Source organism: Pedobacter frigoris (genome assembly GCF_032678645.1).
Classification (GTDB): Bacteria; Bacteroidota; Bacteroidia; order Sphingobacteriales; family Sphingobacteriaceae; genus Pedobacter; species Pedobacter frigoris_A.
The window spans coordinates 980,416-1,038,086 of record NZ_JAVTSP010000001.1 but is presented as its reverse complement, the minus strand read 5'-3'; the positions used below and the strand labels follow the sequence as shown (position 1 = coordinate 1,038,086).

The 57,671-nt window shown below is 39.5% G+C and carries 52 protein-coding genes and 1 tRNA gene (2 of these 53 only partly in view); 28 read left to right on the top strand and 25 right to left on the bottom strand.

Translation table 11 applies throughout. The features are described from left to right. The 6 genes from R2Q78_RS04590 to R2Q78_RS04565 form a co-directional block, all read left to right on the top strand. A protein-coding gene (locus tag R2Q78_RS04590) for a family 16 glycoside hydrolase (protein WP_316789302.1) crosses the window boundary here: on the top strand, window positions 1-2,015 show its 3' portion. It extends 1,399 nt beyond the left edge of the window; the window shows 2,015 of its 3,414 coding nt (coding positions 1,400-3,414); the start codon falls outside the window, past its left edge; its stop codon occupies window positions 2,013-2,015. Between the two features lie 13 nt (window positions 2,016-2,028). After that, window positions 2,029-3,486, top strand: a complete 1,458-nt coding sequence (locus R2Q78_RS04585; RefSeq protein ID WP_316789300.1) for a Gfo/Idh/MocA family oxidoreductase — start codon at window positions 2,029-2,031, stop codon at window positions 3,484-3,486. A 9-nt stretch (window positions 3,487-3,495) separates the two neighbouring features. Continuing rightward, complete coding sequence (locus R2Q78_RS04580) at window positions 3,496-4,584, top strand: Gfo/Idh/MocA family oxidoreductase (protein WP_316789298.1); 1,089 nt, start codon at window positions 3,496-3,498, stop codon at window positions 4,582-4,584. A 30-nt stretch (window positions 4,585-4,614) separates the two neighbouring features. Continuing rightward, window positions 4,615-5,430 carry an endonuclease/exonuclease/phosphatase family protein gene (locus R2Q78_RS04575; RefSeq protein WP_316789297.1) on the top strand — a complete coding sequence of 272 codons (816 nt, stop codon included), beginning with the start codon at window positions 4,615-4,617 and terminating at the stop codon, window positions 5,428-5,430. Between the two features lie 198 nt (window positions 5,431-5,628). Continuing rightward, the gene (locus tag R2Q78_RS04570; protein ID WP_316789296.1) at window positions 5,629-5,805 is read left to right on the top strand and encodes a histone H1; all 177 of its coding nucleotides are present in this window, start codon (window positions 5,629-5,631) and stop codon (window positions 5,803-5,805) included. Between the two features lie 169 nt (window positions 5,806-5,974). Continuing rightward, complete coding sequence (locus R2Q78_RS04565) at window positions 5,975-6,577, top strand: hypothetical protein (protein WP_316789294.1); 603 nt, start codon at window positions 5,975-5,977, stop codon at window positions 6,575-6,577. Window positions 6,578-6,686: 109 nt separating this feature from the next. Here R2Q78_RS04565 and R2Q78_RS04560 read toward each other — a convergent pair. Beyond that, window positions 6,687-6,760 (bottom strand) — tRNA-Arg (locus R2Q78_RS04560). Between the two features lie 137 nt (window positions 6,761-6,897). Here R2Q78_RS04560 and R2Q78_RS04555 point away from each other — a divergent pair. Further along, window positions 6,898-7,368: a YciI family protein gene (locus R2Q78_RS04555; protein WP_316789291.1), complete on the top strand. Its 471-nt coding sequence runs from the start codon at window positions 6,898-6,900 to the stop codon at window positions 7,366-7,368. Here the strand turns inward: R2Q78_RS04555 and R2Q78_RS04550 are convergent. Next, entirely contained in the window at window positions 7,365-8,735 is a 1,371-nt protein-coding gene (locus R2Q78_RS04550; RefSeq protein ID WP_316789289.1) for an exonuclease domain-containing protein, read from the bottom strand. The genes R2Q78_RS04555 and R2Q78_RS04550 overlap by 4 nt on opposite strands. 147 nt (window positions 8,736-8,882) lie before the next feature. On the opposite strand from R2Q78_RS04550, the gene R2Q78_RS04545 reads away from it, so the two are divergent. Next, window positions 8,883-9,248 carry a PleD family two-component system response regulator gene (locus tag R2Q78_RS04545; RefSeq protein ID WP_316789287.1) on the top strand — a complete coding sequence of 122 codons (366 nt, stop codon included), beginning with the start codon at window positions 8,883-8,885 and terminating at the stop codon, window positions 9,246-9,248. A gap of 73 nt (window positions 9,249-9,321) precedes the next feature. On the opposite strand, the gene R2Q78_RS04540 is transcribed toward R2Q78_RS04545, so the two are convergent. After that, entirely contained in the window at window positions 9,322-9,723 is a 402-nt protein-coding gene (locus tag R2Q78_RS04540; RefSeq protein ID WP_316789285.1) for an OsmC family protein, read from the bottom strand. A gap of 174 nt (window positions 9,724-9,897) precedes the next feature. Here R2Q78_RS04540 and R2Q78_RS04535 point away from each other — a divergent pair, with 174 nt between their 5' ends. Further along, a complete protein-coding gene (locus R2Q78_RS04535) occupies window positions 9,898-10,134 on the top strand; it encodes a hypothetical protein (protein WP_316789284.1) in 237 nt (78 codons plus the stop codon). Between the two features lie 2 nt (window positions 10,135-10,136). Here the strand turns inward: R2Q78_RS04535 and R2Q78_RS04530 are convergent, their stop codons facing one another. From R2Q78_RS04530 to trpS, 10 genes are all read right to left on the bottom strand, one after another. Then, window positions 10,137-11,408, bottom strand: a complete 1,272-nt coding sequence (locus R2Q78_RS04530) for a nucleoside recognition domain-containing protein (protein ID WP_316789283.1) — start codon at window positions 11,406-11,408, stop codon at window positions 10,137-10,139. Window positions 11,409-11,551: 143 nt separating this feature from the next. Beyond that, on the bottom strand, window positions 11,552-14,392 hold the full coding sequence (locus tag R2Q78_RS04525) for an alpha/beta hydrolase family protein (protein ID WP_316789281.1): 2,841 nt from the start codon (window positions 14,390-14,392) through the stop codon (window positions 11,552-11,554). Window positions 14,393-14,562: 170 nt separating this feature from the next. Further along, window positions 14,563-16,365, bottom strand: coding sequence for a membrane protein insertase YidC (gene yidC / locus R2Q78_RS04520; RefSeq protein WP_316789279.1), 1,803 nt, complete (start codon window positions 16,363-16,365; stop codon window positions 14,563-14,565). A gap of 20 nt (window positions 16,366-16,385) precedes the next feature. After that, window positions 16,386-18,002: a CTP synthase gene (locus R2Q78_RS04515; protein ID WP_316789277.1), complete on the bottom strand. Its 1,617-nt coding sequence runs from the start codon at window positions 18,000-18,002 to the stop codon at window positions 16,386-16,388. Between the two features lie 155 nt (window positions 18,003-18,157). After that, a complete protein-coding gene (locus R2Q78_RS04510) occupies window positions 18,158-18,913 on the bottom strand; it encodes a GLPGLI family protein (RefSeq protein ID WP_316789275.1) in 756 nt (251 codons plus the stop codon). Window position 18,914: 1 nt separating this feature from the next. Further along, entirely contained in the window at window positions 18,915-21,683 is a 2,769-nt protein-coding gene (locus R2Q78_RS04505) for an outer membrane beta-barrel protein (protein WP_316789273.1), read from the bottom strand. A gap of 294 nt (window positions 21,684-21,977) precedes the next feature. Then, the gene (locus tag R2Q78_RS04500) at window positions 21,978-22,538 is read right to left on the bottom strand and encodes a hypothetical protein (RefSeq protein ID WP_316789271.1); all 561 of its coding nucleotides are present in this window, start codon (window positions 22,536-22,538) and stop codon (window positions 21,978-21,980) included. 1 nt (window position 22,539) lies between these two features. Next, window positions 22,540-23,268 (bottom strand): 3-deoxy-manno-octulosonate cytidylyltransferase, encoded by a 729-nt coding sequence (kdsB, locus tag R2Q78_RS04495; RefSeq protein WP_316789270.1) that lies wholly within the window; start codon window positions 23,266-23,268, stop codon window positions 22,540-22,542. A gap of 1 nt (window position 23,269) precedes the next feature. Next, window positions 23,270-23,884: a deoxynucleoside kinase gene (locus R2Q78_RS04490; RefSeq protein WP_316789268.1), complete on the bottom strand. Its 615-nt coding sequence runs from the start codon at window positions 23,882-23,884 to the stop codon at window positions 23,270-23,272. A gap of 4 nt (window positions 23,885-23,888) precedes the next feature. After that, window positions 23,889-24,887: a tryptophan--tRNA ligase gene (gene trpS, locus R2Q78_RS04485; protein WP_316789266.1), complete on the bottom strand. Its 999-nt coding sequence runs from the start codon at window positions 24,885-24,887 to the stop codon at window positions 23,889-23,891. A 143-nt stretch (window positions 24,888-25,030) separates the two neighbouring features. Between trpS and R2Q78_RS04480 the strand changes: the two genes are divergently transcribed. The 6 genes from R2Q78_RS04480 (at window position 25,031) to R2Q78_RS04455 (ending at window position 28,076) form a co-directional block, all read left to right on the top strand. Next, window positions 25,031-25,762, top strand: a complete 732-nt coding sequence (locus R2Q78_RS04480) for a lysophospholipid acyltransferase family protein (protein WP_316789264.1) — start codon at window positions 25,031-25,033, stop codon at window positions 25,760-25,762. After that, window positions 25,759-26,049, top strand: a complete 291-nt coding sequence (gene gatC, locus R2Q78_RS04475; RefSeq protein ID WP_316789263.1) for an Asp-tRNA(Asn)/Glu-tRNA(Gln) amidotransferase subunit GatC — start codon at window positions 25,759-25,761, stop codon at window positions 26,047-26,049. Before R2Q78_RS04480 ends, gatC begins: the two co-directional genes overlap by 4 nt. 78 nt (window positions 26,050-26,127) lie before the next feature. Next, complete coding sequence (locus R2Q78_RS04470; protein ID WP_316789996.1) at window positions 26,128-26,889, top strand: ABC transporter ATP-binding protein; 762 nt, start codon at window positions 26,128-26,130, stop codon at window positions 26,887-26,889. A gap of 9 nt (window positions 26,890-26,898) precedes the next feature. Beyond that, window positions 26,899-27,447, top strand: coding sequence for a cob(I)yrinic acid a,c-diamide adenosyltransferase (locus R2Q78_RS04465; RefSeq protein ID WP_316789260.1), 549 nt, complete (start codon window positions 26,899-26,901; stop codon window positions 27,445-27,447). Between the two features lie 110 nt (window positions 27,448-27,557). After that, on the top strand, window positions 27,558-27,779 hold the full coding sequence (locus R2Q78_RS04460; protein ID WP_008240955.1) for a DUF2795 domain-containing protein: 222 nt from the start codon (window positions 27,558-27,560) through the stop codon (window positions 27,777-27,779). A gap of 135 nt (window positions 27,780-27,914) precedes the next feature. After that, the gene (locus R2Q78_RS04455) at window positions 27,915-28,076 is read left to right on the top strand and encodes a lmo0937 family membrane protein (RefSeq protein ID WP_316789259.1); all 162 of its coding nucleotides are present in this window, start codon (window positions 27,915-27,917) and stop codon (window positions 28,074-28,076) included. 47 nt (window positions 28,077-28,123) lie between these two features. Here R2Q78_RS04455 and R2Q78_RS04450 read toward each other — a convergent pair whose 3' ends face one another. Both R2Q78_RS04450 and queA read right to left on the bottom strand, forming a co-directional pair. Further along, window positions 28,124-28,807 carry a 2-C-methyl-D-erythritol 4-phosphate cytidylyltransferase gene (locus tag R2Q78_RS04450; RefSeq protein ID WP_316789258.1) on the bottom strand — a complete coding sequence of 228 codons (684 nt, stop codon included), beginning with the start codon at window positions 28,805-28,807 and terminating at the stop codon, window positions 28,124-28,126. Between the two features lie 82 nt (window positions 28,808-28,889). Next, window positions 28,890-29,939: a tRNA preQ1(34) S-adenosylmethionine ribosyltransferase-isomerase QueA gene (queA, locus tag R2Q78_RS04445; RefSeq protein WP_316789256.1), complete on the bottom strand. Its 1,050-nt coding sequence runs from the start codon at window positions 29,937-29,939 to the stop codon at window positions 28,890-28,892. 324 nt (window positions 29,940-30,263) lie between these two features. Between queA and R2Q78_RS04440 the strand changes: the two genes are divergently transcribed. Both R2Q78_RS04440 and R2Q78_RS04435 read left to right on the top strand, forming a co-directional pair. Further along, complete coding sequence (locus tag R2Q78_RS04440; RefSeq protein ID WP_316789254.1) at window positions 30,264-31,505, top strand: ABC transporter permease; 1,242 nt, start codon at window positions 30,264-30,266, stop codon at window positions 31,503-31,505. 246 nt (window positions 31,506-31,751) lie between these two features. Continuing rightward, window positions 31,752-31,973, top strand: a complete 222-nt coding sequence (locus tag R2Q78_RS04435; protein ID WP_169304394.1) for a helix-turn-helix domain-containing protein — start codon at window positions 31,752-31,754, stop codon at window positions 31,971-31,973. Window positions 31,974-32,044: 71 nt separating this feature from the next. Here R2Q78_RS04435 and R2Q78_RS04430 read toward each other — a convergent pair whose 3' ends face one another. From R2Q78_RS04430 to R2Q78_RS04415, 4 genes are read right to left on the bottom strand one after another with little or no spacing between them, the layout of a single operon-like run. After that, the gene (locus R2Q78_RS04430; protein ID WP_316789249.1) at window positions 32,045-32,761 is read right to left on the bottom strand and encodes a DUF4198 domain-containing protein; all 717 of its coding nucleotides are present in this window, start codon (window positions 32,759-32,761) and stop codon (window positions 32,045-32,047) included. 30 nt (window positions 32,762-32,791) lie between these two features. Beyond that, complete coding sequence (locus R2Q78_RS04425; RefSeq protein ID WP_316789246.1) at window positions 32,792-34,117, bottom strand: PepSY-associated TM helix domain-containing protein; 1,326 nt, start codon at window positions 34,115-34,117, stop codon at window positions 32,792-32,794. A 55-nt stretch (window positions 34,118-34,172) separates the two neighbouring features. Beyond that, window positions 34,173-35,423 (bottom strand): DUF4374 domain-containing protein, encoded by a 1,251-nt coding sequence (locus tag R2Q78_RS04420; protein ID WP_316789244.1) that lies wholly within the window; start codon window positions 35,421-35,423, stop codon window positions 34,173-34,175. Window positions 35,424-35,457: 34 nt separating this feature from the next. Further along, entirely contained in the window at window positions 35,458-37,839 is a 2,382-nt protein-coding gene (locus tag R2Q78_RS04415; RefSeq protein ID WP_316789242.1) for a TonB-dependent receptor, read from the bottom strand. Between the two features lie 250 nt (window positions 37,840-38,089). On the opposite strand from R2Q78_RS04415, the gene R2Q78_RS04410 reads away from it, so the two are divergent. Beyond that, entirely contained in the window at window positions 38,090-38,515 is a 426-nt protein-coding gene (locus R2Q78_RS04410) for a VOC family protein (RefSeq protein WP_316789240.1), read from the top strand. A 57-nt stretch (window positions 38,516-38,572) separates the two neighbouring features. Here R2Q78_RS04410 and R2Q78_RS04405 read toward each other — a convergent pair whose 3' ends face one another. Then, window positions 38,573-39,766, bottom strand: a complete 1,194-nt coding sequence (locus tag R2Q78_RS04405) for a pyridoxal phosphate-dependent aminotransferase (RefSeq protein WP_316789238.1) — start codon at window positions 39,764-39,766, stop codon at window positions 38,573-38,575. A 190-nt stretch (window positions 39,767-39,956) separates the two neighbouring features. On the opposite strand from R2Q78_RS04405, the gene R2Q78_RS04400 reads away from it, so the two are divergent. The 4 genes from R2Q78_RS04400 to R2Q78_RS04385 all read left to right on the top strand — a co-directional run bounded on the left by R2Q78_RS04400 (window position 39,957) and on the right by R2Q78_RS04385 (window position 43,418). After that, the gene (locus R2Q78_RS04400; protein WP_410478478.1) at window positions 39,957-40,880 is read left to right on the top strand and encodes a cation diffusion facilitator family transporter; all 924 of its coding nucleotides are present in this window, start codon (window positions 39,957-39,959) and stop codon (window positions 40,878-40,880) included. Next, window positions 40,877-41,317 (top strand): NUDIX domain-containing protein, encoded by a 441-nt coding sequence (locus R2Q78_RS04395; RefSeq protein ID WP_316789234.1) that lies wholly within the window; start codon window positions 40,877-40,879, stop codon window positions 41,315-41,317. Before R2Q78_RS04400 ends, R2Q78_RS04395 begins: the two co-directional genes overlap by 4 nt. Next, window positions 41,314-42,582, top strand: a complete 1,269-nt coding sequence (bioA, locus tag R2Q78_RS04390; protein WP_316789232.1) for an adenosylmethionine--8-amino-7-oxononanoate transaminase — start codon at window positions 41,314-41,316, stop codon at window positions 42,580-42,582. Before R2Q78_RS04395 ends, bioA begins: the two co-directional genes overlap by 4 nt. A 212-nt stretch (window positions 42,583-42,794) precedes the next feature. Next, window positions 42,795-43,418, top strand: coding sequence for a hypothetical protein (locus R2Q78_RS04385; RefSeq protein WP_316789230.1), 624 nt, complete (start codon window positions 42,795-42,797; stop codon window positions 43,416-43,418). Here R2Q78_RS04385 and pdeM read toward each other — a convergent pair. From pdeM to R2Q78_RS04365, 4 genes are all read right to left on the bottom strand, one after another. Then, complete coding sequence (pdeM, locus tag R2Q78_RS04380) at window positions 43,390-44,025, bottom strand: ligase-associated DNA damage response endonuclease PdeM (protein ID WP_316789228.1); 636 nt, start codon at window positions 44,023-44,025, stop codon at window positions 43,390-43,392. The genes R2Q78_RS04385 and pdeM overlap by 29 nt on opposite strands. After that, a complete protein-coding gene (locus R2Q78_RS04375) occupies window positions 44,022-46,535 on the bottom strand; it encodes a ligase-associated DNA damage response DEXH box helicase (protein ID WP_316789226.1) in 2,514 nt (837 codons plus the stop codon). Before R2Q78_RS04375 ends, pdeM begins: the two co-directional genes overlap by 4 nt. Window positions 46,536-46,756: 221 nt before the next feature. After that, on the bottom strand, window positions 46,757-48,349 hold the full coding sequence (locus R2Q78_RS04370; RefSeq protein ID WP_316789224.1) for an ATP-dependent DNA ligase: 1,593 nt from the start codon (window positions 48,347-48,349) through the stop codon (window positions 46,757-46,759). Further along, the gene (locus tag R2Q78_RS04365) at window positions 48,346-49,410 is read right to left on the bottom strand and encodes a ligase-associated DNA damage response exonuclease (RefSeq protein ID WP_316789222.1); all 1,065 of its coding nucleotides are present in this window, start codon (window positions 49,408-49,410) and stop codon (window positions 48,346-48,348) included. Before R2Q78_RS04365 ends, R2Q78_RS04370 begins: the two co-directional genes overlap by 4 nt. A 229-nt stretch (window positions 49,411-49,639) precedes the next feature. Here R2Q78_RS04365 and R2Q78_RS04360 point away from each other — a divergent pair, with 229 nt between their 5' ends. The 4 genes from R2Q78_RS04360 (at window position 49,640) to R2Q78_RS04345 (ending at window position 54,552) form a co-directional block, all read left to right on the top strand. Continuing rightward, on the top strand, window positions 49,640-50,173 hold the full coding sequence (locus R2Q78_RS04360; protein ID WP_316789221.1) for an OmpA family protein: 534 nt from the start codon (window positions 49,640-49,642) through the stop codon (window positions 50,171-50,173). Window positions 50,174-50,256: 83 nt separating this feature from the next. Further along, entirely contained in the window at window positions 50,257-52,587 is a 2,331-nt protein-coding gene (locus R2Q78_RS04355; protein WP_316789219.1) for a TonB-dependent receptor, read from the top strand. Then, the gene (locus R2Q78_RS04350) at window positions 52,587-53,378 is read left to right on the top strand and encodes a DUF4249 domain-containing protein (RefSeq protein ID WP_316789217.1); all 792 of its coding nucleotides are present in this window, start codon (window positions 52,587-52,589) and stop codon (window positions 53,376-53,378) included. The genes R2Q78_RS04355 and R2Q78_RS04350 overlap by 1 nt, the downstream gene beginning before the upstream one ends. Before the next feature lie 103 nt (window positions 53,379-53,481). Then, window positions 53,482-54,552, top strand: coding sequence for a HAMP domain-containing sensor histidine kinase (locus R2Q78_RS04345; protein WP_316789215.1), 1,071 nt, complete (start codon window positions 53,482-53,484; stop codon window positions 54,550-54,552). Here R2Q78_RS04345 and R2Q78_RS04340 read toward each other — a convergent pair. Further along, entirely contained in the window at window positions 54,549-55,415 is an 867-nt protein-coding gene (locus tag R2Q78_RS04340) for an aldose 1-epimerase family protein (RefSeq protein WP_316789212.1), read from the bottom strand. The genes R2Q78_RS04345 and R2Q78_RS04340 overlap by 4 nt on opposite strands. A 145-nt stretch (window positions 55,416-55,560) precedes the next feature. Here R2Q78_RS04340 and R2Q78_RS04335 point away from each other — a divergent pair, with 145 nt between their 5' ends. Continuing rightward, window positions 55,561-57,510 (top strand): PAS domain-containing protein, encoded by a 1,950-nt coding sequence (locus R2Q78_RS04335; protein ID WP_316789210.1) that lies wholly within the window; start codon window positions 55,561-55,563, stop codon window positions 57,508-57,510. Between the two features lie 151 nt (window positions 57,511-57,661). Then, window positions 57,662-57,671, top strand: the start of a protein-coding gene (locus R2Q78_RS04330; protein ID WP_316789208.1) for an ATP-binding protein. It continues 1,757 nt past the right edge of the window; only the first 10 of its 1,767 coding nucleotides appear in the window; the start codon lies at window positions 57,662-57,664; its stop codon lies beyond the right edge, outside the window.

The following is a 57,671-nucleotide window of genomic DNA, read 5'->3' as shown; positions in this document are numbered from 1 at the left end:
AAAATGCGGAAGTAAGAGCTGCTGCGTTTACAGCGCTTAGCAAAACTGCAGGCAGCGATAACCTGACCCAGCTTTATACCTTGCTGAACGAAACTAAAGATCCTGCTGAACTGACTAAAGTGCAGGATGCGGTGATTGCTGCGCTAAACAGTGGTCAAAAAACAGATCAGCAGGTAGATGCTGTCCTGACTCAAATGGCTGCTGCTCCTGAAGATAAAAAAATATTGTTTTACAAAATATTAGGTAGTTTGGGTGGCGCAAAATCGCTTGCTGCTGTTTCTGCTGCTTTCAATTCTCAGAATGAAGCTTCAAAGAAAGCTGCCCTGGATGCTTTGTCTGCCTGGGCAGATGCGGGTTCAGCTGAGGAACTGATTAAAATAGCAAGACAAACAACTGACGCAGCTTACCTGGAACAGGCGCTGCAAGGTTATCTTCGTTTGATCAGTGCTTCTTCTGCTACTGCCGAACAAAAATTATTGTTGCTTCGCAATGCGATGGATGTAGCTAAAACTACCACGCAGAAACAACAAATTCTAAAATTGACAGAACAGGCCAAGAGCTTTAATGCTATTGTTTTTGCAGGTAAATACCTTGATGAATCAGGTTTGCAGCAAGCGGCTGCCAATGCAGTGATGAACATCGCTATGGCTGGAAAATACAATGGTACGCTTGTTAGGGATTTGCTAAATAAAACCATTGCAGTAATAACAGGACCGGATAGTGGCTACCAGAAAGAAGGAATGAAAAAATACATTTCTGAGATGGGTGCTGAGGAAGGTTTCGTGAAGGTGTTTAATGGTACTGACCTTACGGGCTGGAAAGGTCTTGTGGGCGATCCAATCAAACGCTCGAAAATGGATGCTGCTACACTGGCCGCTGCTCAGGCTAAAGCAGACGCTCAGGCAAAGGATAGCTGGAAGGTTGTAAATGGAGAACTTCAGTTTCAAAGCCATGGTGACAACCTTGCTACCGTAAAGAAATATGGCGATTTTGAAATGTTGGTAGACTGGAAGATCATCGATGACAAAAAAGGAGAGGGAGATGCGGGTATTTATTTGCGCGGAACACCTCAGGTACAAATCTGGGATCTTGCACGTACCAATGTAGGTGCGCAGGTAGGTTCTGGTGGTTTGTATAACAACAGGGTAAATCCAAGTAAGCCTTTGCTTGTTGCAGATAATAAACTGGATGAGTGGAATACTTTCAGAATTTTAATGAAAGGTGACCGCGTTACTGTTTACCTGAATGGAAAACTGGTAACTGACAATGTAATCCTTGAAAATTACTGGGATAAAAACCTGCCAATCTTTGCAGAAGAGCAAATTGAGTTGCAGGCACATGGATCACCTGTAGCTTACAGAGATATTTTCATCAGGGAGATTCCTCGTCCAAAGCCTTTTGAATTGAGCGCTCAGGAGAAAAAAGACGGATATAAAGTTCTTTTTGATGGGACCAACATGCACAGCTGGACTGGGAATACAACAGACTACGTGATTGAAGATGGAAATATTGCGATCAGACCTAAGCCAGGAAAAGGTTCAGGAGGCAATCTTTTTACTAAAGATGAGTTTAGTGATTTCATCTTCCGCTTTGAATTTCAGTTGACCCCAGGTGCCAATAACGGCCTTGGAATCAGGGCGCCTTTTGAGGGAGACGCAGCTTATGAGGGAATGGAATTACAAATCCTGGATAACGATGCGCCGATTTATAAAGACCTGCATGTGTATCAGTATCATGGCTCTATCTATGGTACGGTTCCTGCGAAAAGAGGATTTTTGAAACCTGTCGGTGAATGGAATTATGAAGAAGTAATTGTAAAAGGACCTAAAATAAAAGTTATCCTGAACGGGACTGTTATTCTGGATGCTGATATTACTGAGGCAAGAAAGAAGGGCGCTGTAGATGGCAAACCACATCCAGGATTGCTTAGAGAAAGCGGCCATATTGGCTTCTTAGGACATGGTTCGCCAGTGCAGTTCAAAAATATCAGGATTAAAGATTTAAGTAAGAAATAGATAGCGATAGGTTATGACTGAAGAAGTAAAGGATTCAGCTAAAAGTAATTCGAGAAGGAATTTTATAAAGACCACTGCGCTTGCTGCAGCAGGATTTATGATCGTGCCTCGTCATGTTTTGGGAGGTAAGGGATTTTTAGCACCTAGTGACAGGCTACAAGTTGCGGGCATTGGTGTAGGAGGTAAAGGTGAAAGTGATCTGACTGGTGTGTTTAGCGGAGGTAAATCAGACATTGCATTCTTATGCGATGTGGACGACAGGAGGGCAGCAAACTCTGTAAAGCGGTTCCCAAAAGCGAAATATTACAGGGATTACCGTGAGATGCTGGACAAGGATGCTAAAAATATTGATGCAGTAGTAATTTCCACTCCTGATCACAACCATGCCATGCAGGCTATGGCTGCTATGCAGTTGGGCAAACACGTATATGTGCAAAAGCCACTGACGCACGATATCTACGAGGCAAGGGCATTGACTGAAGCAGCAAAGAAATATAAGGTAGTAACCCAGATGGGTAACCAGGGAGCTTCAGGAGAAGGAGTAAGGAAGCTGCAGGATTGGCTGGATGCCGGACTGATTGGAAAGGTGCATACTGTGTATTGCTGGACCGACAGACCTGTATGGCCTCAGGGTATACAGTGGCCTGCAACAGGAGGAAATATCCCGCCCGAACTGGATTGGGACCTTTGGCTGGGCAGCGCGCCTTACAGACCTTATGTAGATAAACTGGTTCCTTTCAACTGGAGAGGATGGTGGGATTATGGAACAGGGGCAATCGGAGATATGGGATGCCACCTGGTAGAACCTCCTTTCAGAATTCTTGGACTGGATACACCGGTTAGCGTGGAATGCAGTGTGGGAAGTGTGTATGTGGATGAATTTAAAAGAGGGTATTTCCCGGAAAGTTGTCCGCCTTCCAGCCATGTGATCATGACTTTTGAAAAAACCAATAAAACCAAAGGCAATCTTCAAATGCACTGGATGGATGGGGGTATTAAACCTGAACGTCCTGAGGAATTACTTCCAAATGAACCGTTTGGTGATAATGGAACCTTATTTATTGGTACGAAAGGAAAGATGCTCTGCGATACCTATGGTGCTAACCCAAGGTTGCTTCCGCTGACTAAAAATGCTTCGGACCGTACTAAGCCTAAAGCGCCCAGGGTACCTGGAGATGTCGAGGGGCATTATACACAATGGGCCGAGGCAGCTATCGCAGGTTACGGTAAAATAGAGCTGAGTTCGCCGTTTGAAATAGCTGGCCCCCTTACAGAAACATTATTGATCGCTAATCTTGCTATTCGCGGAATAGATGTGCAGCGGCCAAATGCAGATGGAAAGGGAGTGAGCTATCCGGGACGAGATATGAAATTACTTTGGGATAAGCAAAACCTGCGTGTAACCAATTTTGATGAAGTAAACCAATTTGTGAAACGGGAATACCGCCAGGGTTGGAGCCTCGGTGTTTAATCTGAAAATATGTCTTTAGAAAATAAAAACCTGAAGGTCCTAGTAGTGGGCTGTGGCAATATGGGAGCATCCCATGCCACGGCTTATCATACATTGGAAGGTTTCGATATTTGCGGGCTTGTTTCCACAGGTAATAGTAAGGTAGTTTTAAATGAAAAGCTGGGCGGAGGATATCCTCTGTTCAGTGATTATGATGAAGCCCTGTCGGCAACTAAGCCAGATGCGGTGTGCATCTCAACTTATCCGGATACACATGAGGATTTCGCAGTGAAAGCCTTTGAAAACGGATGTCATGTATTTATTGAAAAACCGCTGGCTGATACTGTTGAAGGTGCTCAGCGCGTAGCAGATGCGGCTGTTAAGGCCGGGAAAAAGCTATTGGTGGGTTATATCCTGCGCTATCATCCCTCATGGGAAAAGTTTATCGAACTTTCACATGAAATGGGTAAACCTTTGGTGATGCGCATGAACCTGAACCAGCAAAGCCATGGTCCCAAATGGACAGTACACCGTAACCTGATGAAAAGTTTGAGCCCTATTGTAGACTGTGCTGTGCATTATATTGATGTGATGTGTCAGATGACCCGTTCTAAACCCGTACAGGTAAATGCGATAGGGGCCAGATTAACGGATGATATTCCGGAATGGAACTATAATTACGGGCAATTGCAGATCCGATTTGAAGATGGATCGGTGGGCTGGTATGAAGCAGGCTGGGGGCCTATGGTTAGTGATAATGCATTTTTTATAAAGGATGTATTCGGACCTAAAGGCGCTGTTTCCATTGTCGCTAAAAAAGCGGCAGCGGAAGGCAATTCGGATAATATAGATGCACATACCAAAACAGAATCTATAAAAGTTCATCATGCCGGTCTGGATCAGCATGATGAATTTATCAGGCCTGATGACTGGATAGATCTGACAGATGAGCCTGATCACCAGGAATTATGCAATCGTGAACAGCGATTTTTCTTAAAAGCGATTATGGAAGACATAGATCTGAGCAATCCTACGGAAGATGCTGTTAATAGCCTGAAGATCGCTTTTGCATGTGATGAATCAGTGAAAACAGGTGCAGTAGTTGTGCTGCTGGATTAATATCTTTATCAATTAAAAATAAAACACACGATGAAAAAACAATTATCCATTATTCTGATCTTATGCACTTCAGTTCTGTTTTCCTGCTTTGCACAGAAAAAATCAGCAGGTAAGAAAGCCGATGTATTGAAAGTGATGTCGTATAACGTGCACCATTGTAATCCACCTGCCAAAGCCGGCGTGATAGATATTGATGCAATTGCTGCGGTAATAAACTCAGTTAAGCCCGACATAGTTGGCTTGCAGGAAATAGATGTAAAGACAGGTCGATCCGGGAAAGATATCAATCAGGCCCAGGAACTGGCAAAGAAGACAGGAATGCACTTCTTTTTTGGTAAGGCTATAGATCATGATGGAGGAGAGTATGGTGTTGCATTGCTTTCAAAATATCCGGTTAGTGAAACCCAGGTTTATCACCTTACTTCGCTGCCTGAAATTAAAGGAGAACCCAGGGTACTGATCACTGCAAAATTGTTGCTTCCATCAGGAAGGGCGATCCGTTTTGGTAATACTCACCTTGATGCAGAAAGAGACCCGGCAAACAGAATGGCGCAGATTAAGGAGATTAATGCCATCGCACAAAAGGAAGTACTGCCTTTCGTGATTACAGGTGATTTTAATGCTTATCCTGAAAGTGAAGTAATTAAAGAAATGGATCTTGCTTTTACCAGGACTTGTCAGACTTGCCAGCCTACAATACCGGCTGATAAACCATCAAGAAGCATAGATTTCATTGGCTATGCAACAAAGCATCCTTTGGTAGTAAAAGGGCATGAGGTAATAGTGGCGCCTGAACCATCGGATCATTTGCCTGTAGCGGCAGTATTGGAGCTAAAAGCGAAGTAATAAACATTGACGGTTTAGATTTATTTAATAGCGGCATTTTTCATCAAATATCTGAAAATCTGTGGTGTTTGTTAACATTGACGTCTGGATGTGGAAAAAATGCCGTTAGATTGTTTCATATTCATTTGGAGCAAATCCAATATTTACTAACTTTAGACCGTTATATCTAATAAATTTTAAATCTTAACGAAGAAAAACATGGAAAAATTCTCAAAATTGAAAGAACTAATCGCAGGCGTTGAAGCTGATGCAGACAAATTTTATAATTCAGGTAATGGTGCAGCTGGTACAAGAGTACGTAAAGCAATGCAAGATTTGAAAGGTCTGGCTCAGGAGATCCGTTCTGAGGTTACAGAGAAAAAAAATGCTAAATAGTATTATTTGAGTTATATAGAAAGGCCGGCAAATTATTGCCGGCCTTTCTTGTTTTATGGCCATTCATTTTATGCATTTAGGAACCGGCTTGCTAAGTTGTTTGGAATAGCTTAAATTGTATAAGATACTGGAATAGTATTTGAAAAAGAGCTATTAAAAAATTAAGACCATGAAAAAATTACTTTCACTCATTGCCATCTTTAGTCTTTGCTTAAACTTAAGTATGGCTCAAACAGTAGAAACTGCTGCAGCAAAAAAGCCAGCGACAACTAAGGCTAAAAAAGAAACAGCCAAAGCTAAGGCAGATGCAAAAAAAGAAACTTCAGCAGCTGCAAAAAAGGCTGATGATGCTAAAAAAGAGGTAGCTGCCAAGGCTAAAAAGGATGCGGCAAAAGCGAAGACTACTGCAAAAGAAGTAACTACTTCGACAGTAAAATTGAAAAAAGACGGTACACCTGATAAAAGATATACGTCTGTTAAAGAAGAAGTAAAACTTAAGAAGGATGGTACACCTGATAAACGCTTTGCAAATAGTAGAGAAAAGGTAACAGAGTCGGTCAAAAAAACTACAGCGCCAGCTTCTGCGGCGGCAACTAAAGAAGTGAAGACTGTTAAGAAACAAGTAGAGGCGGTTAATAAGGATTACAAACCAACTGTAGACAGAGCGATGAAAGGCCCTGCAGGTGAAGTTATTTATACTGGTCCGCGCGGTGGTAAATATTATATCAATAAGAACGGAAATAAGACTTATGTAAAGAGAGAAGCTGAATAATCTTATCAATAGAATTTAAACAACAAAGGCGACATTTCTAGTGTCGCCTTTGTTGTTTAAATGTTTATGAAACAAAAAAGCTTCCAGTTTTCACTGGAAGCTTTTGCAGTACCCCGGAAGGGATTCGAACCCCTGACCCACGGTTTAGAAAACCGTTGCTCTATCCAACTGAGCTACCGAGGCATTTCCCTTTCGGAGCGCCAAAGATATAAATTAGTGCGTATAAGCGCAAATCTTATTTGAGAATTTTATTTGAAGCTTTTTTGCTGATTTTAGACCTCAAAATCCTTAATTTTAAATTGTAAGTTAAACTGTTAAAAATGAAAAGAATACAGATCTTGATAGTGATGATTGCCTGCTTGACAGGGTTTCCAATATTAACAAAAGCACAGGTAGTTAATAAGAATTACGATGAAAAATTAGCGAAAGAACTTAAGGCGGATGACTATGGAATGAAAAAATACGTGCTTGTTATTCTTAAAACAGGTAGCCCGGGTACAATCTCCAAAACTACACAAGATAGCATCTTCAAAGGTCATATGGATAATATCAACAAGCTGGCCGCCGAAGGAAAGTTAATTGTGGCCGGACCATTGGGTAAAAATGAAATGAGCTATAGAGGAATTTTTATTTTCGACCTTGAGCAAATAGAAGAGGCTAAAAAACTTGTGGATACAGACCCGGTAATTAAAAGTAAAATGATGACTGCAGAGTATTTCCCATGGTATGGTTCCGCTGCATTGAAAGAAACGCTAAAAATCCATAGTAAAATAGAAAAACAAAGCCATTAAATCGCTATTCTCTTTTGGGGAAACTGTGTCGTATGAGATAAAATGATGTGGAGGATGTAATCGTTGGAAGGATATGGCGTCAAAGCTGATTTTAAGTCCTCAGTGCTACTAACGTCTGTCGATTGAGATATATACCCCATACCATAAAATTTGCCCTCTTCAACTAAAAGACAACTTTGCTCATCTTCTGTCCGTCCTTTGTCGACCAACGCAAAAGAAGGGAGCATAGACTTCAAATGCTGCATCGCATACTTAACCCTGACATTGTAAGATGCTGCCGACTCTTTTCCTAAACATGCACCAGCACAACCACCTTCAGCATGAGCAGTGCATGAAGTTCTGTTTTTCTGAATGAAACAAAGCTTTTCGCATAATAAATGTTCCTTTATGAGCAATTTTAATAGATTGTGTCCTTCAAGAATGGTGTCAAAGCTATAGAGAGGCTGGGGATGAGTTTTATACTTATCAATGCCTAACCTGATATAGCCTTTTTGATTCTCAAAAGCATATAAGGCATATTTTTGCTGATAACGTTTTAAAGCACGGTTGTTTTCCGGCCAGAACCGTTTAATTTCTGCTGCTTCTAAAATAAACGCCATCAGCTCGGTCCCGCAAATTTCAAAGTCGATACTGAAAATATCCTTTAGGAAATTCTGACGCTGCTTACTGGTATTATTCCCTGTGAAATGCGAGCAGACCCTTTTCTTTAGGGATTTTGCCTTACCTATGTACACGACTTTCCCTTTTTGATCCTTAAAATAGTAAACACCTGGACTTAAAGGCAGTTTTTCTACCTCAGATTTTGGGAGGTTGGGAGGTAAGGCTTGATCTTTTGAGCCTTTACTTAAAGATTTAGCAATCAGCCCCTCTTCATCTGATTTTAATAAGATCTTCAACAAAATAGCCGTGGCGGCAGCATCACCACCTGCACGGTGCCTGTTGTTTATTTTAATGTTTAAGGCACCGCATAATTTGCCAAGGCTGTACGAAGCATGGCCGGGTAATAATTTCCTGCTTAACCTGACTGTACATAATTTTTTGCATTGTAGTTCATATCCACATTGCGACAGCTCATGCCTGATAAAGGAGAAGTCAAAATTTACATTGTGCGCAACAAATATTTTATCATGCAATAAATCATACACTTCAGTAGCCACCTGACCAAAAGTAGGAGAGCTGGATACCATATCGTCACTAATTCCTGTGAGGGCCTCAATATAAGCTGGAATTTCCTGTTCAGGATTAATTAATGTTTCAAAAGTCTGGATCACAGATTCACCATCATGAACCAAAATGGAGATCTCAGTAATTTTATTTCCTGAAGCAAAGCCACCGGTCGTTTCTATATCTACTACTGCGTACAACATGAATCTGTATTTTGAAAAATTATTCTGTAAATATGCTAATAAAGTTAGTAAAATATACACATAAACTGTAATGATTTTTAAGAATGTAATCTGCGTCCTAAATGTATTGGCATGCAAATCGCATATATTGAATAAATACATAACGAGATGCCTAGGAAAATATTAGCAGTGGATGATGATAATGACATAGTGGATATTATCAAGATTATATTGGAAGATGAAGGCTATGAAGTTTCTACATTAACAAATGGTAAAAACGTATTGAACGTAATTTCTTCATTAAGACCTGATTTGATTTTGTTGGATGTAATGTTAGGAGGGATGGATGGAAGGGATATTTGCAGGGCGATTAAAGAACATGTTTTGTTTAAAAATATCCCGGTATTAATGATTTCTGCGAGTCATAATTTGCAGAGTCTTCTGAAACTTCCTGGTTCACCAAATGACTTTCTTTCAAAACCTTTTGATATCGATAGCCTTGTAAAAAAGGTGAAAGCACAGTTTGCCGCTTAGCTAAACTGTACTAATTAGTGTATGCTATAGTACTAAATATCAGATAAAAAGACTTCCGTCTATATTCAGACTGTTAAGTAGTTTCTATCTTTATTGGGTTAGTGAGAATTTTGTGAATAGGGCACTTATCTGCAATTTGCATCAGGCGTTCATGTTCTTCTGAACTGATAGCACCCAGCAATTCAATTTTTCTCGTAATTACTGTTTCCTTATTCATGTCTTTTTCATCACAAATGGCCAGGGATATTTTAATGCCATCTAATGCATAACCTTTGCGATCTGCGTACATTCTTATCGTGATGGCTGTGCAACTCCCCAGACTGGCCAGCAACAAGGCACCTGGATTCATACCTTCATCAGAACCACCGATGGATTCTGGTTCATCGGCGTAAATAAAGTGCCCTCCGGCATAAATTTTTGTTTTATAGTGTGAGCGGTCTAATTCTGTGATTGCAGTGATTTGAGTTGTCGACATAAGTGATTTTTTATATAGCTACAATATATAAACGTTTGATGAATTTTTGTTTAAGATTAAAGCTGTAATGAGAGATTTAATAATGAATCGGTAACAATAATATATCAGTTATTTAAAACAGCTGAAACTTTTTATATCGTGATTTGTTATCACAATAACTAACCAGGTATCAATATGTTAAGTAATTATCTCAACTTCCAGTTCGACGTACAGGGAAAACCTGTAAAAGGGTTCTGTATGCAAATTCAAGACGATTTTCATGAGACTTATGCAGTGATATTAGATGGATACCACTCTTTTTGTGTCTGGCTGGATTCCTCTTCAACCTGGAGATTTTCGAGGCATACTAGCGTAGAGCCAGGTATTCTCGAACAAATTATCAGCAAGCTCAGTACAACTAAGGAAAATTAACCTTATCCAAAGAACATATAACAAAGACCGATAGCTGTACATACCCCCACTAAATCTGCCAACAACATAGCTCCAATAGCATAGCGTGTATTTTTGATACTTACAGCGCCAAAATAAACGGCAACCACATAGAAAGTAGTGTCTGAAGCGCCCTGAAATATTCCGGAAAGCCTGCTCGCAAAAGAATCAGGTCCATAGGTTTCCATGGTACTCACCATCATTCCGCGTGCTGCGCCGCCACTTAACGGTCTGATCAATGCTGTAGGCAGGCCTTCAACAAACCTTGTGTCGGCTCCTAAAAATGCAAAGCCGCTTTTTATTGCGCCGATCACTACATCGAAAGTCCCGCTTGTGCGAAGCAGTGAGATGGCAACCAACATACCTACAAGGTAGGGCACAATCTTAATCGCCGTTTCAAAACCATTCTTTGCACCATCAATAAAAGCGTCAAAAACATCTATTTTTTTATAAAGCCCGCCCAGAATAATCAAGAGGATAACCAACAGTATAAGGCCGTTGCTAAGTAGTCCGGAGAATGATTTAATGCCATCTGCATTCAGGGAAACGATATAAAGCACCAGGAGTGCTATTATAAACGATATACTAAGCACCCATATGATAATCACTGGTTGAAGGATGTTTATCTTTTGTTTAAAAGAAACAATAAGCATTGCAGCGATAGTTCCTACAAAAGTGACAATCAAACATGGAATGAATATATCCGTCGGGTTTGATGCATTCTGTGAAGCCCGTATCGCAATTACGCTGACAGGGATTAAATTGAGACCCGCTGCGTGTAAGCACAAAAACATAATCTGAGCATTTGAAGCGACGTCTTTACTTGGATTAAGTTCCTGTAAACTTTCCATAGCTTTTAATCCAAAGGGAGTTGCTGCATTGTCCAGGCCTAACAAGTTGGCCGAAAAATTCATAATCATATGTCCCATTGATGGGTGCCCTTTTGGAATATCAGGGAAAAGTTTTGAAAAGAATGGCCCTACAATTCTGGACAATAGTCGTATGCCGCCCGCCTTTTCGGCAATACTCATCAATCCCATAAAGAAAGCTAAAATGCCAATCAGCTTTAAACAAAGTTCAACGGCAACCCAGCAAGTTTGAATAACACCGTCTAGTTTCAAAGGATTTGCGGCATCATCAGCCTTACCGATCACCATCCAGTTGAAAATATCACTTTGTCCGAAAAAGAAACACTTTATGCTGGCAACAACAATTGCTACGATAATAAAAGCCGACCAGATTCTACTTAATGCCATTGGGTTGATTTAGTTTTAGGCTGTTAAAGTAATGTTTTTTAATAATATTTCCTTGTTGCTTTGGACGATTCTTAGTCAGAATGGGGCATAAAAAAAGCGCAGTCTAAAACTGCGCTTTTTTTATAATTATCAGCCTGGTGGTATTAAGGCTTTTCATCAGTGAGTTCAAATCCCCATGTTTTTCCTTTTTCAGTGGCAGGTATTCCAGTTACCATCCATACAGGCGCTTTTGCACCTTTAAGATAATAGTCAAAGAATTGCTGCTCACGGATCTGAATATCTTTCCTATTTTGACGCTGAACCAGGTTGTGTGCTTCGTTATTATAGTTTAACATCCAGACAGGTTTACCTAGTCTTCTTAACCCAGTAAACATTTCTATACCCTGATACCATGGCACGGCTCCATCTGCGTCATTTGCCATAATCACCACAGGAGTATTTACTTTAGGCAAGGCAAATAGTGGAGAGTTTTCTATATAAAGTTCAGGTTTTTCCCATAGCGTAGCACCAATTCTGCTCTGGGTTTTCTCATACTGGAACTGTCTGTTCATACCACTTTCCCACCTGATGCCTCCATAAGCAGAAGTCATGTTGACCACCGGCGCACCTGCCCATGCTGCTGCATACATATTGGTTCTGGTGATCAAATGAGCAACCTGATAACCACCCCAGCTTTGTCCTTGGATCCCGATCTTGGTCCCGTCTACCCAGGTGTTTTTCTTTAATGATTCTACACCTGAATTGATGAATTCTTCAGCAGATTTCCCCGGATAGCCTTTTTCATAGCTGATATCCGGAGCAAAAACAAGGTAACCATTGCTTACAAAATATGGGATATTTAAACGTGATGGAGTAGGGGCCGGAGCCTGATAAGAATACAAGCCTTCCGATAATTTTTCATAGAAATATACGATCATCGGATACTTTTTAGCAGGGTCAAAATTTTCAGGTTTATAAAGAATTCCCTGTGACTTATATCCTTTAGGTGTACTCCAGGTTACCAGTTCAGAAGTTCCCCAGTTATATCCCTGTTGCTGTGGGTTGGTGCTGCTTAATTTAGTTTCTGTTTTCAGGTCAACTGAAACATATACATCGGGAGAAGCTATATAGCTGCCTTTGTCGAAAATATAACGTTCTGCATCTTTTGCTTTAACCAAACCAGAGTATTTGACTTTTCCCATTACAATTAGTTCCGGATTTTTAGAATCTCCTATGCGTGTCTTATAGAAACCGCTTTCTTTGGTCGTATTGTTAAAGGCACTCAACCAGATTAATTCTTTTTTTGATAGAAAGCGGCTTTCAGGATCTGTTTTTTCATAACGGAAAGTAACTGTACTTTGTCTGCCGTAACCGTTAGTGATGTTTTTTGGTGTTCCTTTTCCATCCGGGTTAAATTCCCAGATGTCATATCTATCGTAAATCAGTACAGATTTATCTTCCTCAGTCCAGGCAGCTACTCCGTAAGGCGAAGGTTCGTCCGGCACATCATTTTCTTCATCTACAAATTTGACATTGAGTCCGGTGTTCAACTGGGTCACTTTGGCTGTAAGGATATTGTAGGTAAACCAGTTTCCTGTTTTTTTATCAAAATAGATTACATATTTTCCGGCAGGGGAGGCAAAAGCCATTCCTGAAAGACCTTCTATAATTTTCCTTTTAGAGCCATTCTTCGTGTCAACCAAATAAAAGTCTCTTATAGAATTACCAGTCCACTGAGACTGAACCCTGTTATTGAAATCTGTAGAAGCTAAAACCACATTAGAATTTCCTTCATCTATTAGTGTTGCATCTGGTAACTTTTCATCAGTTAACCGAACGATTTTTACATCACTGTTGAAGATCTCTATGGAAGAAAGATAAGTCCTTTTAGATTCGCGATCTGCATTCTTCAATTGCATTGGCTGCAGGTAATCGTCTTTATAGCTCCATACATCCAGTTTGGCATTTTCAAAATCTATCAGGGTGGTATCTTTTGGCTTTTTTAAAGGAGCAAGGCCAAAGAATAGTTTATTACCGTCTTTGCTGAATGTTAGTCTTCCATCAGCACTAACGGTCCACTTGGCAGGCAACCCAGGGATGTCATTGTCGACAAGGATTTGCGCAGTATCAAGTGACAACGAGTTATAGTAAACAAAATAATCTTTTATTTCTTGTTTCTCAGGACTTCTTTCGCCCAGAAACGCCAATGATTCACTTTCTTCGTCAAATGTAAAACCTTTAAATGTTCCTTTGCCGTTTACAAGAGTTTTTACCGTGCCTTTTTCAGTATTTAGTAAGAATACTCCGGCCTGAGCCGCTTTATCTTTTTTTGAACCGGTACAGGCAAATGCCAGCTGTTTTCCATCTTTACTGAAAATGTACTCAGTTACATATTTAAACGTTCTTTCAGTTCCTGCAACCAGATTTCTAAAAATAAGGTCGGTACCTTCCTGTTTGGCAGAGCTGGTCTCGTCGTCGGCAAAAAAGATGTCGCTGTCCTTTTTAGGCGCTGCCGAATTGTTACCCGGAGTTTTCTTTGCAGTATCAACAGGTTTTTCCAACTGATAAGCTAAAAGAGAAATGCCATTTTCAGGTATTTTGAATGATTTTACCCTTGCAATCTTAACTACAGACATACTCGTCAGGTTGATTATACCAAGAGAATCCTTCGTCATCTCATCTGGCTTTTTCTTTTTGATTTTAGCCTGGCGGATGGTTGCGTAAAACGGTTTAACGGAGAAAACAGCAAATTTTGAATCTGAACTGAACTGAACATTTTCTGCTCTGTTGACTTTAGTTTTCGCTCCGGAAGTTAAATTGTTTAAATACAATGTACCATCGCCCTCTTGCTGACTTATTCCATAGCCTGCCCAGACTCCATTGTTAGAGAGTTTTTTGGAGGCTATTGACTCCCAGCTATCATATACTGTATGGTTCAGCGGTTTTTTCTGAGCAAAAGTTGAACTCGCAAATAATAAAAGGGTAAGCGTAAGATATTTGTGCATAACTATAAAAAGGTTTTGGTTTAGTTTTATCCCGAAGCTTAAAAATTGTAAAATTTTAAGACATATTTGTAATGTATATCAAATTTTACATAATTAAAACCTATTAGGAGAACCGCATAAAAAAAGGAAGCACTGTTGATGCTTCCTTTTTTTATAATTAGATCGATTGATTATTTCTTTTTTTGCTGTATTTGAGACTGTTGTTGCTGGCGCATATAGTCTTCTAACTTAGCACTGAATCCAGATTTCTTTTTCTTTTCTACTGGTTTTGCTTTATTCTCCTGCAAAGTTCTGTGTATCTTATCATCATCAACCATTGATTTAATCAGAAACTGCTGAGCAAATGTAAGCATGTTTGCCAGGAAGTAATAATAGTTTAATCCTGAAGGATAGCTATTCAGAACACCTAAGAATACGATCGGCATAATGTATCCAATGTATTTCATTTGTCCGCTTGCACCAGAGATCTGGTTATTGAAATAGGTATATATCAATGTTGAAATAGTCATCAATACACACATCAAACTTAAGTGGTCACCAATAAACGGAATAGTAAATCCAAACTTAATGAAGTCGTCATAAGTAGAAAGATCTTTCATCCACAGGAAGCTTTCACCTCTTAATTCGAACAGATTTGGGAAGAAGAAGAAGAAGGCCATTACGAAAGGCAACTGCAATAGCATTGGTAAACATCCCCCTAAAGGATTTACGCCCACCTGCTTATACAGTTTTAAATATTCCTGTTGTAATAAGGTAGGGTTGTCTTCACCAACCTTGGCTTTAATTACATCCATCTCAGGCTTCAAAATTCTCATTTTTGCCATAGAAAGATATGACTTATAGGTAAGCGGAGACATGGCTACTTTAAGCATTATGGTTAAGATCAGAATGATCAGGCCATAATTCCATCCGAAACCTTCAAGAAAGTTGAACACTGGTAATACGATGAATCTGTTGATGTATTTCAATGGCCAGTATCCCATATCTACCTGTTTTTCTATTTCGTGGCCCTGAGCTTTCAAAGTAGAAAACTTATTGGTTCCAAAATAGAATTTCATCGCGTAATTCTGCACAGAAAGCTGGTTGAAAGCCAATTGCATATTTGCACCGTACCATTTAATCTTGCCCGGCTCAGTGCTTACTTTCACTTCCAGATCACCTTTTTCAAAAGGAACTGTAGGGATAAGAACAGCAGAGAAGAAGTGTTGTTTGAATGAGAACCATTCAATCTTTCCTTCTTTTAACTCCTCTTTTTTATCTTTTGCAACATTCAGGTGATCAGGGTTCTCATTTACATATTTGTAATATGGAGCAGAGTGTTCCTGTTCTTTCTTGCCAGATTTCTCTTGTTCAAGCAAAGTAGCTTCCCAGTTTAAATTGATGGTATTGCCCTGAACAACCTGATTCAGACCATTTAAGTTGATATTGAAATCAACATTGCTGGTGTTTGGTTTTAAGTCGTAAAGATATTCAATGTATTTATCGCCGGAATAATTGGCTTTCATACTAATGCTGCTGCCATTTTTTACTGCAGTAAAATAAAGGTCATTGGTGTTTACTATTTTTCCAGCAATATTCAGGTTCAGGCCAAATTTATTCTCATTGCCATCGAATAAAATAACAGGCTTTCCATCATATGTTTTTTGACTCTTAACCTGAACAGATAAGATCTTTCCGCCTTTATTTGTCAGGGTCAATTTCAACAGTTCATTTTCTAAAACTGAAGTTTGGTCAGTTCCGTTGATATTGCTACCGAAGGGGCCATTCAAAGCAGCAGAATCTACTGTAGATGCTATAGCTGTAGCAGCAGGGGCAGTGACGGCCGGTTTATTTGCAGTCGCTTTTTTTATTGAATCAGCAGCAATTCTTTCATTTTCTTTTTTTATTTCTGCCTCACTTGGCTTGAAAAAGTAAAAAGAACCTGCCAGAACGATCATGATCAGGAATAATCCTGTAAACGTATTTCTATCCATTATTGTTAATTAAACGCGTATTATTTTATTTTCTTCTTTGCAAACTCCATCGCAGCGGCGACAAATTTAACAAAAAGTGGGTGAGGATTAGCAACTGTTGATTTTAATTCCGGGTGAAACTGTCCTCCAACAAAGAAAGGATGGTTTTTAAGCTCTACAATTTCAACCAATCCGCTTTCAGGATTTACACCCGAAGCGATCATTCCTGCTTCCTCATACTGCTGCAGGTAAGCATTGTTGAATTCATAACGATGTCTGTGACGCTCTGTAATGTGTGCTTTCCCATAAGCTGCAAAAGCCTTGGTTCCTTTTTTAAGGTCACATGGATAAGATCCCAAACGCATGGTGCCACCTTTATTGGTGATGCTTTTCTGATCTTCCATCATGTTGATTACCGGATGTTCAGTTTCTTCATTGATCTCTGTTGTATTGGCATTTTTTAATCCCAGTACATTTCTGCCGTATTCAATTACAGAACACTGCATTCCTAAACAGATACCGAAGAAAGGAACATTATTCTCTCTGACATATTTAATGGCATCGATCTTTCCTTCAATACCACGGCTTCCAAAACCAGGAGCTACCAACAAGCCGTCCAGATGGCCCAGCTTCTCTTTAACATTCTCAGGATATACCTCTTCCGAGTGAATGTACTGTACGCGTACTTTGCACTCATTTTTTGCTCCTGCATGAACAAAGGATTCAGTAATAGATTTATAGGCATCAGGAAGCTCTACATATTTACCCACAACGCCAATAGTTACCTCGGCAGTTGGGTTTTTTAAGCGACCTAAGAAATCTTTCCAGCTTTCCATATCAGGCTCATTTTTTTGAGCCAGTTTTAATTTACTCAATACTGTTTTGTCCAGCTGCTCTTTCATCATCAACAGCGGAACAGAATAGATAGAAGAGGCATCGATAGATTCAATAACCGCATTTACGTTTACATTACAGAACAAAGCTATTTTCTTACGAATGTCTTGCGTAATGTGGTGTTCAGTACGGCATACCAAAATATCAGGTTGTATACCATATTCTAATAAAGCTTTTACAGAGTGTTGCGTAGGCTTTGTTTTTAATTCACCTGCCGCTGCAAGATATGGTACAAGTGTTAAGTGAATTACGATAGCATTATTTGCACCTTCTTCCCATTTGAATTGACGTACAGCTTCAATAAAAGGCAAGGACTCAATGTCACCCACAGTTCCACCCAATTCAGTGATTACGATGTCATATTTACCGCTTTCACCTAAAATGCGCATGTTTCTTTTGATCTCATCCGTGATGTGAGGTACTACCTGAACAGTTTTTCCCAGATATTCACCTTGTCTCTCTTTGTTGATCACATTCTGGTAAATACGACCTGTTGTAATGTTATTTGCCTGTGAAGTAGGGACATTCAGGAAACGCTCATAATGACCAAGATCAAGATCGGTTTCAGCACCATCTTCTGTAACGAAGCATTCGCCATGCTCGTAAGGGTTTAACGTTCCCGGATCAATATTGATATAAGGGTCGAATTTTTGGATGGTTACACTGTAGCCGCGTGCTTGTAATAATTTGGCTAATGAAGCGGAGATGATGCCCTTTCCTAAAGAGGAAGTAACACCGCCCGTAACAAAAATATACTTAGTCATGTTTGTGAGTTTCTGATATAAAAGCAGTTTTTATGCTGCTATTATTGTTTTTGTACGGGATACAAAGTTAGCAAATAAAACTGAAGCGCGATGGCTATTTTTTGAAATAATAAGCAAAAGAAAAACTGCGCTCTAAGGCGCTAGAAGCTAAAATGTTAGAGTAAAAACCCGTATAGCTGTTTTCTGATGTCCTCAGGTTTTTGCTTTTTATCGCCGCCGTAACGGCCAAAAATTTCAATGATTTTCTTCATTTCCTTCTCCGTGTCTGTCTTTTTTGCTTTCGGTTCCGTGATTTCTGCATCAGAACTTATAAAGGCATCAACCTTAGTTGCAAACCAGGTGGTATTGTATCTCGGAATGGCAAGACCCAGGATCATCCCGGGCAGACCGCTAAAACCTTCAGGTCCTCCTTTTAAAAGAATTTCATCTGTATAAAAGGCCACAACATAAACAGTGTCATTAATTTTTCCAATTGCTTTTCTGCATTCGTATCCGGCAATTGTTCGCACATCATGCATAATTTTCCAGTCCAGAACAGGTATTGTATCATGAAGCAGGTAATCTTCACCAAAGTAATTCTTTTTCATCAGCCTTTTCGACTTGCCATAATCTGCATAAAGTTCATTGGTCGCTTCAGAACTAAACATAAACATCATTCCGGTATTCTCTGTTTCCTTTTTCTTAGGTTTATAAAGAGAGGTGCTCTGATTGAAATAAAGATCCCATGAACTGACGTTGTACTTTTGCATCCTTTCTTTGGCTTCATCAGGAATATCAAAGTCCGCCAGGCTCCTTTGTACATTGATTTTCTTTTCAAAAGTAATCTTCCCATTAGGAATAAATACCTGCTGAGCTATAGCACTGGAAAAAGTGACACTCAGAAAAAACAAAATGACAAATGTTCGTTTCATGCTATTTGGATGATTTTGTATTAAAATTACCACTTAAATTCCAATTAATACCAAGTAATGCGTACCTGGGGATATAGCTGTAAGTATTTTCGCTGATCACATTTCCGCCAACGAATCTGTCGTATCCGATTTTCTGGTTAAGAATATCAGTAACTGTTAATTTGATTTCAAGCGATTCGCTTTTCAGTAATTTCGTAGACAGGTAGCAATTCCATATCGCGATATCGAGGTCCTTGTCGAACGAAGCATTGGCCGGTCTGTACGATAGCGAAATCGTTGAATTAAATTCAAAGTGATAAGGGAGCTGCATAGTTCCTGAAAACTCATGGTTATGAGTTAAACTTTTTCCATCGTTGATTCCTCCGATGGATGAAGATCCATACATGAAATTAGCGGAAGGGGAGTAGCTCAGATCCAGCTTTGGCGTGTAATAGCTGAAGGAACTTCGTAGATTATATTGGTTGTTTCTGGTTTTATTTGTCGTGAAATTTATAATGGACAACCTGTTTGAAGTATTAAAGCCTACATCAACACCCAGTCTGAAGTTTAATTTTGTGAAGCCTTTGGAATAACCAAGATTACCGGATAAAGAATTGATGCCATTGAGGTTTGTATAGCTTGAAATTCTTTTATTGAACTCATCTACAATTTCTGTGTTGACTATACCATTGGTCGTAAAGCCATAATTAACGCCGCCAGATATATATTCCTCTGATTTAAACTGAAAACCACTATAATACAAAGAAAAATTATTGGTGAAAGAAGGTCTGAGTGCAGAATTACCGATCACCTGAAGCAATGGATTGTTCAATTGTCGTACTGGTTGCAGCTGATCAATGCTTGGTTGCTGCATGTAACCATTGTAATTTAAGGATAAGCTTTTATTGCCGTCCATCCTGTAGTTTATATTTGTACTTGGGGCAAGGTTCAGGTATTTCCTGTTGAAGTCGTTTTTACGATCCAGATCTTTCAATTCAAAACTTGTACGCGTTGCTTCCATCCCGGTAGATATCGAAAACTTATTTACCCGGTATTGCATGACTATCCGTCCGACATTTGAAAAATTAATGAATTTAAAGTTGTTGCTCAGCGAATCAATTTTTTTTATCACATTATCAGATACGAGAAGATAACTATTGGATGAGATTGTTTTAAAGCTATAGGAAGCTTCCATAGCCCAGTTTTTTGATATTGGTTCGGTATAATTAATTCTTGCTCCAAGAGAGTTCTTACTGCTGGAATTGTCCTTGTTCAGGTTAATTTTTTCCGTGCGGCTCAAATTTCCACCATCGTCATAATAGCTTGTGGTATTGATGCTTTGCTCAATACTGTTGTTGTTTTGGCTTTCAGGCTGGACGTCAACGGACAACGTACGTCCTTTTTTCTTAAAGCGTTTAGACCAGTTGATGTTACCGTTAAATCCTTCTCCTTCTCCGCTTCCTGTGTTTTCCTGATTATTCTGACTGATAAAAAAGCCGTTTTCTGTACGTGTATCTGTATACCCGATGGAATTGTTGTTATTTCTGCTTTTTTTTGCACCAAAGGCTACTCTTAATGTAGTTAACGAATCTATAGAGAAATTGTAACCCGCTTTTATATTCTCACCCGCAGTCTTTGTGTTGGTTTGATTGTTTCCTGAACTGACAAATACATTTCCGTTTGGCAAAAGTTCCGTTGAGTGTGAGGTTTCCCGGTTGGTGCTTTTATAGTCAAAACCTTTGGCATTCAATTTAATGCCCATTTTGTTTTTATAAAATTTATCTGAGAAATGTGCCCCTATATTTAAATTATTGGGTAATCCTGCACCACCTGAGTAATAGTCATCATCATCTTCCATGCCCGTGGAATACATGATGGAACTCCCATCATCACCGACCTGAATGATGTCATAGTCCTCACCCTTTAGTTTTCTCATGGAATTGCTGATTTTGGACTGGTTATCCAGATTTGAAGAAGTGCCAAATACAGCAGCTTTAAGCTTGTTTTTGAAGACTCCAAACATGCCTCCATAATCCCTGAACTGGTTGGTGCCTGCATTTGCATCGAGTGTACTGATATAACCATTTTTAGCATTTTCTTTCAGTTTGATATTAATGGTTTTGTTCTTTATCCCATCATCAATACCCGTGAGCTCTGCATTTTTACTTTTTTTATCATAAACCTGTATTTCATCTACAGCATTTGCTTTCAGATACTTTGTCGCAAGAAGGGGATCATCACCGAAAAACTCGTCGCCATCCACAAGTACCGTTTCTACTTTTTTACCTTGCGCTTTTATGCTTCCATCGGGATTAACAACTATACCGGGTAATCGCTTTAACAATTCCTGTACATTGGCATTAGAGCGCACTGCAAAACTATCTGCCTGAAATACAAGAGTATCACCTTTCATTCTTATCGCACGCTTTGTTGCCTGTATGACCACCTCGTTTAAAAGTTTAGATTTTAGGTCCATACTGATTTTTCCGAGATTGACCGAAGAGGTATCAGACAGGCTTACAGTAGTAATAAAGTCTGCCATCTTTGGGTAGGTCACTAGTAATGTATAATTACCTTTGCTGAGGTTATTGAATACAAATTTACCCATCGCATCTGTTCTCACTGTTTTAACCAAAATTGAATCAGATGATCTGATCAGTAAAACAGAACAGTTTTGCAATCCCTTTGTCTCAACGGAATCTGTTACCACACCCTGAATATTAGCTTTTTGGGCATATAAACTATGAAAAGCTAACGTAAGAAGCAGTACCAGGAAAAAGCTTTTTAGCATAAAAAAAATATGATCTTGAGGCGTATGGAAAACGAAAATACTGTTTTTAATGATCTTTTAGAAATAGAAAAAATAATACAAAAAAAAGCCCGGAAATTTCCGGGCTCTTCATTAAAGTATATTTGGTTAGAATATTTCAGGTTGATTTATGAATAGCAATTACGTGGTTCGTTTTCTTTCATTATATAAACATAACACTAAATTTAAAATAATCATAATATTATTTTAAATTTTTTGAACAAAGATTGTACAATGTGCGCTGGTTAAGAAAAAACAGTGTTTTTTATAGGAATGTTATTTTTTAGCCTGATTGGTCACTTTACAGCAATTGTAATAGGTCTTAACTTTTTTATCTTTTGCAGACCAGCCGATGTATATTTTGTTTTCTTTGCCCAGTCTATAGATGAAGCCATTTAGCCCGCTTTTTTTTAGCTCTTCATAAAAATCTTTATCGGGTACATATTGATCCGGAACTTCATTTTCCATAATAGCAGGTTCCATGAAATTTTCTTCATCAAAAAAACGATCTAGTTCCTCGTTTAAAAACTTAATCTGATTCTTTTTCTTTTTAAGATCTATTGTGGCATCATAATTTTTAAATAAATCATCAGCTTTGATGTCTTCTTCATAAATAAGTTTTCCTTCAAAAGAGGTAACCGTAAAAATAAGCCTGGTTTCTTTGGGTGAATTTACATCGAGTTTCACCTTGAACGTATCAGACTTTAATGAATCACTGAAAGGCTTGGTAATTGTTTTTTCAGTATTGCCTACACCCTCAATACCCGTGCTGTCAGAAGAATTGCAAGAGGCAAAAAATGAAAAGAGCAATAATGAATAGATTAAAACATGTTTCATATTACACATTTATTTTATTCAGGTCTTCAGGAGTGTCAATGGATATCGTTTCAATATCTGTAATCTTCGTCTGGATGCTGTAACCGTTTTCTATCCATCGCAATTGTTCCAGACTTTCGGCTGTTTCCAAGGAAGAAGGAGCTAGTTTAGTGATCTCAAGCAGGGCAGAAGAGGTATATCCATATATACCTATATGTTTATAAAACTGATGTTTGTCCATCCATTGGCCTTGTTCAGTACCTCTTATATAAGGAATGGTCTGCCTGCTGAAGTAGATTGCCTGCTGATTGGCATTAATTACAACTTTCGGAATATTTACATTAAACAGGTCTTCTTCTGTTGTAATCTTTTTAATCAAGGTAGCCAGTTTCACATCCTTATTGTGGAAACACGAAATTAACAATTCTATCTGCTGAGGGTCAATATATGGTTCATCTCCCTGTATGTTAACAACGGCATCAAATCCTGAAATAGCTGTAATCACCTCTGCGCAACGATCAGTGCCACTTAAGTGACGATCAGAAGTAATGATGAAATTGCCGCCAAAGCTTTTAACCTCATCTGCAATGCGGTCATCGTCGGTGGCTACGATCACTTCTGTAAGCCCCTGAGCTTTTTTTGCTTGCTCATAAACTCTCTGGATCATGCTTTTGCCATCAATTTGCACCAATGGTTTTCCGTGAAAACGTGTTGAAGCATATCTTGCTGGTATGATCCCTACAATCTTCATCTTAAAATAAGCCGTTTATTTCTGCTTCGATTGATTGGATAATTGTACCCAGATCTTCAGGGTTATTGGTGAAATCCAACCTGTCTTTATCCAATATCAATAACTTACCTAATTTGTAACCTTTTATCCAATCTTCATATTTTTCATTCAGTTTGGATAAATAGTCAATGCGAATGCTCGCTTCATATTCACGTCCCCTGCGCTGTATATTGTTTACAAGCGTGGGAACCGAAGCCCTCAGGTAAACCAGTAGATCCGGGGGTTTAATGAAAGACGTAACGTTTTCAAAAATTGATTTATAGTTTTGATGATCCCTGCTGGTCATCAGGCCCATTTCATGCAGGTTATCAGCAAAGATGTGCGCATCTTCATAGATTGTACGGTCCTGTATTACATTTCTGTTGAAATTCTGGATATCCACAATTTGCTGAAAGCGGCTGTTCAGAAAGTAGATCTGAAGGTTAAAACTCCATCTCTTCATATCGCTATAGAAATCTTCCAGATAGGGATTGTTGTCTACAGCTTCGTAGAGGGCTTCCCATCCATAATGTTTTGCCAGCAACCCAGTTAAAGTTGTCTTTCCTGCGCCAATATTTCCAACTATAGCTATATGCATATGATTAAAATGATTTAAACCCGATTAGTGATCTTACTTCTTTAATTGTTTTTTGTGCGCTTTCTCTTGCTTTTAATGCACCGTGGATGGCCACCTGACGCAAATATGAGCTGTCTTTAGATAGCTCCTCTATGCGTTCGCGAATTGGTGAATTGAAGACAATCATATCCTCGGCAAGTTGTTTTTTGAAGTCGCCGTAACGGATCGTCATTTTATTATAAAGCTCATCAAAATGAGACAGGGTATCAGGTGTAGAAACTATTTTCATAAGATCGAATAAGTTCTGAATTGCTTCTGGTTTGGCCTGGTTTTCTTCAGTTGGCCCGCCATCAGTTACTGCTCTTGATAATTTTTTACGGATGATCTCCGGACTGTCTGCTAAATAAATGCAATTTCCATCTCCGCTTGATTTACTCATTTTTCCTTTTCCATCCAGACCAGGTACTTTTACCAGGTTCTCAGCATAGTTAAAAGCAAAAGGTTCAGGGAAATATTCTGTGTTATAAAGCCTGTTAAAACGATTCCCAAATGTGCGCGTCATCTCAAGGTGTTGCTCCTGATCTTTTCCAACAGGAACTTTAGTCGCTCTGTGTATCAGGATATCAGCAGCCATAAGGGTAGGGTAGGTCAATAGACCTGCGTTTACATTGTCGGGATGTGCCCTCACTTTATCTTTAAAAGAAGTGCTGCGCTCCAGTTCGCCCATGTAAGCATTCATATTCAGGTATAAATACAGCTCAGCAACTTCAGGAACATCAGATTGTACATATATGGTCGTGTTTTCAGGATCTATCCCACAGGCTAGATATTCGACCAGTACATGCCTTACATAGCCATGCAGGTCCTGAGGAGTAGGATGGGTAGTCAGGGAGTGCAGATCTGCAATAAAAAAATAGCAGTTATAATCATACTGCATTTTTACAAAATTGGTCACTGCGCCAAAATAATTACCTAAATGTAATTGTCCTGTAGGACGTATACCACTAACTACCGTTTCTTTCATCTTCTTTTAATTAAAACTGAAAAATCAAATGTGATTTTTATTGGCCCGAAAATAATAAAAAACAATCCATTTCGTACATAGCTACCTATTTTTTATGAATTTCATGCACAATACTTAAATAACTTTATCTAAGTTTGGATTTGATGATTACTCTCTTAAGGCACATACACCGCTCATATTCTGTATTGATTATCCTGGTATTCTCTATACTTTTTTATCCGCTCTATTATTATGCATCCAGAAAACCAGAGCGGTATCTTTTATTGAACCGGTTTCGCAAACTAAACAGCCATATATGCAGCTTTTTAATAGGGGTTTATTACAGGTTCGATTTTGAAGTTGCCCTGGAAAAGAACAAGACCTATATCTACTGTGCAAATCATACTTCCAATCTTGACATTATGATCCTTTGCATTCTTGCTAAAGGCCGGTTTCATTTTATGGGAAAGCAGGAATTGCTGGAGAATCCGGTTTTGAAGATTTTTTTTAAGACCATAGATGTTCCGGTAAACCGCGACAGTAAAATATCTGCATTCAGGGCTTTTAAAAAAGTGGGAGAGAACCTTGAACAGGGGATGAGCCTGATCATTTTTCCAGAGGGAAAAATCGACGACCATTATCCTCCTAAGTTGGTGCACTTTAAAAACGGACCTTTCAGACTGGCTATTGAAAAGAATATTGCGATAGTTCCGGTGAGTATGACTGATGTATGGAAAAAGATGTGGGATGACGGCGCTAAGTATGGAACACGACCGGGTTTATGTCATATTTACGTTCATAAACCTATTTCTACCAAAGAATTGAATATTGATGACTCAGATTTGCTGAAAGACCGTATTTTTGAATTAATTAACAGTAAACTTGTTCATAGATGAATATAGATAAGCAAACCATAAATAAAGTTGCAGATTTAGCGAGAATAGCAATAGAGGATAAAGAAGTGGATACTTTGATCGTCGATATGAATAAGATCCTTACGTTTATGGAGAAGCTAAATGAGTTGGACACTACTGGTGTACAACCTTTGGTATACATGAACCAGGAGGAAAATGTCTGGCGCGAAGATGTTGTAAGGCAGGAGATCAGTGTAGAAGATGGACTGAAAAATTCGGCTAAACACAATGAAAGTTTTTTCTTTGTTCCAAAGATCATCGAAAAGTAACCCAAATATTGCCCTTTCTGTAACATTCAAATACAGATGAATGTCTAAAACCTAAAAAAAGCCATGGAGAAAGCATTGATGAATGATAAGCCATTAATAAATATTAAAGATATAGGTCGTAAATATGTAATTGGTGCAGAAGTTATCCATGCTTTAAAATCTGTGACCCTTGATATTCATAAAGGGGAATTTGTGGCGCTAATGGGGCCTTCAGGTTCGGGGAAATCAACCCTGATGAACATCCTTGGATGTCTTGATACCCCCAGCAAAGGAGATTATGTGTTAAACGGTACAAACGTAAGCCAGATGACTGAAAATGAACTGGCTGAAGTCCGTAATAAGGAGATAGGTTTCGTATTTCAGACCTTTAATCTTTTGCCAAGATCTACATCTTTAGATAATGTTGCACTGCCGTTGATCTATGCAGGAGCCAATAAAAAAGAACGCGATGCAAGAGCTCAAAAAGCACTTGAAAATGTAGGCCTGGGTAATAGGGTAACGCATAAACCAAATGAACTGTCCGGTGGTCAGCGTCAGCGTGTAGCAGTGGCCCGTGCTTTAATCAACAATCCTTCAATAATTCTGGCCGATGAGCCTACAGGAAACCTGGATACCAAAACATCAATAGAAATCATGGGCCTGCTGGAGGAAATTCACAGTAAAGGCAATACCATTATCCTGGTAACGCATGAGGAAGACATCGCGCAGCATGCACACAGGATTGTAAGGATGAGGGATGGTTTAATAGAAAAGGATTATCAAAATACAGATATAAAGACCGTATCTCCACGTTTATCAAATCTTCAGAAAACTGGAAGTGATTTTGAAAAAATAGATTAATATTTCTTCATGAAGATATATACAAAAACAGGTGACAAGGGATTGACCTCCTTAATTGGCGGTACCCGGGTTCCAAAATTTCACCTTCGCATCGAATGTTATGGAACCGTAGATGAGTTGAACTCATACATAGGTTTGATCATGTGCCAGGATATAGATCCTCATCATCAAAAACTCCTCAAAGAAATTCAGGACAGGCTATTTACTGTAGGTGCGTCCCTAGCTGCTGATCCTGAGAAGTCCAGAATGAAAATCCCGGACCTTCACGATAGCGATATTCTGTTGCTGGAGCAGGAGATGGACCAGATGAATGAGCAACTTCCGGAATTAAAGCATTTTGTACTTCCTGGAGGGAATACAGTAGTTTCTTACTGCCATATAGCCAGATGTATCTGCAGGAGAGCAGAGCGGCTAACCGTTCATTTGGCTTCAGATAGTTATGTTGACGAAAAAATGACCATATATTTGAACCGTTTAAGTGATTATTTGTTTGTTTTGGCACGAAAACTGAATTCAGATGCTGGGACGGAAGAAAATATCTGGCTTCCCAGACTTTGATTCGGGCATTAGTTGATGCTTGAAAAAGGTTGAAAAAAAAGTTTGTTTTGCTCAGGTTTTTTAATATACTTTTGCGAATAAATTAAGAATAACTAAATAGTATAAGAAATATGTATTGGACATTAGAACTCGCATCGCATTTGGAAGACGCTCCATGGCCTGCAACAAAAGATGAATTGATTGATTACGGTATTCGTTCTGGAGCACCTGTTGAGGTAATTGAGAACCTACAAGCTTTGGAAGATGATGGCGAACCATATGAAACTATAGAAGAAATATGGCCAGATTATCCTACAAAGGACGACTTCTTCTTCAACGAAGACGAATATTAACTATAAGAAAATAAAAAAAGCCCCAATAAAATGGGGCTTTTTTATTTTTGGAATGATGATTGTTTATGATTTGTCACGGAAGTGTTTGTACTTCCGCACATCTATCTAAAAATTTATAACTAAAAATTAAACGTTATGGGAAATCTACTTTATCTGGTTGCCGTGGTATTAGTAATACTGTGGATCATTGGCTTCTTTTTTCAAGGCTTCGGCCCAAATGTTGGTGGATTAATTCACATCTTGTTAGTTATTGCAGTTATTGCAATCATCTTAAAGGTTATAAACAGAGCAGCTTAATAGCGGCTTTAAGCATAGTTTAACCTGAATCTCGTAAGGGGCTTTGATTAGTAATCAAAGCCCTTTTTTTTTAGAAAAATACTTGCGATTTCCAAATCTTCCTGGAATGTGATTTTAATGTTTTCTCTTTCTCCTTCAATGATGTTTATCTCAAATCCTGAATATTCAACCACTGATGCATCATCTGTGAAATCATTTCTGTAAGGTTTTTGATAGGCTTTTTTTAACAAATCGACGTCAAATGTTTGTGGCGTCTGTATCAATAAAAGGTCATTCCTGTTTAATGCCTCTGTTTTATGCGGATTGATTATCCTTCGTACAGAATCAGTAGGAGAGATGCCTAAAACACAATTGCCTTCCTGTGCAGCCTGTTTATAGGATCTTTCTATCAGGTCGGTAGAGATTAGTGGCCGCACTGCGTCATGCACGGCAACCACACCTTTTCCTTTGATATATTTTAAACCGTTTTTAACGGAATGGAATCTTTGCTCACCACCTTTTACAACCTGATGAGGGATGTTAAAGTTATAGGTTTGGCACAATTCTTCCCAATAACTATGCTGATGTATGTTTAAGACTAAAATGATTTCAGGATTCAGTACACATTTGTAAAATGCCTGTATGGTGTGCATTAGTACCGGCATGCCATTGAGCAATAAAAACTGCTTGGCAACAGTACTTTTCATTCTGTTTCCGCTGCCGCCTGCAACTATAATGGCATAATGTTTCATTTTGAAATGTCTTTAAACAAAAATAGGAGATTTAAATCATTATAGATCCAAATCTCCTATCTCAAAAAATTAATTATTGTGATTAGATGATCAGCATGGCGTCACCATAGCTGTAAAAACGGTATTTCTCTTTTAAAGCGACCTCATAAGCATTTCTTACATAGTCATAACCACCAAATGCACTTACCATCATCAACAGTGTTGATTCAGGTGTGTGGAAATTGGTAATCATTGAATTAGCGATACTGAAATCATAAGGAGGGAAGATGAACTTACTCGTCCAGTCATTCGCTGCTTTTAAGGTTCTGTTTGAAGAAACAGCTGATTCAATAGCACGCATAGAAGTTGTACCTACTGCACAGATCTTTCTTTTTTCTTCTATTGCTTTGTTTACGATATCCGCATCTTTTTGTTCAATAATGAATTGCTCAGAATCCATTTTATGCTTAGTTAAGTCTTCAACCTCAACAGATCTGAATGTACCAAGACCAACGTGTAAAGTAACCTCTGCGAAGTTTATTCCTTTAAGTTCCAAGCGCTTCATCAGCTCTCTGCTGAAATGCAGACCTGCTGTTGGGGCAGCTACAGCGCCTTCGTGTTTAGCAAAAATAGTTTGGTAACGCTCTTTATCCTGAGCTGTTGCTTTACGTTTGATGTATTTTGGAAGTGGTGTTTCACCTAAGATTTCGATATTTTTTCTGAATTCCTCGTCAGTACCATCAAATAAGAAACGGATGGTACGTCCGCGTGAAGTAGTGTTGTCCACAACTTCAGCAACAAGAAGGTCATCATCACCAAAATATAATTTGTTTCCAACGCGGATTTTACGAGCCGGATCCACAAGTACATCCCAGAGACGTAATTCTTTGTTCAATTCACGCAACAAAAAAACTTCAATAGTAGCACCAGTTTTTTCTTTATTGCCATAAAGGCGTGCAGGAAAAACTTTGGTGTTGTTTAATATCATTACATCCTTATCATCAAAATAACCTAAAATATCCTTGAATATTTTATGTTCAATTTTGCCGCTGTCCTTGTGCAAAACCATTAAACGGGCTTCGTCCCTTTCATCTGAAGGATTATTGGCAACTAATGATTCAGGTAAATTAAACTTAAACTGAGATAACTTCATATTTTTCGATGTGATAATTAAGGGCGCAAATTTACAAAATATAATCTTTAATTTTATAATTAACTTATTTGAACCTAAGTCATTTCTTTATAAAATTAGTAACTGGTTTCTACCACGATAATAACTCGCTTACAGTAAACAGGGAGTAAACAAGGATTAAACAGGGAGTATACACACTTTCAATACGCTCAAAAGCGTGTATACTCCCTGTTTAATCCTTACATATTGCTCTTATATCCCAAGCGAGCTATGGACAATGTATTATTTACTTTATATGGATAAGACCTGTAACCTTTTTAGGTACTTTTGGTCTAAACTACAATTATGATTATTATCAGGCTAATAGGCGAAAGTTTTCGGTTTGCATCTGATGCACTGCGCCAAAATAAACTTCGGACCATGCTTTCCCTTCTGGGAATCACTATTGGTATTTTCACCATCATATTTGTGTTTTCTGCAGTTGATTCGTTGCGCGCAAAGCTTCAGGCCAGCGTGGATAAATTAGGCTCGAAAACTGTTTTTGTACAAAAATGGCCCTGGGGTGGATTTGGAGATTATCCCTGGTGGAAATATGTGAACAGACCAGAGCCTTCCCTTAGAGATTATCAATTGCTTAAAGATCGCCTGGAATATGCCCAGGGAGTTTCTTACGAGATATCTGCAAATGAAAGAACTGTAAAATACCGGGCCAATTCTGTAGAGGGTGCAGGCATAAGGGCGGCATCTCAGGATTTTAATAAGACATGGAACCTTGATTTTCAGGAAGGCAGATACTTTACGGAAAATGAAGGCAAGGCAGGTTCTCCTGTTGTGCTTATCGGAGCCGATATTGCTGAAGGTTTATTTAACGGAGCCACGGCAGTAGGCAAATCTATCGTTGTCATGGGGAGAAAATTGAATGTCATCGGGGTATTTAAAAAAGAGGGGGAAGATATGATGGGCATGTCGCAGGATAAGAACATTGTAATGCCTTTGAATTTTGCAAAAGGAATTATGGATGTAGAAAGTGACCGCTATGATCCAACGATTACAGTGAGAGGGTATGAACACATCGCTTTAGATGAGATAGAAAGTGAAATAAGGGGAGCAATGCGTTCTATTAGAAGGATTAAACCAGGCGCTGAAGAAGATTTTGCATTAAATAAAAGTACTATTGCGTCTCAGCAGTTGGATAAGATGTTTGGTATGGTAAATCTTGCCGGTTGGGTCATTGGAGGCTTTTCTATCCTGGTTGGCGGTTTTGGGATAGCCAATATTATGTTTGTGTCTGTAAAAGAACGTACCAATATCATCGGGATACAAAAGTCACTGGGTGCAAAGAATTATTTCATTTTGCTGCAATTTCTTTTTGAGTCTATAGTGCTCTGCCTGCTTGGTGGATTGTTGGGGTTGTTCCTGGTGTATCTGGTAACTTTACTAACTAAGTCCGGTGGTTTTGAGATTACCCTATTCCTCAGTAATATCATACTTGGGATTGGTGTCTCACTCGCAATTGGTACAATATCAGGATTTTGGCCTGCGTATTCTGCGTCGCGACTAGATCCGGTTGAAGCCATTAGGTCTTAAAAAGTAGAATTAATATCTACACTTAGATGTTTTGATGCCTCATAATTCTCCAATTTTGTTTTCGCAGCTGAACTGACTAATGTCATCGATTGTTAATATTTGGCCCCCGAATACGTGTTTAAAGCATTTTATAGAACAAATACTCTTATCAGATTTGAAATCAGGACAATTGGCTATCATATTGACCATCATAAGTAATAAGATTAGCTTATGAAAAGGAAAGGTAATGGATTTAAAATACGTCCTATGAACAAGAACATATCTCCTGTAGAAATGAAGCGAATAAAGGTTTCAATGGAACTGGCTGAGGCAATAAAAAATGTACTGATGAAGCGTAATATAACCAGAACACAGTTTGCGAAAATGATGGGACAGGATAAAAAGGTGATTTCTGTGTGGTTAAGTGGTACTTATAATTTTAACCTGGGTACCCTTTATGAAATTGTAGACCGACTGGGCTTGATGTAACTCAATAACATAAAGGTCCGATCTGAATCATCAAACCGGACCTTTAAAAAATCTTGATGGGTATTAATGGCCTATTTTAGCTCAAAGCTATATGTAGCACCTTTCCATACACCTGTATAATCTTTACCGTGATGGGTACCGGTTGCTTTTTTATCCATATCACTGATCTCAACAACATAACGTCCTGCCCAAAGCGGGATAAATTCAAAAGCGCCTTTGTCGTCTGTATAAAACTCTTTAGACCATCCTGTCGGCGAAAAGACAGTTACCGCTTTTTTGCCAGCAGCAGCATCGCCAAGGAAAGCCGTCATTTTAATGGTGTTCTTTACTTTTAATGAGGCAACATCATCCAGATGTAATCTCAGTGCATTGGTATTCTGCGCTGCTACTGGTGCTGTTTTCCCCACGCTTACGCCCGCGCTTGAAAGGAAATGATATTTGGTAGTACCACCGAGTTCTTTAGCTTCATGACTTACGATAACGGTGTAAGAACCATTTTGCTCAGGTATAAAACTTCCTTCGAAATAGTTCAAACCAGGTGTTACCGTCAGCTGAGTTTTTTTATTATCAGGACCTATTAGCCATAGTGTAAAATCCTTTACATCGGAATACCATGTAGAAACACTGTCGCGTCCCAGGTCGGCATATTCTCCATAAAATACTTTGACTGCTTGTTTTTGTCCGATCTTGCCCGTAGCAGGTGTTTCTATCCATAATGCATGTGCAAACAACCCTGTTGTACTGAAGCATAGCAGGGCAGTCAGAAGTGTAAATATTGTCTTTTTCATATTGTTTTATGTTTGATAACAGTTTCTTTATTAATTTAAGATCACCTCTTTTACAACAGGTTTCACAACCGGTTTTTTAGGCTGATTTTTATCCCCGGCCTGATTTGAGGCGGGCTTGTCAGATTTACCTTTTTTCTTTTTGAACTTACGTCCGTACCAAATCAGGAATCCGGTAATAGGGAGGGAGGCACCGATTAGTGAAGCTAAAAAGGCCAGTACTTTACCCGGGAATCCCAGGATACTGCCCACGTGTATATCGTAGTTCATCTTGCGTAGCTTTTGTCCAACCGTAGCTTCGTCGTACGGAACGGAGTAAGGGTCTTTTCGCTTCAGTTCCTTTAATGTATGCTGATCAAAAGAATAACCCTGACTATTGTAAAACTGTCCGGCAGTAGGGTAAACGGTAATGTCGATGGTTGCTTTAGCACGTTTGGCGTCGGGGAAACTATAATAGAAACCCGTGGATTTAGGATGCTTGTCAATCACCTTTGCCCATGCAGCATCCATAGCTTGTACCGGGGTGTAAAACTTACCCGCCTGCAGGGAATCTGATTCCATTCTCCTGAATTCCGGCAGTTTCTCACCGGCTGTTGTTACCCAGTATAGCCCCTCACTGTACCATTTGATGCCATACACCATTCCCGTTAGTGCAATGGCCAGCAAAAATAACAAGGAATAAAACCCAAGTACATTGTGAAGATCCAGGTTTACCCGCTTAAACGATGCACCCCATTTGATTTTGAAACTCTTATCAGTAGTAGATTTATTCCACTTTTTTGGGTACCACCAGATTAAACCGGTAATGAGCAATACTACGAAGACCATTGTTCCATAATTAACGATAGGCCGTCCGATTTCATAAGGCAACCAAAGGAAACGGTGCCCATTCAGGATGAACCTGAAGAAATCTGTTTCACCTGGTTTGCGTACTTCTTTACTGATCACTTCCCCGCTGTAAGGATTGATCTTGAGCAGTACACCACCTCCACGTCTTCCACCGCCGCCGCCACGGCGTCCGCCTTTCTTTTCTACCTTATCTCTCAGGCTGAGGTTGATCACTTCTCCCTGATGGTAGTTTGCATAGGAAGGCACTTTGTCTTTATATAATTTAGCCGCAACAGCAGTCAGCTGTGAAGGCGTAAGTACTGGTTTATTTTGCCATTCTACCTTCGTTTCAGGCTCCAGTAATCCGGTGATCTCCTCGTTAAACACCCAGATACATCCTGTGATACAAACAATTAGAACAATGACACCTGAGATCAGGCCCAGCCAGAGGTGCAGCCATTTATTGATCCGGTTAAAAAGAGAATCCTTGCTCTTCTTTTTCGGCGCTGAAGGTTTATTTCCTGTGATCATTGTTCTAATTTGTTTGGTGTGTATTTAATGTGTTTGTTTGAGTTTGTTTTTATAATTATTGCAGGTGCTGAATGGCTGTGATCACACCACCTTCAACCTTAACTCCTTGCTTAGCGGTTGCGGTAGTCGCATCAATTTTATATACATAAGTAGCTCCGCTTACTAAATTCACCCCGATGTAACCGGTTTTTCCGTCTTTAGGGCTATAGTTTGTCGTAGTTACACTTGAGATTTGAGCAACTTCAGGGAATCCGGTAACTCCAGTTACAGTTTTATTAACTACATCAACGATAGCTAAACGCTTACCTACCACATATTGACCTTTGGTGGCTACCGGTTCAATGTTCGCAATAAATTTGTTTTGACCGATGTTTAACCAATTGGTAATTACATAACCTTTTGAAACCTCTTCGAAGTTGAAGAAATAACTCATGTCAAACTCTGTTGTACCTGCCTTAATGCGGGTAATAGCAGAAGGTTTTGTTGAGGTCATTTTAGCATCTACCGCAGTTGTAGCTGGATCGTCATCTGCCGCTACTGATGATGAAAATGCATAACAATCGCCATTTTCCACAACACCCAAGCCATCGGTAAAGTATCTTCCGATAAAGCTTGTTCTTGTATCTCTAATGGTTTTTTCATATTGCATATCTGGATAAGAGAATACAATAATTCCTGCCTGATCCGGGAACTTGGTGAAGAAGCTGTTGTATATGCTGAAATATGGCGCAAATACTTTGTTTCCTACTTGTTTGATCCAGCTTAAGTGAGCAATTTCGCCATTACCGCTCGGCGTTATTGCGTCAACAGTACCTTTAGCAACTTCTGCATTGGTTGTTGTGTTTACACGATACCATTCGTAGACTGTGGGCGTACCCACTGCAGCAACTCTTCTGGGAACTCTTATCGTAAGTATATCATCGTTTACAGGTGCAAAAGCATGTACAGTTGCAGATGTGAAATCATTCAGTTTTTTTAATTTACCATCATTTATATTGTAAACAGTCACAGCACCCGGGCTACCCTGACCGTAAAGCATACTGAAGAATTTGTTATTAGCTGTTACATAGTACCTGTAAGTACCATCTTGCTCCACACCATTACCTACGATAGATACTGCGCCGCTTTCCAAGCTACTCGCCGTAAGCAGGTAGTCGGCCTTGCCCGCAATCGCAGTCGGTGTAACTGCAATGATGTAATTTCCCGGGTTTTCAGGGATCACTTCTCTATCTTTTTTCTTGTCGCAAGAACTTAAAACTCCTACAAATGCCAAGGCAAGAAGCGTTTTGGTAATTGTTGTTTTCATATTGATTTTTTTAAAATTATTATTGTTGTGATTGTTAAGATTTGTTGATGAAATACCTAAAATTCAAATAGAATCCGCGTCCAGGCTTCTGAAGGGCAAAATTGTCAAATACAGCTTTGTCAGCAATATTCCTTGCCTCCAGGGAAATGTTATATCGTCCGTTTTTCATACTGTAGACAAAATTCAGATCATGGGTAAGCTGTATAGGAGTGGAGAGTTTATCTTCTTCTGTAGGGTTACCGAAACTTGGCCAATCCAGCCAGAATCTGTTCACATAAAGTAAATTGTAACCGACAGTCAGGTTATTTCCCTTTGCAAATACGTTTCGGAAAGATGCAGATACGTCAGCATTACCAAAGAGGTAAGGAATATTCGGCATCTGATCCAGATAAACAAGACTTTCCTCAGGATAATAAGCTCCTGTATTAGGATTGAAGTCATGTTTTTGCAGGTTTACTAGTTTCTGATAAGTAACAGTAGCACCCGCGCTCAACCAGTTTTTGTAGGAATACCTGATTTCGGTATCAAAACCTGTGGTACGCACACCATCACGGTTATCAGAAGTAGTATAGTCCCTTCTTGGTCCTGTTCCACCAACTATCCTGCTCCAGATAAAATCTTTAGAATGTCTGTAAATCGCATTGGCTGTTATTGAAAAGCGATTAACTTCGTTTACTTTGAATCCGTATATCAGGCCCAGATTGAGGTTGTCACTCTTTTCCGGCTTTAGCAAAGGATTACCTTCCTCATTTTCGAGATTACCAAAAATTTCGTTTGCTTCTGGCATGCGGTTCGTCAGTTCATAAGAACCGCGAATCTGCAAGTCGGGGTTGAAGTAGTAAGCCAAAGCGGTACCATATCCTAGTTTATGGTCTGTGTTTTTATTGTTGGAGTTATTTACAACACTCTTTAAGAGTATGTATTTTCCAAAAAGATTCAGGCTCCATTTATTGTTCACATCATAGGAATAGCCAAAACCGAGTACATTCTTGTCCATTCTCTTCGGAACATTCTTTGCATTCAGATCAGGAAACAATAAATTATCCTGCTTTCTGTCAAACGTGGAAAATACATTGTTTACAGCTACCGCCTGGTGCTCACTGAGCCTGTAGCTGACCATAGCTGTGGCAAGTCCGTTGTTGTTTTTATACTCAATATGACCACCGCCGTCGCGTTCGCCCATAGACACCTTAGGATCGCGGATGCCATCCCAGTCATAGTCTGCTCTGGCCGTATCTATGGTGGTTTCATATCCCAGATTATAGTTGGCATTTATCGTTAAATCCAGTCCTGGGAGTAAATCAGTCTTTTTGTATTTCAGTGATGGCATCACAATATTTCCGCGTCTGTGCAGTTGTCCGTAAACAGCTTCAGGCCTGGCTGCGGTCTGCATTTCCTTATAATTCTGACCTAAAGTCATGCCCAGCAATAGATTATCTGCCCAGGATTTGCCTACAACTCCGACATTGGCGATCAAAGTCTCATTGTGATATACATCATGAAATCTTTTTACCGAAGCCGCTCTTTTGTCTGCTTCCATATTGTTTTGCAATAACGTTCTCAGATTGGTTTTATAATTGTTATCGGAGTAGTTTTGGAAAGCACTAATCTGTACTGTAAGTCCGCTTTTAGTAGTAGCAGCAGTGTTCAGTACTGTACGATGTGTATTGAAAGATCCATAAGAATAAGAGGCGTCAACATAATTACGATGCCTGTTTCCTGTGACGATGTTCACCGCTCCGCCCAATGCATCAGATCCTAACCACATCGGCACCACGCCTTTATAGACTTCTACGCGTTCTGCCACATTGATAGGGATATTATTGATTTGGAAAGAAGAACCAAAATTATCCATTGGAATACCATCAATAAAGTAGCGGATATGCCTGCCGGAAAAACCGTTTAAGGAAACGTTGAAATTGGAACCTACACCACCTGATTCTCTGACACGGACACCGGCAACCCTGTCCAACGCGCCGGAAATATCCAGTGTAGTGTTGTAAAGCTTGGTTGCATCAACTGCTGTCACATTAAAGGCCTGCCGATTTACCTCCTGGACTTTCGTGCGGCCCAATACAGTTACCGTTTCCATTAGTTCAGTGCTTTCTGTAAGCGTAAAGTTTACGCTCCCATTTTCACCTGCAACAAGTTTGATTTCTTTTTTTTGTGATTTAAAACCAATAACACTAATCTGTAAAATGTAGTTTGCAGGTTTTACATTGCTGATTTTGTAGTATCCATTGTCATCAGAAATGGCTCCATACCTGGAATTTTGAAGTTTAATGGATGCAGCAGGAATTGGTTCACCTGCACTGCTGGTTAGCCTTCCGCTTAGGTTGGCTTGCTCTGTTTGAGCTTTTGAAAAAAATACGTTAGCACATAACATGCCCAATAGCAAAAAATTCTTAATTTGCATGACTTTTAACTACGATTAAAGGTAACCCGGGTTTTCCCGGTTTTGCCACACGGGTCCGAACCGTGTGGCTTTTTTATGGTGCAAATATATGTTTATTTAGACCTAATCCAAATAGTAGGATAATATTTATCTTCTTTTTTTATTGTACTTGCGATTTGGAATGGCAAAAATCGCCTGTATTTTGTCGTATCTGCACCTCTAAGACCTGAATTTTCTTATTTAACTTGGTCTTATAATTAGAAATATAAATATGACTAAAGCACATCCATACCTAAACTTCGACGGCAAGGCCGAGGAAGCTTTTAATTTCTACAAGTCTGTTTTTGGCGGAGAATTTACTTTTTTGCAAAAAATGGGTGATGTTCCGGGTTCTGACCAGATTCCAGAACATGAAAAAAATCGGGTAATGCACGTATCATTGCCCATCAGCGAACATACAACGCTGATGGCATCCGACTGCTTACCTTCAGCCGGACATGTACTTGTAGAGGGAAATAATATGTATATCAGTCTCAGTGTAGATAGCAGGGAAGAGGCCGATCGTCTGTTTAACGGACTTTCAGCTGGCGGGAATGTAGAGATGCCTATGGAAGATATGTTTTGGGGTGACTATTTCGGTAGCTTCAAAGATAAATTCGGCATCCAGTGGATGATCAGTTATAATACACAGGCATAAAACAACAAAGCCGGCTGATCATCAGCCGGCTTTGTTTATTTGAAGATTAAACAGCGCTTAGCTTAATTTAGCCAATGCGTTTTTGATTCTTAGAACTGCTTCTCTTAATTGATCTTCAGACGCTGCATAAGAAATACGGATACAATCCTCATTTCCGAAAGCTTCACCCGTAACAGTAGATACATGCGCCTCATTCAATAAGAACAAACAAAGATCTTCTGCATTGTTGATCACCTGATCACCATTTTTCTTTCCAAAATAAGCTTTAACTTCCGGGAAGAAATAGAATGCGCCGTCAGGAAGGTTTACTTTAACACCTGGTATTTCAGTTAATAAAGCATGTACGATATCTCTGCGTTTTTTAAACTCTGCAACCATAGCATTTACCGATTCTAAACCACCTTGATATGCTGCTAATGCTGCGCGTTGGGCAATTGAAGAAGTACCAGAGGTAATCTGGCCCTGAAGTTTATCACATGCATTTGCAATCTCTTTATTTGCAGCCATGTAACCAACTCTCCATCCGGTCATCGCATATGATTTAGAGAAACCGTTAATCAGGATTACCCTGTCTTTAATTGAATCAAATTCAGCAATAGAGGCATGTTTACCAACAAAGTTGATGTGCTCATAAATCTCATCAGAGATGATGTAAATATTTGGGTGCTTTTCAAATACCGCAACAAGATCGGCTAATTCTTCTTTAGTGTATACAGATCCTGTCGGATTGCATGGAGAAGAAAACATGAAAAGTTTGGTTTTAGGTGTGATTGCGGCTTCAAGTTGTGCTCCGGTGATTTTAAAGTTATTCTCAACAGTAGCATTGATAAATACTGTTTCGCCTTCTCCAAGTTTGATCATCTCAGAATAAGATACCCAGTAAGGTGTAGGAACAATAACTTCATCTCCCGGATCTACCAGGCACATTACAGCATTGGCCAATGATTGTTTTGCTCCTGTAGATACCACAATCTGATCAAAGCTATAAGTCAATCCATTTTCTCTCAACAGTTTTTCTGCCACAGCTTTACGCAATTCAGGATACCCTGAAACAGGTGTGTAGTAAGAAAAATTATCGTCTACGGCCTTCTTCGCTGCTTCCTTTACAAATTCAGGAGTAAAGAAGTCCGGCTCGCCGAAACTCAGGTTAATAACGTCTATTCCTTTTGCGGATAGCTCTCTTCCTAACTTAGCCATTTTAATGGTCTGTGATTCAGATAGGTTGTTGATTCTTTTGGATAAAAATGTCATAATATTCTGTGCGAAGGCAAATAAAATTTTGTGCGAACGCAAATATATGAACCTGACTGAATTATAAACTAAAAAAAATACTTTTTCATATAATTCAATGGTTAAAATGTATTTTTGAGGGCTAAACCAGTTCAATTTGCAACCTAAAAAGAAAGCGATCCTTCTTGCATTATGCATCAGCATATTGCTCATGCTGGCAAAATTTGTAGCTTATTTCATTACACAATCCAACGCCATACTTACAGATGCAGCAGAGAGTATTGTCAATGTACTCGCCAGTGGCTTTGCATTTTATAGCATATACCTCACGACTATGCCTAAGGATGAAAACCACCCATATGGTCACGGTAAAGTCGAGTTTTTTTCTGCCTTTTTGGAAGGGACCCTGATCACTATAGCGGGTTTGATCATCGTTTTTAAATCAGGATATGACCTGGTTTATCCAAAAGAAATCACGAATCTTTTTGAAGGTGCTACCATTATAGGGGCAACTGGTCTGGTCAACATGGTGGTGGGATACTATCTTATCAATGCAGGTAAAAAACACAGGTCTATTACGCTGGAAGCAGACGGTAAGCATTTGCTCACAGATGCGGTTACCAGCGCGGGACTGGTTGCAGGTGTTATATTGATTAAACTCACAGAAATATATTGGCTGGATGGCGTGATTTCTATTTTATTGGGTATTTACATAATTTACAACGGTTACAAGCTAACACGTCGCTCTGTAGGCGGACTGATGGATGAAAGCAATATTGACCTGGTCAAAGACATCATCTCCATTCTACAGCACAATAGGAAAGACCCCTGGATTGATGTACATAACCTTCGTGCGCAGCAATATGGAGCAGATCTGCATATAGATTGCCATTTTACACTGCCTTATTATTTCGACCTCAACCAGGTTCATTATGAAATATCCGCGATAGATGAACTCATCAACGGAGAAGCACATCATAAAACAGAGCTTTTTATACATGCAGATCCCTGCCTTCCAGCCTGCTGTAATTATTGCAAAATGAAGGAATGTCACGTCAGGCAGGAGCCTTTTAGAGCCGAAATTGAGTGGACAATTGATAATGCAACCAAAAACCAAAAACACTTTGACCAATGAGCTATTTTAACGTTAGGGTCTACGGCATCTTAATCAACGACAATCAGGAGGTACTGATCAGCGATGAACAATCGGGTGGCAGGACTTTTAGTAAGTTTCCGGGCGGTGGTTTAGAACTTGGAGAGGGACTCATTGATGCACTCAAACGGGAGTTTATGGAAGAATGTAGTTGCGAAATCGAAGTACTGGACCACATCTATACAACGGATTTTTACGAACAATCTTCCTTCAATGATAGCCAGATCCTAAGCATATATTATCTGGTAAAAGAGGTTCACCCATTATTACTTAATTTCAAAACTACTGCATTTGATTTTGAAGAGGGTACATTGCAGTCATTCAGATGGATTTCATTAAAAAATCTGTCCATAAACCACGTTACTTTTAAGACCGATCAGCGGGCAATAGAAATCTTACTAAAAGAAAACAGCAAATGACTTTAGCAGAGCGGGACCAGAAGGTCATCTGGCATCCTTATACACAAATGAAAAATGCATTGCCACATATCCCGATAGTAAAGGGGGAGGGTGTTTATTTATTTGATGAAGAAGGCAACAGATATATAGATGCGGTTTCCAGCTGGTGGGTAAATATCCACGGACATGCACATCCGCACATTGCAGAAAAGGTTTCTGAGCAGCTCAAGACCCTTGAGCATGTTATTTTTGCAGGGTTTACACATGAACCCGCGGTACAACTTGCAGAAAGGTTACTTCCGTTACTTCCCGGAGATCAGCGAAAGGTGTTTTATACTGATAATGGTTCGACAGCAGTAGAGGTGGCTTTGAAAATGTGTCTGCAGTATTGGGTCAATACCAGCAAGCAGCCCCGTACCAAAATCATAGCTTTTAAAGATGCCTATCACGGGGATACCTTCGGTGCAATGTCAGTTAGTGGAAGGAGTATTTTTACCAGTCCGTTTAATGCGTTGCTTTTTGATGTTGAGTTTATAGACCTTCCAAACGAGCAGAATATAGCACAGCTAAAAGCAAAAATCAATTACCTGTCCAATGAAGTGGCCTGCTTTATCTTTGAACCGATGGTACTTGGAGCGGGAGGGATGCTGATGTACGAAGCCGAGTACCTGGATCAACTGATTGAAACTTGTCAGCAACATGGCATATTAACGATTGCAGATGAAGTGATGACAGGATTTGGCCGCACAGGCAAGTACTTTTCATGTGAAGCTTTAAATACAAAACCAGATATATTCTGTCTTTCTAAAGGCCTGACAGGTGGGACTATGCCACTAGGAGTAACCACCTGTAACCAGAAGATATTTGATGCTTTTCTAAGCGACGATAAGCTCAAGACGCTTTATCATGGCCATTCATTTACTGCCAATCCCATTGCATGTAGTGCATCGTTGGCGAGTCTTGATATTTTACTTAGTCCGGAGACACTGCCCAACATTGAACGAATAACCGCCAGACATAAAGAATTTGCACAACAGATTACCGGTCATCCGAAATTGAAGGATGTAAGGCAATTGGGAACTATACTGGTCATGGAATGGGAAACAGGCGCCGACAGTTCTTACCTGAGTGAACTGAGAAATAAACTCTATTTGTTTTTTCTGGGAAAGGGTATTATTTTAAGACCTTTAGGTAATATAATTTACATTTTACCTCCATATATTATCATTGATGAGGATCTGATGTATATTTACCGAACTATAACTGAAGCACTGAATGATATATAAGTTTCTTCACGACATGCATCTAGTCTTATCGAGTATTTACGCTCGTCATCTCGAGGGAAGCGCAGCGACGAGAGATCTCTTGAAGTAGCACGAACAAGAGATCTATCACATTCGTTCGAGATGACGGATAGCAAACATGAGGTGATATAGCAAACAAGAGATGGATATAGTAAACAGGTTAAAGGAAAACAACAATTAACAATAGCAAGTAAATGAACATCAAGCCGATCTTAGAAAATATAGTCAACGATAACTCCCTTCATGCCAAGTGGCTGAATACCCTTTCTTATATGGAAAATGCAGGAGCAAAAAAGATTTCAGCATCCGAACATAAAGAAAATGTAAACCTGATTATTCTAAAACACGCTGCGGAAGAGCATCGCCATGCTTACTATTTAAAGAAACAATTGGATAAGCTAGATGGAGAACTTTGTAAAACTTATACAAATGATGAACTGCTGACTCCCAATCAAACCAAGTTTTATTTAAATGCGCTGGATGTGGCTGTATGTCGCTACTTAAAGCAAGAGTTTAACCTCAGTGGATATGACCTGAAATTTGCTGCTTATCTGTTTGTTACTTATGCCATTGAGGTGCGTGCAGATGAACTTTATCCTGTTTATCAGCAGGTGTTGACAAATGCCGGAAGTAAGGTAACTGTAAAATCTATTATCCTGGAAGAGGAAGGGCATCTGGAGGAGATGCTGAATCAGCTTAGGACATTTTCTGCAGACTGGGAAAAGCATGCTGAAATAGTGATTAAGATTGAGCAGGAAATGTTTGATGAATGGATGACAAATCTGAATATTAAACTGCAACTACCTGCTCTGGCGTAATTGCATACAGGCGATCTCCTTCTTCAGGTTTCAATAACTGCAATCCGGTAAAAACACTAAAGGCGGGTAGTACTGCGCAGTGATTTCCAAAGTAAAAGCAGGGAAATTTCAATCGTTGCTTGGCTTTACCGTATAATGTTACGCCAGGATGTATATGTCCTGATATATTATAATATTCATCAAATTCTTTGGGCTTATCGTGTATAAATCGAAATGGCTTGCAAAGCAATTCTTTGTTGTGTACCTCAATTCCCAACGCTGTATAATCCTCATTTTTAAGCGCGTCGTGGTTTCCTTTAATCAACACCACCTTTAAATTTGGATGAGTATTCCTCCATTCAGTAAAAGCATTTGCATCGCTATTGATGTTGTTGTGGAACATATCACCCGTGACTAATAACGTTTTCGGATTAAATTCTTTCATGAGTGAATTCAATCTTTGAAGATCGGTATGGCCTACAGTGTCGGGAACCTGTATGCCGGATTTTCTAAAGTGAGCAGATTTCCCAATGTGCAGGTCACTGATGATGAGGGTTTCATTCGCGGGCCAGTATACCGCACGCTGCTTACTCAATATTAATTCTTCTCCTCTGCAATTTATAATCATTGTCGTCTTCTCTGGTTCTTTTTCTCTGTTTCGGCAGTCATTCGTTCTATTCTTTGGCTCAGTTCCTCAGTACTCATATTGTCTCTCAGGCTATCGACTTTAATGGGAAAACACAAGGGCGTATAGCTGTCGGTTTTTATAATTACAATTTTGCTGCCTTGTATCCTATGCAGTGCTGCGGCAAGCCGAGGCTCTTCAATCTGCTGATAAAATGCTTCATCATAAGCCTGACGCAATAATAAGTTATGTTTATCATAATCACTAAACACATTAAAAAATAATGCTGCTGAGGATTGCAGGTGTTTGTTTGCGATGTATTTTCCCGGATAACCTTGAAATACCAGTCCGGAGATACAAGCAATGTCTCTGAATTTTCTTCTGGCCATTTCCGTTGAATTGATACTGGCTACAATATCGGCCGCCAGGTTTTCCGGTGTAAAAAGGTTTTTTATATTTTCTTCATCGAGGGGAATGGGCTGCTCACTGAGTAATTCGAAACCATAATCATTCATAGCGATGGAAAAACTAATAGGCTTTACCCGGCCCAATCGATAGGCGATTAATGCGGCCATGATTTCGTGGACCTGCCTGCCTTCGAATGAGTATGCAAATAAATGATAACCGTCCCGGGTATTGATCAGCTCTATCAGAAACTCGTCGTTTTTAGGTACATGAGATACTTTGGCCTGTCGCTGAAAAAGCGGAAGTATAAGGTCCAATTCCTCATCATCATGTTCTTTGTCTAGTGTTTCATTGTATTTTTGGCGCAACACAGCGCCCAGATTCGACGTAAGTGAAATCCGTCCGCCCATCCAGCTCGGACTCATGGCCGTTTTTTGCTTGCTTTTCCGCACCATCGCCATCATATCTTTAATCATGATAAACTCAAGTACCCGGCCTGCCAGTGAAAAACTGCTGCCTGGTTTTAGCTTAGCTACAAAAGATTCTTCCACCATTCCCACATATCCCCCGGACAGGTATTTCACTTTGACCATCGCATCGCTCACTATAGTACCTATGTGAAGCCTGTGCCTCATAGCGATTTGCCGACTTTTTACCTTCCATAATCCATCTTCATCCTTACTTACTTTGCTAAACTCTGTATAAGCCGTAAGACTGTCGCCGCCAGTGGTGATAAACCGCATGATCCAGCTCCATTCCTGAGGCAACAGTTCCCTGAAAGCATGAGTTTGCTTTACCTCAAAAAAAATCTGCTCATCATCAAAACCATCACCTACAGCAAGCGAAACGAGGTATTGGATCAGAGTATCAAACGCCATGACTACAGGTTCCCGACTTTCAATATTTTGAGTGCGGGCTGCTTCCTTTATAGCCGCCGCCTCTACAAGTTCCAGCGCATGAGTTGGCAGGAAATAGATTTTGGAAGTTTCATACGGTGAGTGACCACTACGTCCTGCCCGCTGCAGAAATCGGGCTACGCCTTTAGGTGAACCAATTTGAACTACTGTGTCTACTGGTTTAAAATCTACACCCAGATCCAGAGAGGAAGTGCATACTACTGCCTTTAAGACGCCTGTATGAATGGCATCTTCAATCCAGTTTCTAAGTTCATAATCTATAGAACCATGGTGAATGGCCAGTTGGCCGGCCAGGGTTTCATCCTGCGCCAGCAATGTCTGGTACCACAATTCTGCCTGTCCCCGCGTATTTGTAAATATCAGTGTTGTTTTGCTTTTATGGATAATGGGCAACAGCTTGTGGGCCAGTTTATGCCCCAGATGACCTGCCCAGGGCAGCATGTCTATATGATCCGGGAGAATCGATTTGATTTGGATCTTCTTTTCTATATCAGCCTTGATGATGGTTTTGAGGACGTCTTCGTAGGGCACCAATACATCCATAGCCTGTTCCATATTTCCTATGGTGGCTGATATGCCCCAAATCCTTAGCAATCTTTCCGGATGATGTTTATTAACCATGCCCTTGATCCTCGAAATGGCAAGTTCAGCCATTACACCCCGCTTGCTTCCTATGAGTTCATGCCATTCGTCTGCTACAATGCATTGCAATTCATCAAAATAATTGAATGTACTTTTTTGTGCGAGCAGCAAATGCATGCTTTCAGGCGTGATAATGAGTACCTCGGGCATTTGTTTTTTCTGCTTCAGCTTCTCACTCTGAGAGGTATCGCCATTGCGTACGCCTACCATCCAGTCCAGCTCCAGTTCATCGCAGACCTCACGCATGGCACGTGCCAGGTCTTTAGCCAGCGAACGCAGGGGTGTAATCCAGATCAGCTTTAGGCCGGTATGTTGTTTTTTCTTAGCAGTTTTGATTTTAGGAAGCTCGTCTTTCTTGTTCAGCTCATCTATGACTACGGCAAGAAACATGGAAAAAGTCTTTCCAAATCCGGTTGGTGCGTTGACGAGACCACAATATCCTTCAGCATAATATTGCCAGGCATCGGTTTGAAACTTAAAAGGCTTTTTTTTGATTTTTTTTAGCCAGGCGATGACCTGTTTATATCCTTTGCTGCTGATTAATTTCATACGCATTATATAACAAAAAGAGAAGGAATAGGTTTGGTATGTTGTAGCTTGATCCAGGCATGCTTTGTTTGATTGTGCTCTATATTTCTCTTGCTTTTGTCTTGCTTTTCTCTTGCTCCTCTCTTGCTATTGTCTTGCTTTTGCAGGAAAAAACCAAAATTACTCCAATATACAAGCAAATTAAAAACAAGATTAAAATACAACGGAGTGTATAGAGATCATTATAGGGTTGACTGCAATAATTGCCTTAAGTCATCCAATGTATTGATCTCATCGGCCTTTTTATCTTTGCGCCACCGGGCGATGCGGGGAAACCTTAATGCAAGTCCGGCTTTATGTCTTTTACTCTCCGCAATTCCCTCAAAGGCAATTTCAAAAACAAGCTCTGGCTTCACCGTACGTACAGGGCCGAATTTCTCCACCGCATTCTTTAATACGAAAGAATTTACCTCTTTGATTTCTTTATCTGTAAGTCCGGAATAGGCTTTAGCAATGGTAATCAATTTGTCGCCATCTCTAACGGCAAAAGTATAATCTGTATAAAAGTTGGCCCTGCGGCCGCTTCCTTTTTGAGCATAGATCATCACAGCATCCACTGTGTAGGGATTGATCTTCCATTTCCACCAGTCACCGCGTTTTCTTCCGGCGTGGTAAATGGAATCCAGTTTCTTGAGCATAATACCCTCACTGTTGATCTCCCGGGAGGTTAACCTGATTTCCGCCAGTTCATCCCAGTTACTGAAAGCTACTGTAGGAGACAAAGCTACGATATTGGTGGTCTTTAAACCTGCTATTACCTTTTCCAGTTTCTCCCGTCTGGAGGCCATTGATTCTTCCCTGATGTCTTTACCTTTGAATTCCAGTAGATCATAGGTAAAGAAGCCGATAGGCGCTTCCTCCAGTTGTGATTTGTTGATCGTTTTGCGATTCAAGCGTTGTTGTAAGGTGCTAAAGGATTGTACTTTTCCATCTTTTACTGAAAGGATTTCTCCATCGAGTACAGTGCCATCTTCCAGTTCATTGAGCAGGAAATGCAGTTCCGGAAACTGATCTGTAACCAATTCCTCACCCCTTGACCAGATGAACAGCTCACCATTGCGCTTTACAATTTGTCCGCGTATGCCATCCCATTTCCATTCTGCCTGCCATTCAGAGGCTTCGCCAAGGGAGCCGGGTTCAGCTTCCAAAGCATAAGCAAGACAAAATGGATAAGGCCAGGAGTTGTCGGTATTGACATGTGCCCCTTGTAAGAGCTCGTCAAAAGTGATTTCTGCAGGCTGCCATTTGCCCATGATGCTGTGCATGATCTTATTGCTATCTGTATCACTTTGTTTGGCCAAGGCATTGACAAGCATTTTATTAGATACACCAATCCGAAAATTACCGGAGATGAGTTTATTAAAAATAAACCGCTCCTGAGTTTCGAGACTATTCCAGGAATCCAGGATAAAGTTCTTTTTGTAGTCATCGTCCTTTCCATGCAAAGCACTTAAATCATTGATCCATTCGTGCAGTTTACGGTCGATGGTCTTTTCGGGTGGAGGCAGGATCAGTGCGATGGTTTCACTTAAATCACCCACACTATGGTAGCTTTCCGCAAAAAGCCACTCCGGGATACCGCTTTGTTCAATAGCCCACAGTTTGATTAAGGCTGTATTTACAGGACGTTTAGGTCTTTTACCGGTGAACATAGCAATCACGTAAGGTTTGTCCAGGTCGTCTGCTTCGTTGAAGTATTCAACCAATGCCGTAATCTTATCGTTGGTCTTGTTACTCATTTCGAGCTTTTGGATCAGTTCAGTAAAGCGTCTCATGAAATGATCTCCTTTTCTTCTTCCTCTTCATTGCCATATTGTGTTTTAACTTCTTCTGCAGAAATGCCTATTTCATTGAGGTATTTGGAAAAAGTTGCTGTAAATCCATGCGTAACAAATACCTTTTCGGCTTCCGTCGCTTTTATAGCAGATAAAAGACCAGGCCAGTCTGCATGGTCACTCAAAGCAAAACCCGCGTCAGCACTTCGCCACCTTCGTCCGGCACGTACCTGCATCCAACCCGAACATGCGCCTGTGGCCGGGTTACTCAGATTTTTAATCCATCGCCCTTCAGCGAGGGCAGGAGGGACGATGACTATTCCTTTCTGCATATCGTCTTTTTTGGTATCTGCGGTAATCCTGATGGTCTCAGGTAAATTAACACCAGCGGCGATGAATCCTTCGTTGAGATTAGCAATAGAATTGTGGACGTAAATGTCGCTGTAACCAGCGAGTCCATGGATCAGCCGTTGTGCTTTTCCTAAGCTATAAGCCACCAGCACACTTGTTTTCTTTTTGTCGTGGTTGTCTGCTATCCAATCTTTAATTCCGGATAAGACAATCTCCTGAGGCTGCCACTTATAAATTGGCAGGCCGAATGTACTCTCGGAAACAAAAGTATGGCATTTCACTGGTTCAAAAGGAGTACTGATCCCATCTGACTCAACTTTATAATCACCGGAAACCACACATACCTCGCCTTTATATTCGAGCCTGATTTGAGCTGAACCAATTACATGTCCGGCAGGAAAAAGACTGATCTTAACTCCATTAATGCTAATTTCTTTGCGATAAGCCAGTGTTTGGATGTTGAGATCCTGGCCCAGTCTCTGATTCAAGACAGGTTTGGTGAGTTCATGGCATAAATAAGCGTCATTGCCCCATTTCACATGATCTGCATGGCCATGTGTTGTTACCGCCAGTTTTACTGGTTTCCATGGATCAATATAAAAGTCGCCTTGCTTACAATAAATGCCTTTACTGGTGAATTTGATGAGTGCCATTTCATAACAACACCTTCGGGATGCAAAAGTTTTTTCGTGAAAATCATACTCATTCATATGATTTTGTGGTTTGTTGCGTTTTAGTTACACGCTGTCTTTTTAGAATAGGATACTTATTTATATTATTACAGACACAAACACAAACAACAAATGAAGCCATCATGATTTATCAAAACCAAGTAATGGTATGAATAAACTGAGCTTGCGAGTTCTTGAACGCAAAAGCCATTTTATTAAAGTTAAAAATCTGATAGCTTCATCACAAATGAAAACAAATTATAAACAAATGAAAATTTTAAGAACCAGTTTATTATTGGCAGTTTTTGCCTTATTTGCCATTACATTACAATCTTGTAAAACAAGAAAAGTTGCAGCGAAGCCAGTGCCTCCGGTACAGAAAGAAGTAACCCCTGTCGAAGAGAAAGTTGTACCAGCAGCGCCAGTAGAAAAGAAAGCAGAGCCGGCACCTGTTGAAGAAAAACCAGATTATACTTTTACCAATGTATTGTTTGAATTTGATTCAGGAGTGCTAAAGACTTCATCTTTTGAAGTGTTGGATAAAATGGCGAAAGAGATGAAAAAGGATCTTTCTGCAAAATTCGTACTGAACGGTCATTCTTCGCTGGAAGGATCAGCCTCGCACAACATGTCTTTGTCTGTGGATAGGGCTAACTCTGTTAAATCATACCTGATCAATGCCGGTATTCCTGCCGCGAATCTAACTATAAAAGGTTATGGTGCCGCTCAGCCGGTTGCTTCTAACGATGCAGAAGAGGGAAGAGCTAAAAACCGTCGTGTAGAGTTTCAGGTAAGCCGTTAAGCCTTACATCTACTGAAATAAAAGGGGGGCACTGTGCCCCCCTTTTATATTTTCTTTCTATTTTTACCGGATACTAAGTATTTATGCCATATACAAATAGATTTGTCCTGATACTCTTTATTGTTATTCTTTTTAATCAGTTGGCAATAGCCCAAAATAAATTCACGGTTAATGGTACGGTTACCGATTCCGGCACGGGGGAGACGCTGATTGGTGCGAGTATAAAGCTTGTCGGGAAAACCACCGGTGGAGCGGTTACTAATTCTTATGGATTTTATTCTGTCAGCGTTCGGGAAGGAAGTTATGAAGCGTCCATCAGTTTTATAGGTTATAAAACCATTAAACAAGATATCACGGTAAATAAAGATGTGAGACTTAATCTTGCACTCACTGAAGATAATCAGCTTACGGAGGTAGTGATTTCAGCAACAAAGCGAGACGAAAATGTAAGTAGTCCGCAAATGGGACTTCAAAAAATAAATGTCAGAGAAATTAACAATGTCCCTGTTTTGCTGGGAGAAAGAGACGTTCTTAAAACATTGCAGCTGCTTCCGGGTATAAAATCTGCAGGAGAGGGAAACAGCGGTTTTTATGTAAGGGGGGGCTCTACAGATCAGAATCTGATCTTGCTGGATGAAGCTCCGGTTTACAATGCATCCCACTTATTGGGTTTCTTTTCTACTTTTAATTCTGATGCAATTAAAGATGTTAGTGTTTATAAAGGAGGGATGCCCGCTCAGTATGGCGGCAGACTGGCTTCTGTATTAGACATAAAAATGAACGATGGAAACCGGAAAACATATACAGCAGAAGGCGGTCTTGGCCTGATATCTTCCAGGGTAAAGGTTGAAGGACCTATCGTAAAGGATAAAGGCTCTTTTATGATCAGCGGGCGGCGGACTTATCTGGATGCATTTTTAGCCTTGTCGCCAGATAGCTCTATCAATGGCAATACCTTGTTCTTTTATGATTTAAATGCTAAAGCTAATTATCAGCTTGATGAAAAAAATACTTTATTTCTATCGGGTTATTTTGGAAGGGATAAGTTGGGGATTTCAGAAACTTTTGGCTTCAACTGGGGAAACTCTACGGTAACATTAAGGTGGAATCATTTGTATAGCAATCGCTTGTTTTCCAATACCTCACTGATTTACAGTAATTATAATTATGTGATCCAGAACTTTACGGAAGAGAATAATTTTGAGGTAAACTCGTCCATCAAAGATTTCAACCTTAAACAAGACTTCGAATATAGTTTAAACAGTAAACACAACGTTAAATTTGGGATCAATGCCATTCATCATACCATTGCTCCGGGCAAGCTTACCGCTTCTGAAACTTCAAGTGTTAATGAAACAACCTATGAAAATAGAAAAGGGCTGGAACTTGCGGCTTACCTTTCTGACGAGTGGTCTGTAAATGACAATCTGAATCTTGTGTATGGACTTAGGTTAAGTAGTTTCTCATTATTGGGTCCGGGTAATTTTAAGACGTATGATGCAGATGGAAATACCACAAGTGTAACTGCTTATAAAAGCGGTGAATTTGTTAAAAATTACATCAATCTTGAGCCAAGAATTTCTGCGAGCTACAAAATAGACGGTTCAAGTTCTTTTAAGGGTGCTTACACCAGGAATATCCAGAATGTACACCTGATGTCCAACTCAACTTCCACTTCGCCTACCGATCTGTACATCATGAACAGCAATAACGTAAGGCCGGAGATTGCAGATCAGGTGGCAGCCGGGTATTTTAGAAATTTCAATGATGATAAGTATGAATTTTCTGCAGAAGTTTATTACAAATGGATGCAGAATCAGATAGAATATAGGAGTGGGACTGATTTGAGAGGGAATGGTAATGTAGAGGCAGACCTGTTATATGGGGATGGAAGGGCTTATGGAATTGAACTCTTTTTAAAGAAAAGATTTGGAAAGTTTAATGGATGGATAGGTTACACCTGGTCCAGGACCGAGCGTCAGTTTGATGATGTAAATGAAGGTAGGTGGTTTTATGCAAAGCAGGACAGGACTCACGATCTTTCTCTTGTGGGAATTTATAAAGCCAGTACAAGGTGGACATTCTCTTCAGTATTTGTATACAATACGGGTAATGCGGTAACTTATCCAAGTGGGAAATACCAGATCAACGACCGTACGGTATTTTATTATACAGAAAAGAATGGTTACAGAACCCCTGCGTATCACCGTCTGGATGTTTCAGCGACGCTTGAAGGAAAGCCCGGCAAAAGACTACAGTCAAGCTGGTCATTTGGCATTTACAACCTATACAACCGTAAAAACGCCTTTTCAATTGATTTTGAAGATAATCCGGACAACCCGACTCAAACACAGGTGGTAAGAACCACCTTATTTGGTATTATTCCTTCAGTAACGTGGAATTTTAAATTTTAATGATGAACAGAATATTTAATATAATGATACTTTTCGCATTGCTGATGTCATTTTCTGGCTGTGAAGAGGTGATTGACCTTAAGCTCGACGATGCTCCGCCAGCTGTTGTCATCGATGGAGGTTTAAGCGATCAGAATGAAATTCAGGTTGTAAAGGTATCCACAACCTACAACTTCAGTGAATCCAATAGGTTTAATGGCGCAAAAGGTGCTAAAGTAGTACTTATTTCAAGCACTGGCAATACTTATAATTATTCTGAAGTGTCGCCCGGGATTTATAACAGTCCGGCTTTTAGGGGCAGGTCTGGTGTGACCTATACCCTCAATGTTACTTTAAATAATAAGACTTATACTGCAAGTTCTATAATGCCTGCCAAGGTTAATTTGGATTCCCTTACATTTAAGGAGTTTAGTTTTTTTGGTCAGTCAAATACCTACATCGCTGCTAATTATAAGGACCCGGGAGGTATTCAAAATCAGTATCGTTATGTACTAAAGGCTAAAGGTGTGATTGAGGAGGACGCTGTTAGCGAAGATCGTTTCGATGATGGAAATAACGTGGCCAACGTCATTTTTTATGAACTGAACGATTTGGTTGCCGGTGATTTAATTGATGTAGAATTTCAGTGCATAGACAGAAATGTATACAGGTATTTTTTTAGTTTAAATCAGACAGAAGGAGGGGGCGGTCCTCCCGTTGCTCCGGCAAATCCCCCATCCAATTTTAATAATGGAGCTTTAGGTGTATTTAATGCACATACCTCAAGTAAAAAAACCATCGTACTTAAATAGGGTTGGTCACCTGAGATAAGTTATTTTGACTTTAAGATTATGTGTAATTGTTCTATATTGCAATAGCACAGAGTTTAGTTTAAACATCCCTATTTAACATCTCATGGCCGATCAAATATTAAGTCAACCCCTTTCCATTAAAAAGGAAAGGATTAAAACGCTTTCTAAACTGCCATCTCTTGTGGCTCAACTTCTTCACGTATCTCAGGTAGTCATAAGATTGGAACACATGGAACAGCTATTTTGCTATTCTCTTGATCATGAGACTGCAGATGTGAGTATTTTAACAAATGAGCTTGAAGCCGCTCAACAGGGTTACTCATTTTATTTTTCATCTCTCATCAATACCGGGATCGGTGGTAACGTAGGGTCAATACACATTATAGATAGAGAGGCACGAATATTAAATGACAAAGAAATAAAGCTGTTGAATGATGTCATTGACATCATTATTGATCAAATAGAGCTTGAATTTGAATCCAAGAAAATATTGGAAAAACATCATCAGGTACTGAATACTACTGCGCATGATTTGAAAAATCCGCTCACTACAATTCCCGTACGTGCTGATTTGATCAAGCTGAAAAAACATGATCCTGAAATAGTAGAGAAAATGTGTGATCATATAAAGGTCGCAAGTTTAAATATGATTCGGATTATTGATGAGTTGCTGCAATCCGGGACGGCTGAGGAGGGAAAAGTTTCATTGTTACTGATGAAATTAAATATTTCAGGTATTGTAGGTAATGTCATTGCAATGAATCAACCTTTGGCTGAAAGAAAGAACCAAGTCATTAATTTGAACAATGCAACTATGGTGATGGTCAAGGCTGATGAAGGTAAAATGGCTGAGATCATTGATAATTTGGTCAATAATGCTATAAAATACTCCCCGGTAAATTCAACAATAAATGTCGATGTTCGTGTGGCAGACAACAAAGTTGTTGTGGTTGTTGAAGACGAGGGCCAGGGTCTTACAGATGATGATAAAAGTAAATTATATCAGCGCTTTACAAAGCTTAGTGCCAAGCCAACCGGTGATGAAAACTCCACCGGCTTGGGACTGTCAATCGTAAAAATATTAATTGAAGCGCATGGGGGCAGGATTTGGGCAGAAAGTGAAGGTGCAGGCAAGGGTTCAAGATTTATAATAGAACTTCCTGTTTGTGTTTAAAATGTTTCAACCGCCCAATGATGATTCCACTCTTCCAGAGGTGCCAGTTTAATGATCCCTTCCTTTTCTTCTAAATTCTGATTGTGATTTATTCCATCGGCTATACCACACCAGGGCTCGAGACATACGAAGTCAGCATCCCTGGCAGCCCATATCCCAAAAAACGGAAAATCCGTAAACCTGAAGTGTAAGCCATAGGGGTTTTTAGCGTTTTTCAATGAAATGCAATCACTTTTTAATGCCTTAAAAACCAAAGCATCGTCGTAAAACAATTCATGATTTAACTGCAACCGATTATGCTCCAATTTAATGGTTTCAGTTTTTTCATCAATCAACTCGCTCTTGATCTTATGATAAACAAGCTCACTGTCTTTGTTAAATTCAAGAAAATAGTCTGTATAGCTTAAACCATTTTCAGTCGGTGTTGCAAAAGCAGGGTGACCGCCTATCGAAAATAAGAGCGGTACATCATCGGTGTTCTTCACGATGTAATTACATCTTATTGCAGATTCACTCAATGTGTAATGTATGCTTAAGGAAAATTTAAAAGGATAGGACTTAAGTGTCTGATCATTTTGACGGAAGGAGAAAATAACTTCAGTATCATCAGTTTTTAATACTTCAAATTCATTATCTCTGGCAAAACCATGTCTTGGAAGGTGATATTCAGTACCGCTCAGGAAATAGGTGTTGTTTTTTAATCCCCCAACAATCGGAAAAAGTACCGGGCTAAACTTGCCCCAATAATTGGTATCTCCACTCCACATGTACTCCTTGTTTGTTTTTATGTTTTTAAGGCTTTGAAGTTCAGCGCCTTTTGTGGAAAAGGATGCTTTTATGTGTTCATTTTCTAGAAATACCATGGCTGCTTTTGAAAAAAATAAAGTTAGCAATTCAGCTTAATAGTGCCAGCAATATTCAATAATTGTAGACGATTGTTTAAGTTTATGCTAATGATCTGAAAAAATGATTTAACTTCAAATCATCTAAATCGCCCTGAATATCAATATGAATCTCGAGAAAAAGCTTGTTGTGATTACGGAATGGCTACTAAACCGACCAAGAGTAGCGGGAATATTTGTTTTCTTGTTTTTGATTTTATTGATAGGCCTATTTACCAACCAACGCTATCAGATCATTAAAGAAAATGAACATCGGGAGATGAATAACATGCTAAATGCTGCAAAACAGAACATAGAGCAGTCTTTACGGAATAGTTATACCTCTGCACTAACTCTGGCTTTGACTATAAATGACAAGGGGGAACCTGATAATTTTGAAGCGGTCGCTGCCCAGCTCATGAATTCCGGAATGCATTTTAAGGCCGTTCAGCTTGTGCCTGATGGACTTATAAAATATATCTATCCTTTAAAAGGTAATGAAAAGGCAGTAAATTCGAGTGTCTTTGGTGTCTCTAAAGAAAACACCTACCGGGCAAAAGCTTCCATAAAAGCAAGGAAAATGTATTTTTTAGGACCAAGCCGTTTATTGCAGGGCGGTAAGGGCATAATTGGCAGATTACCTTTATACCGCAACAATAAGTTTTGGGGGTTTTCTGCAGTCGTGATTAAACTAGAAGCCTTTTTAAAAGATGTTGGTGTCGATGTAAGTAAGAATAATGCTTACTATTTTCAATTTTCAAAGGTCAATGTAACTGACAACAAAGAGGAATTTTATCTTCCCGGAAGCAGCGATTTTTCAAATAAAACTTATGAAAAAGTTTCTATCCCGGATGGGAACTGGAAATTATACATTATTTCAAATAACAAATACAGCCTGTTGGCACAGGTGATCTCACCTTCTGTTTTTGGCATATTCCTGGCAATATTGTGTAGTATACTGGTGACACAGCTACTAAAGCGCGCAGAAGAAAAACTACTCATGGAATCCTGGGTCAGAATAGAGTCGTTGATTAATACGATAGATGGAATCGTATGGGAAGCTGAGCCTGATAATTTTGAGTTTACGTTTATCAGTGGAAAAGTGCAGGATATACTAGGATATACTCCAGAAGAATGGCTTTCTTCGCCGACATTCTGGGCAGATCATCTTCATCCGGAAGATAAAGAATGGGCTGTGGAATTTTGCATGGTGAACACAAAAATGAATAGGCAGCATGATTTTGAATATCGGATGATCGCAAAAAATGGGCATATAGTGTGGCTTCGTGACATCGTAAATGTAATTTCAGCAGAAGATAAGCCGATCTTGATAAGAGGGATTATGATTGATATCGGTGAAAGTAAACGTGCTGCAAAGGCACTGAGTGATTCTTTCGAACTGGTCAATGAGCAAAATAAAAGGCTGTTAAATTTCTCTTATATCGTATCCCATAATTTGCGTTCACATACGAGTAATATACAAGCCATCTCTTCTTTAATAGAACACACCGAATCTGAAGAGGAGAGAAAGGAGTTTATTGAGTTGATGAAAACCGTTTCGGGATCATTAAATGAAACCCTTGTTAATCTCAATAAAGTGGTCAATATCCAGACGAGCATTGATATCATCAGAGATCATTTAAACTTACGGGATTATATAGACAGGACCATAAATGTTCTGAACGATCAGATCGCTTTAAAAAATGCCACAATCATAAATAATGTGCCCGCTGATGTCAATGTCCACTACAATCCTGCATACCTCGAAAGCATATTGCTCAATTTTATATTTAATGCGATACGGTACAGTCATCCAGAACGGGCACCTTTAATAGAATTGAGCTGTTTGTATGAAAAAGATCAGCTGGTGCTTGCTGTTAGCGATAACGGGATCGGCATTGATCTTGAAAAACACGGACACCAGCTTTTTGGGATGTATAAGACTTTTAATGGAAATCCTGATTCAAAAGGAGTAGGGCTTTTCATTTCAAAAAATCAGATAGAAGCAATGGGTGGTAAAGTAACTGTTGAGAGCGTAATAAATAAGTGTACCACTTTTAAAATCTATTTTAAATAGTACTCTTTGCTGATTAAACTAAACTTTCAGGAAAACAACTCTCATTTAATTAGATATTTTAATTTGGTGTTTTTCTGTAAAGGTAATTTTGTATATTTGATAAGGATAATTATACTACATGGATAAGGATTTGCCCTTTTTTAATTGCTCGTTGAAAAAGG

Excerpts from the sequence above, each read along its gene's own strand:
- R2Q78_RS04585 (WP_316789300.1), top strand. The coding sequence starts at position 2,029 with ATGACTGAAGAAGTAAAGGATTCAGCTAAAAGTAATTCGAGAAGGAAT.
- R2Q78_RS04580 (WP_316789298.1), top strand. The coding sequence starts at position 3,496 with ATGTCTTTAGAAAATAAAAACCTGAAGGTCCTAGTAGTGGGCTGTGGC.
- R2Q78_RS04575 (WP_316789297.1), top strand. The coding sequence starts at position 4,615 with ATGAAAAAACAATTATCCATTATTCTGATCTTATGCACTTCAGTTCTG.
- R2Q78_RS04570 (WP_316789296.1), top strand. The coding sequence starts at position 5,629 with ATGGAAAAATTCTCAAAATTGAAAGAACTAATCGCAGGCGTTGAAGCT.
- R2Q78_RS04565 (WP_316789294.1), top strand. The coding sequence starts at position 5,975 with ATGAAAAAATTACTTTCACTCATTGCCATCTTTAGTCTTTGCTTAAAC.
- R2Q78_RS04555 (WP_316789291.1), top strand. The coding sequence starts at position 6,898 with ATGAAAAGAATACAGATCTTGATAGTGATGATTGCCTGCTTGACAGGG.
- R2Q78_RS04550 (WP_316789289.1), bottom strand. The coding sequence starts at position 8,735 with ATGTTGTACGCAGTAGTAGATATAGAAACGACCGGTGGCTTTGCTTCA.
- R2Q78_RS04545 (WP_316789287.1), top strand. The coding sequence starts at position 8,883 with ATGCCTAGGAAAATATTAGCAGTGGATGATGATAATGACATAGTGGAT.
- R2Q78_RS04540 (WP_316789285.1), bottom strand. The coding sequence starts at position 9,723 with ATGTCGACAACTCAAATCACTGCAATCACAGAATTAGACCGCTCACAC.
- R2Q78_RS04535 (WP_316789284.1), top strand. The coding sequence starts at position 9,898 with ATGTTAAGTAATTATCTCAACTTCCAGTTCGACGTACAGGGAAAACCT.
- R2Q78_RS04530 (WP_316789283.1), bottom strand. The coding sequence starts at position 11,408 with ATGGCATTAAGTAGAATCTGGTCGGCTTTTATTATCGTAGCAATTGTT.
- R2Q78_RS04525 (WP_316789281.1), bottom strand. The coding sequence starts at position 14,392 with ATGCACAAATATCTTACGCTTACCCTTTTATTATTTGCGAGTTCAACT.
- yidC (WP_316789279.1), bottom strand. The coding sequence starts at position 16,365 with ATGGATAGAAATACGTTTACAGGATTATTCCTGATCATGATCGTTCTG.
- R2Q78_RS04515 (WP_316789277.1), bottom strand. The coding sequence starts at position 18,002 with ATGACTAAGTATATTTTTGTTACGGGCGGTGTTACTTCCTCTTTAGGA.
- R2Q78_RS04510 (WP_316789275.1), bottom strand. The coding sequence starts at position 18,913 with ATGAAACGAACATTTGTCATTTTGTTTTTTCTGAGTGTCACTTTTTCC.
- R2Q78_RS04505 (WP_316789273.1), bottom strand. The coding sequence starts at position 21,683 with ATGCTAAAAAGCTTTTTCCTGGTACTGCTTCTTACGTTAGCTTTTCAT.
- R2Q78_RS04500 (WP_316789271.1), bottom strand. The coding sequence starts at position 22,538 with ATGAAACATGTTTTAATCTATTCATTATTGCTCTTTTCATTTTTTGCC.
- kdsB (WP_316789270.1), bottom strand. The coding sequence starts at position 23,268 with ATGAAGATTGTAGGGATCATACCAGCAAGATATGCTTCAACACGTTTT.
- R2Q78_RS04490 (WP_316789268.1), bottom strand. The coding sequence starts at position 23,884 with ATGCATATAGCTATAGTTGGAAATATTGGCGCAGGAAAGACAACTTTA.
- trpS (WP_316789266.1), bottom strand. The coding sequence starts at position 24,887 with ATGAAAGAAACGGTAGTTAGTGGTATACGTCCTACAGGACAATTACAT.
- R2Q78_RS04480 (WP_316789264.1), top strand. The coding sequence starts at position 25,031 with ATGATTACTCTCTTAAGGCACATACACCGCTCATATTCTGTATTGATT.
- gatC (WP_316789263.1), top strand. The coding sequence starts at position 25,759 with ATGAATATAGATAAGCAAACCATAAATAAAGTTGCAGATTTAGCGAGA.
- R2Q78_RS04470 (WP_316789996.1), top strand. The coding sequence starts at position 26,128 with ATGAATGATAAGCCATTAATAAATATTAAAGATATAGGTCGTAAATAT.
- R2Q78_RS04465 (WP_316789260.1), top strand. The coding sequence starts at position 26,899 with ATGAAGATATATACAAAAACAGGTGACAAGGGATTGACCTCCTTAATT.
- R2Q78_RS04460 (WP_008240955.1), top strand. The coding sequence starts at position 27,558 with ATGTATTGGACATTAGAACTCGCATCGCATTTGGAAGACGCTCCATGG.
- R2Q78_RS04455 (WP_316789259.1), top strand. The coding sequence starts at position 27,915 with ATGGGAAATCTACTTTATCTGGTTGCCGTGGTATTAGTAATACTGTGG.
- R2Q78_RS04450 (WP_316789258.1), bottom strand. The coding sequence starts at position 28,807 with ATGAAACATTATGCCATTATAGTTGCAGGCGGCAGCGGAAACAGAATG.
- queA (WP_316789256.1), bottom strand. The coding sequence starts at position 29,939 with ATGAAGTTATCTCAGTTTAAGTTTAATTTACCTGAATCATTAGTTGCC.
- R2Q78_RS04440 (WP_316789254.1), top strand. The coding sequence starts at position 30,264 with ATGATTATTATCAGGCTAATAGGCGAAAGTTTTCGGTTTGCATCTGAT.
- R2Q78_RS04435 (WP_169304394.1), top strand. The coding sequence starts at position 31,752 with ATGAACAAGAACATATCTCCTGTAGAAATGAAGCGAATAAAGGTTTCA.
- R2Q78_RS04430 (WP_316789249.1), bottom strand. The coding sequence starts at position 32,761 with ATGAAAAAGACAATATTTACACTTCTGACTGCCCTGCTATGCTTCAGT.
- R2Q78_RS04425 (WP_316789246.1), bottom strand. The coding sequence starts at position 34,117 with ATGATCACAGGAAATAAACCTTCAGCGCCGAAAAAGAAGAGCAAGGAT.
- R2Q78_RS04420 (WP_316789244.1), bottom strand. The coding sequence starts at position 35,423 with ATGAAAACAACAATTACCAAAACGCTTCTTGCCTTGGCATTTGTAGGA.
- R2Q78_RS04415 (WP_316789242.1), bottom strand. The coding sequence starts at position 37,839 with ATGCAAATTAAGAATTTTTTGCTATTGGGCATGTTATGTGCTAACGTA.
- R2Q78_RS04410 (WP_316789240.1), top strand. The coding sequence starts at position 38,090 with ATGACTAAAGCACATCCATACCTAAACTTCGACGGCAAGGCCGAGGAA.
- R2Q78_RS04405 (WP_316789238.1), bottom strand. The coding sequence starts at position 39,766 with ATGACATTTTTATCCAAAAGAATCAACAACCTATCTGAATCACAGACC.
- R2Q78_RS04400 (WP_410478478.1), top strand. The coding sequence starts at position 39,957 with ATGCTGGCAAAATTTGTAGCTTATTTCATTACACAATCCAACGCCATA.
- R2Q78_RS04395 (WP_316789234.1), top strand. The coding sequence starts at position 40,877 with ATGAGCTATTTTAACGTTAGGGTCTACGGCATCTTAATCAACGACAAT.
- bioA (WP_316789232.1), top strand. The coding sequence starts at position 41,314 with ATGACTTTAGCAGAGCGGGACCAGAAGGTCATCTGGCATCCTTATACA.
- R2Q78_RS04385 (WP_316789230.1), top strand. The coding sequence starts at position 42,795 with ATGAACATCAAGCCGATCTTAGAAAATATAGTCAACGATAACTCCCTT.
- pdeM (WP_316789228.1), bottom strand. The coding sequence starts at position 44,025 with ATGATTATAAATTGCAGAGGAGAAGAATTAATATTGAGTAAGCAGCGT.
- R2Q78_RS04375 (WP_316789226.1), bottom strand. The coding sequence starts at position 46,535 with ATGAAATTAATCAGCAGCAAAGGATATAAACAGGTCATCGCCTGGCTA.
- R2Q78_RS04370 (WP_316789224.1), bottom strand. The coding sequence starts at position 48,349 with ATGAGACGCTTTACTGAACTGATCCAAAAGCTCGAAATGAGTAACAAG.
- R2Q78_RS04365 (WP_316789222.1), bottom strand. The coding sequence starts at position 49,410 with ATGAATGAGTATGATTTTCACGAAAAAACTTTTGCATCCCGAAGGTGT.
- R2Q78_RS04360 (WP_316789221.1), top strand. The coding sequence starts at position 49,640 with ATGAAAATTTTAAGAACCAGTTTATTATTGGCAGTTTTTGCCTTATTT.
- R2Q78_RS04355 (WP_316789219.1), top strand. The coding sequence starts at position 50,257 with ATGCCATATACAAATAGATTTGTCCTGATACTCTTTATTGTTATTCTT.
- R2Q78_RS04350 (WP_316789217.1), top strand. The coding sequence starts at position 52,587 with ATGATGAACAGAATATTTAATATAATGATACTTTTCGCATTGCTGATG.
- R2Q78_RS04345 (WP_316789215.1), top strand. The coding sequence starts at position 53,482 with ATGGCCGATCAAATATTAAGTCAACCCCTTTCCATTAAAAAGGAAAGG.
- R2Q78_RS04340 (WP_316789212.1), bottom strand. The coding sequence starts at position 55,415 with ATGGTATTTCTAGAAAATGAACACATAAAAGCATCCTTTTCCACAAAA.
- R2Q78_RS04335 (WP_316789210.1), top strand. The coding sequence starts at position 55,561 with ATGAATCTCGAGAAAAAGCTTGTTGTGATTACGGAATGGCTACTAAAC.